We start from the raw sequence: 55,718 nt of genomic DNA, 5'->3' as shown, positions 1-55,718 counted from the left end.
TTGCAGGTTCAGAAGGGTGGGTTTGTTCACCACCACGCTGGCCCGCAGCTCCTGAATCTCCCAGCCCAGCCGATCCCCCGGCACGATGCCCCGCAGATCGGTGCGGGTTTGGGCCAGGGCTATGCCGCCGAAAGCCCAGAGCCAAAAGCTCAGGGCCACCAGCACCCCAGGGTACAGGCTGCTCTTGCTGTGCCCCGTCCCCTTCATGGATACCTCCAGCGGGCCTGGGGGTCGGTCAGGAAGCCATCGGGCAGGTCGTAGGTGAGGGTCTGGGTGCCCTGGAACTGCTCAAACCGGAACACCCGTTCCCCGCCGCCGGGCAGCGGGTCGGTAAGGGTCAGCTCGTTAAGGGTTTCGGCGGAGCTCAGCACCAGTACCACCCGGAGGCCGCTCGGGAGCGGCAGCAGTTTCTTCTCCACCTTCAGCGGCCCAAACTCCAGGGTGGTCTCGCGTATAGCCCGAACCAGGCCGGTGGGGCGCTCGAGCGGGAAGTCGCTCACAGTCAGGCCCTCCACCCGCACCCGGTGACGGTAGCCGTCGCCCTGGGCTTCGGGGTGGGGGAGGGGCCGGAAGGGTGCCGAGGCGGCCTCGAGCATCACCTCAAACAGCCCCCCGGCCAGGTTGCGGAAGCTGTAGCGGCCCTCGCTATCGGTCAGGGTTTGCAGCCCATTGCTCAGGAGCACTCGAGCCCCCGGTAGCGGCACATCCAGGCCCGCCGTGTATAGGCCATCGCGGTTGGCGTCCAGAAAGACCCGCCCCAGCAAGCTGTGGAGTGGGGTGAACACCCCCTGCTGGAGCTGTACCACTGCCGAAGCCACCGCGTTGGCGACCGCCGCGTTGCTACCTGTGCTGCCGATGGCCTGGACGGTGTTCCGCAGCGTTGGGCCGGCCCCGGCCAGCACGCGCATTTTGTAGCTCAGCACCATGCGGGCGCCGGGGGTGAGGGTCAGGTTGTTCCAGACGAGCCGGCCCCCTTGCAGGAGGGGTTCGCCGGGGGTAGCGCTGCCGGGTACGTAGGCCAGGCCGGCATCCGGGGTGTCCTCGAGGCGCACCGAGAGGTCTACCCGGCCCACATTCACCAGCGTGAGGGTATAGGTCAGCAGGTCGCCCACGCTGGCCTGCCTGGGCTGCACCTGCTTTTCCAGCAGGAGCGCCGAGGCCAGCACGTTCAGGGTCACGGTGTTGGAAAAGAGCGGGCTGCTGATGGCCTCGGAGCGCAGGCTGAAGCGGTTGAGAATGGAGCTGTTATCGGGGGCACTGGGGCTCACGCGGGCCTCCAGGCTCAGGGTGCGGGTGCTGTTCGCCGCCAGGCTCAGGCTCCAGCGCACGGTGCGGCTCCCGGATAAATAGGTTCCGCCCCCGGAGGCCGAGATAAACTCCAGGTTCGCATCCAGTACGTCCTCCACAGTGACGTTCTCGAGGGCAATGGGCAGGGGGTTCTCGATTTCCAGGGTATAGACCACCCGCTCGCCGGGGGATACGGTGGGCCCCACGCTGCTGCTCTTGCGTAGAACTAGCTGAGAAAAGCTCAGCACCTGTACTTGGTTGGTGGTGGGGTCGGTGCTGCCCGTGGCTGTTGAGCGGGCTTGCAGGATGAACTCAAAAGGCGCTGTGCCCGCCGGTAAACCGGGCAGGCAGACCCTAAAGCTCAGGCTGGCTCCGGCAGGGAGCGTAATCGGAGTGGACAGATTGCTACCAAGCAAGGTCTGGTAACTCAGACTAATTCCGCTCGGCAGGCCGACTGCTTCCAACGTGTAGCTGTCGGCGGTGTTGCCCCCGTTGAGCAGGGTATGGGTAAAACAATAGGGCTGTCCGGCCAGCACCTGGGCGCTTTGCCGGTCGGCAGCCCCCACCGCCTGTGGATTGTTCAGAGGCCCCAGGGCCAGGGCGTACTGGGCGGCAATTCGCAGCTCCACGGAGCTCTGAGCGCTGCTGCTGGCCGACTCGGCGCTGACGATGTTGCGCCTGGGGCCTGCCAGCGCACCGGCTCCCACCCGCATGCGGAAGCTAAAGAGCGCTTCCTCGCCGGCCTCGAGGCCCTCCAGCACCAATCGGATTCCCCGTACCCCAGTTTCGCTGGTGTTCCAGGAGGTTCCATCGTAGTACTCGAGGCGCCCCTTGGCGGCGCTGGCCGAACCCGTCACGTAGGTCAGGTCGCGCAGCTCCGGGGTGTCCAGCAGATCGCTTACGTAAATAGGCCCGGCCGCATTTGCACTGCCCAGGTTCCAGACCCGGATGCTAAAACGTACCTCCTGCCCTTCCTGGGCCTCCGGCGTATCCACCGATTTGACCACATTGAGCGCCGGCCCAGTGCCAATGCTGACCCGGCTGTAGTTGTCGTTGTCGCGGGTGCCATCCGGGCAGGTGGCCACCGGGCCGATGTGCAGCTCGCCGGAGGCCGATAAAGGGGTTTGTAGTTCCAGAATCAGCCGGATTTCCTGGGCCGGGCCCAGGGTGACACTGCTGATTTCCACTTCCCCGGCATCCAGCCGGGCGTTGGCGTTGGCGTCGTGGTACAACCGCACCAAACTGGGCGCCCAGGGTGCGCTGTCCTGTATCCAGCCCAGGTTGAAGGTAAAGCTCTGGTTGCCGCTATTGCGAAGCAAATAGGCAAAATACGCGAACCCCCCTGCCGGAACCACTGCACGTTGAGCCGGAGAGCCCAGGGTTCCGTTTGGGGTCAGGGAGGGTGCGCACACTGCCTGCACCACGGTCTCGATTTCGTTCGACAGATAGACCTGCCCTCCTACAAGGGCCGTTGCCTGATTGCGGATAACCGTACCGGCGGGCGTGGCCCAGGCCAGGTGGAGCAGCAAAACCCACGCCAGCCCCCACCCCACCCGCAGGACTTTTTGGAGTGCGGCGGTCAGGGAGGTGTGAGTGCAAGAGGGCGCAGAAAAGTTCATCTGATGTTGTGAAACCTATTGAAAAAGTGGTGCGAGAGCCTATAGACAGTCCGCTCAGGGTCAATCATAGGCTCTCGCACGGTGTTTTCCGGGTTATTTATCCCACCCCCCTGTTTGGGGGGTGGGCGGGGGCCTTACTGCACCTGAACGCGGAAGACGATAGTAATGGTGGCTGAAGGTGGCATCAGGTCGGCGCTGCTGATGGTGCTATCGCCGTTGGTGTCCACTGCCACATAAATCGAGCTACCCGCGCCGAGGCTGGTGGGGGCGGTGGCGCTCCAGGTGGTTCCGTTGGTGGAGTAAAGCACCGTGCCGCCGCTGAAGCCGCTGATGGTGGCGCTCACGCTGACAAAGTTGGTGTAGGAAGGCAGCGGGTCGGTGATCACCACCTGCGAGAGGTTGCCCGTCCCGATGTTGCTGGCCACCACGGTGTACTCAATTACGTCACCGGGGAGCGCAGTCGCCGCGTTCGCGTCGCGTACGGTGCTGCTGGTGCCCACAAAGCTCACGCCGGTCTTGGTCAGACGCAGGTCGCCGCCGACCACGGTGGTGGTTTCGGTCACACTGTCGCTTGCGGTGGCGCTGCCGATTGTGCAGGTGGCCGTCAGAGTGTTGACATCGGTGCGCCCGATGGGCTGCCCGGCAGGGGTCAGCACCCGCACGTAGATGGTCTGGCTACCGCCGTTGGCCGCTACCGAGACTCCGCTCAGGCTGGCTGTCCAGGTGCTGCCGTCCAGCGAGTACTGATACGTCCAGCCGTGGCTGCCGCCATCGCCTGCGAGGCTGCACACCCCGCTCTGGTTGGAGTTGTTGACCAGGGTGTGGGTATAGGTGAGGGTGCCGGGGGTGGTGATGGTGCCGGTGCGAGGGGGCTCGAGGCTAATCTGGGCCACCAGGTTCACATCCACCGCGCCCCGGATGGTATCGCTCACGCTGCCCAGGGTGGTGCTGGTGATGGTGAATTGCACGTTGTCGCCGGTGACGGGGGTGGCGTCTACGGGTGCGGCGCCGGCAGGCACCTGTACCACCGCGATGTAGCAGCTGGTACTGCCATTGTTCAGCAGACCCGTTCCGCTTACAGGAGCTGGAAGCGGGACATCCATGCTGCCGTCGCAGTTGGTGTCGGGGTAGAAGGTTACCGTCCAGCCGGTTGGCAGTGAAGCAGTAAAGGTGTAGGAGTCGGCATTCTGGCCGGTGTTGCTCACCTCGAAGGGGAACTGAGCGGTGCCACCCGGGTTCACAGCCGGGTTGTAGCCTGCACGGCTATCGTTGGCAGGGTCAGGGCCTTCCCCGCCCGCTGCGCCGTTGGTGTTGTGGGCAGCATCCACGCCATAGCCCGAGACCACCGTGGTAACCGCCAGGGTGGTGGCGTCCACACCGTCGAGCAGGGTGGCCACACTACCGCTGGGGTTGCTGACCGAGGTGGCGGTCAGGGTTACGCTGCCACCGGTGGTCTGGCTGGCCGGGATGGCACAGCGTACCACTACCGTGTAGGTAGCACCCGCCGCCAGGGGGCCCACCGGGCCGGAGAGGGGGGTCACGCCGTCGGACTGGAACAGGGTGCAGACCCCAATCGTGCTGGTGCCCAGGCTCAGGGTAAAGCTATCGGGGGCATTGCCGGTGTTTTGCAGGGTGGAGTTGAAGCTCACGGTGCTGCCCGAGAAGGCCGAAGCCAAGGTCTGGGTATCGGCCCCGTCCACCGCGCTCGCGCCGGTGCCGCCGATGGCCACACTGAAGCGGCTGGCGGTGGTGTTGGTGGTGGTGTTGGAGGTGATGGTCTGGTTGGCCGTGCCGTTGTTGAACTGCACGGTCGCGCTGTTGGTGTAGGTGGTTCCGGCTGCCGAGGCCGTGGGTACCGTGGCCTGGAAGCTAAAGGTATAGGAAGCCGTCTGGGGGAAGAAGGCCCCGCTGCCGCTGATGAACATGCCTACCCGGTTGGTTCCGCTGGCGTTGCCGGTGAGGGGTAGGGGCGAGGTCGCCGTCCAGGTGGCGCCTCCGTTGGTGGAGTAGACGATCTGCACCGTGCCTGCGCCTGCGCTGCCGGTGGGTGCAGTGGATACGGTAAGGCCGTTCGGGATGGCGTCAGAGATGAGAATGCCGGTTCCGAGGCCGCTGACGCTCACGCCACTGGCCGCACTACCGCCCACATTCGAACCGCTGATGGTGTAGGTGATGCTGCTGCCAGGGTTCACACTACCGGCGGGGCTGGCCGACTTGGTTGCGGTGAGGGCGGCACTGGTGGTGGCGGTGGCCCGGGCCCAGTTGTTGGTGTCGGTCACGCTGGTGTTGCCTGCGGAGGTACCGCTCAGGTTGAGGTTGCCAAACTGGCCGTTGGTGGCCGAGGCCGGGATGGTTCCGGCCACAATCACACAGGCGCTGGCCCCGGGGGTGCCCTGGCGGGTCAGGTTCACACTGGTGATGGCCGTGGTTTCGCCAGGGTCAATGGTGCCGTTGCAGTTGGCGTCGAGGTAGATGGCCGTGCCGCTCAGGTCGAAGTTATCGCCCGTGTCTTGCACGGTGGTCAGGTTGATGGTATCAGAGCCGTTACCGGTATTGCTGACCGTGTAGCTGAAGTAAACAGGGGCGCCGGGGAGGGCGTTGCGGATCTGACCGGGAGTGGCCTGGGTGCCGTCGGGGGTGATGCTGAAGCTGTACACCTGCTGCACCACGGTGATGACCTGGTTAGAGGTGGTGGTACGGGCCTGGCCGGCCGAGTCAATGTAGCTGGCCGAGGCCTGGTTGGAGATGTTGGTTCCGGCCGGGGTCTGCTGGGCCAGCACGGCCCCAAACAGCACCAGCGCTGCAACCAATAGGGCGAAGAGTTTGTTCATTCCTGGGTTCCTCCTTTATCGCACAACGGTACGAAGTTTGAGCAAAACGGATTGCTTTGCGCCCAGCTCAGGCAAAACCCAGCGGGCATGGGTGTATTCTTCGGGTTTCACTTCGACTTCCTTCTCGACCTCCTTGCCGTTTTCCACCACCCTGACCTTCCGCTTGAGCGGGGGGCTGCCGTAGCTTTTGCCCCCGTCGAAGCTGAACTCTGCGGCCACCAGGGTTTCACCCAGCCGCAAGGGTTGAGCGCTCAGAGCCAGATAGGCGGTGTTGGCGGGAATAGGGATGATCAGGACAACCTGACGGAGGGGGTTGTCGGTGGTGTTCTGGGCGTTGAGCTGGTACTCGATGAGCTGGCCCGGTTTGGCGTCCAGGGCGGCCTCGAGCCTCTCCACCGTGCGTCCTTGTTCCTGCACGCTCAGAACCCGAAAAGCCTTCAAATCCAGCCGAATATCGTTACGAGACTGCGCCAGCGCAAAAGCCAGTAACAGCCCCAGGCTCAAAACCCACCATCGCTTCACACGCATGTTTCCTCCGAGGGGCATCTTGGCCTGCTAACCAGCCTTAATGCCTTCCTAAGATTCCGAGTATATTGAAAACTCTGTGGAGAAGTAGTGCAAAAAACCATATACCCCCACGGGGTGTTTTCAAAACTATTTCACAAGTGCTAAAAAGCACTTACAGCACGGTAGAAATAGACGTAACGCTCTTTTGAAAACAATCTATATTTTAGAACTATCTACCAGCCGGTATCCCTGTCCGAAAACGGTCTCGATGTAGCGGGGAGCTCTTGGGTCGTCGCCTAGCTTGCGCCGCAACAGGGCCACGTAGCTATCCACCACCCGTTCGTCTACCGCACTGCCGCGCTCGGCCCCCCAGACCCGCTGCAACAAGCGTTCTCGATTCCAGACCTCGCCGGGACTCTGAGCCAGGGTGAGCAGTAAATCGAGTTCGGTAGGGGACAGATCCAGCAAGCGCTCCCGTTTGAAAACTTGACGTCGCTTAACCACGATGCGCAAATCGGCCACACAAATCTCCTGCTCTGGACGCATACGTCTCAGCAAGGCTCGTACCCGGGCGACCATCTCCCGTATGCTCATGGGCTTGGTGAGGTAGTCGTCTGCGCCCAGCTCCAGAGCCCGCACCCGCATATCTTCTGCACCTTGAGCACTCACCACCAGGATGGGCAGCCTCCAGTCGGCTTCACGCAATTCCCGGATCACCTCGAGGCCCCCCAACCCCGGTAAACCTAGGTCGAGTACCATCAAGTCGGCTTGCGGCGCCATCTGCACCGCATCCAGGCCGTTGATGGCCAGCATGGTCAGGTACCCTTCGCGCTCGAGTGCAGCAGTGATGAGGTGTGCGAGTTGAGGATCGTCCTCAACAATCAATAAACGTTCCATATCTGCCCGGAGTATACCGTTTTCTCATTCATCCTTAATGAATAAGCTGTAGCGTCCGATGCTATACGGCCTGCGGCCTCCCAACCAGTTTGTCGGTGGCCCTCAGTCAGAGTGCCCCGCTCGACTAGGGTATAAGCGCTACTTTGGCAATCATATTGCGAAACTGTAGGGTTCCTGATGCGATGCCACCGGTATCCAGCCGTACCCCAATCCAGAGATTTCCGCTGTTGATGCCATTTTTGAGGCGATTACCGGAGAGTCGTAGTGGCTGAGTGGTTCCACTGGCAAAGCTCGCTGTGCCAGCCTGCTCAATGTGAGAAGCCCCTGGATTGCAAATGTAAACCCCACTGATCTTGTTAGTGCAGGGCTCGGTGTCGCTGGCAAAAAAGGTGAAGCTGGCCGAGGTCTGAGGAAAGGAAAGGGTGCCCTCGAGGGTTAGCTGGGTAAGTGCCACCGGGGGCTTATCGAAGTTGGCTTTTACAAAAGCCGCCTGACCCGTTTGAACCCCGGCAAAATCCACATCAAAATCCCGGATCGGCACCGAAAGCGGTGCATTGGTGCAACTTGTCAAAGCCAATAGCGTTAGCCAAAAAATCCATCGCATCATGGCACGAGTTTACCAGGGGTTATCTGTTTTCCTGTTGCAGGTAAACTATACAGCCCTCTACCAGCGTTACGGAGGGCCAGCCCCGCAGCACCCAGCCTGCCCAGGGGCTGTATTTGGCCTTGGAGGCAAAGGTGTGAGGCTCCACAGGGCGCTCTTCGCCAGGGCTCCACAGTACCAGACTGGCCTCGCCCCCCTCGATCAGGTGAACAGGGGAGAAGCCCAGAAGTCGCCTGGGGCCATCGGTAAAGCGTTCAATCAAGGTAGGCAGGGGGAACCCCCGTTTCCCCACCAGCTCGGTATAGAGCAGGGGCCAGCAGACCTCAATGTTGGGAATGCCAAAGGGTGCCCGCAGCATGTCCAGCTCTTTTTCGTCCTGCGTATGGGGGGCGTGGTCGGTGCCGATGCAGTCAATACTACCGTCCAGGAGCCCTTCCATCAGCGCCTCCACATCGGCCTGGGTTCGTAGCGGCGGGGCCACCTTGTAAATGGGGTTGAGGCTTTCCAGGTGCTCATCGGTCAGCGTCAGGTGATGCGGCCCGACCTCGGTGCTGACCGGCAGCCCCGCCTGCTTGGCCTGCCGAAGCAGTTCCAGCCCCCGGCGGGTGCTCAGATGCTGGATGTGCAACAAGCTTCGCCCTGGCTGAAGCCCCCTGGCGCCCGGCCCCTCCATCACATAGCGCAGAATTTCCAGGTCCCGGGCAATCCGCGCAGCTTCGGCATAGCCGGTGTTACCGGGCAGCCCCAGCCGAAACGAGACCGCTCCTTCGTTCATCACCCCGCCCCGGCGCAGCCCGGCATCCTCGGCGTGCACCGAGACCAGAAGCCCCCACGAAGCCGCGTACTGAAGGCCCTGGGCCAGCACGCCAGCATCTTCGTTGGTGCGGCCGTCGTCGGTGAGCATGACCGCCCCCGCCTCGCGGAGAAGCCGGGCTTCGCTTAGCACTTTGCCCTCCTGCCCCTGGGTGAGGGCTGCGGCGGGGTGGAGCCGGGCGCGTCCAAGCCGGGCGGCTTTTTCCTTCAGGGCCCGCACGATTTCGGCGCTATCCACCACGGGGGTGGTGTTGGGCATCGAGACCACGTCGGTGTAGCCCCCCCGGACAGCCGCCGCCAGGCCGCTTTGCAGGTCTTCCTTAACTTCTTGTCCGGGCTCGCGCAGGTGGGCGTGGGGGTCGAAAAACCCCGGCGACAAGACCTTGCCTGTTGCGTCCAGTACCGTTGAAGCCTCGCCACCGGAAAGCGAAAGAATGCGCCCCTCTCCAATCAACACGTCGGCCTGGCCATGCTCGCCGCGCCCGTCTACCAGTTTTGCGTTTTTGATCAGGATTTCACCCTTCATAAAGCTCCTTGTAGTTGTGTGCGGATGGCGTATGGTGAGCAAAAATTCTATGGGCTATTAGCTATCAGCCTTTTTTCCCCACCAGCAGGTGATACAGCACCGCCATCCGCACGGCCTGTCCGTTGGCGACCTGGCGCTCCACCAGGCTACGGGGAGAGTCGGCCAGGGTGCCTTCCAGCTCCACATCCCGGTTCATGGGGCCGGGGTGGAGCAGGGGGGCCCGAGGCGCTGCCCACTGCAGGCGCTCCTCGGTAATCTGGTAGCCCGCCACGTACTCCGGCAGCGAGGGCAGCAGGCCCTTGTCCATGCGTTCTTTTTGCAGCCGCAGCACCATTACGGCGTCGGCCTCGGCCAGTGCTGCCCGCAGGTCGGTGGTCAGGCTGGCCCCAGGCAAGCTACCGGGGAGCAAGGTGGCCGGGCCGCAGGCCACCACGCTCGCCCCCAGCATGGGCAGTAGCTCGGCGTTGGAGCGGGCCACGCGGGAGTGCAGGATGTCGCCCACAATGGCCACTTTTTTACCCTCCAGGCTGCCCAGCTTTTCGCGCAGGGTGAAGGCGTCCAGCAGGGCCTGGGTGGGGTGGGCCCGCCAGCCATCCCCGGCATTGATGATGGGTTTTTGCAGCCAAGCATAAGCCTGGTGGCAGACCCCTGCGGCATCTACCCGCAGAATGTAGGCGTCAATCCCCATCTGGTCGAGCGTCCGCAGGGTGTCCTTGTAGGTCTCGCCCTTGGTGGTGGAGCTCGTCGCACTGGCAAAGCTGACCACATCGGCAGATATGCGCCGGGCGGCCAGCTCAAAGGACAGGCGGGTGCGGGTGGAGGGCTCAAAAAAAACCGTGGCCACGGTAAAGCCGGTCAGGGCCGGTACTTTCTTGACCGGACGCGAGAGCACCTCCTGCATCATCTGGGCGGTTTCGAGGAGGCTCTCCACCTGGGTTCGGTTCCAGTCCCGGAAGTCCAGCAGGTGCTTGGGGAAGGCGGGGGTGGCCGACTGGCTCATGCGCCCTCCATTTCCCAAAGCTCTACGGCATCCTCGCCGTCGTCTTCCTGGGTTTTGACCTTAACCACTTCGCTCCTGGCGGTGGGCAGGTTTTTGCCCACAAAATCGGCCCGGATGGGCAGTTCGCGGTGTCCCCGATCCACCAGTACCGCCAGGTAGATGCGGCTGGGCCGGCCCAGGTCAATCAGGGCATCGAGGGCTGCCCTGGCCGTGCGCCCGGTGTAGAGTACGTCGTCTACCAGCACCACTGCTTTGCCATTCAGGTCGAAGGGGATGCGGGTCTCGCGCACCTTGGGTTGCAGCCCGATTTCGGTCAGGTCGTCGCGGTAGAGGGTAATGTCCAGAATGCCCATCGGAACCCGCTTGCCCTCAAACTTCTCGACCAGGTCCACCAGCCGCCGGGCCAGACTAATGCCCCGGGTATGAATCCCCACAAAGCAAAGCCCCTCGGTGCCCTTGTTTTTCTCGATGACCTCGTGGGCGATGCGGGTCAGGGCCCGGCGGACTTCCTCGTTGCTCAGAAGTTTGGACTTGAAGGTCATGGTTCCTCCGTGGGCAAAAAAACGCGCCCAAAACGGGCGCATAGCTCTGGTTTTTTGGCTTCGATAAGGTTCATTTTGTCTCCTTTCCGACCTCGCGGGATCGGGATTAAAGGCGCGGGACTGCTCCCAACCGATATGCTACGCTGGCGGGCAAGCGCCGTCAACAACTGCTAAACTGAGGGCATGCCCAAGGTCAAGGAAGCCACCCTGAATGACCTGATGAAAGAACCCGGCAAGGCCGAGCTGGTGGGTGGGGAGATTGTGCGTATGCCGCCGACCGGATTTCTACCTGGATTCGCTGCGATGCGGATTCTTTTTAGCTTACATGAGTACGCATTGGCGCACCGTAACGGCTATGCGGTGGGTGACAATGTGGGTTTTGCGGTAGATTTGCCCAGACGCAAGAGCTTCAGCCCCGATGCGGCCTACTATGTGGGCCCTCACTCGGGGATGAAGTTCCTGGAGGGGGCTCCGGTATTTGCTGTGGAAGTTCGGAGTGATGGCGATTACGGTAAGAAAGCCGAGCAGGAGATGGCCGAAAAACGCGCCGACTATTTTGCCGCGGGTACCCTGGTGGTCTGGGATGTGGACATGCTGGGAGTAGACGTGGTACGGGTCTACCGGGCCAGCGACCCCAGCCACCCGACCATATACCGCCGGGGTGATGTGGCTGAAGCCGAGCCTGCCGTGCCGGGTTGGCGGATGCCGGTGGAGGATTTGTTTCCTTACTATGTCAGTGGCAGTGAAAGTGAATCCTGACCAGGGCTTCTTAAGTCGCAGATATTTACTTACACCTTCTACATCCATGTTTCTTGGAGGGATTGACGTGGAGCTCCCTCCCTACATTGTAGGGAGGGTGGGGGAGGGTTTTGGATTGGGCCCCAAAACCATTGGCTGTACGAAGTCGCTGCTCAGCAACCCCACCTATCGCGCTCTTCACAGACGTTGCTGCCCATCCCGGCGGCCACAGTTCTGTCCAGGGCAGAGCTTTTTTGAAGTCGGGTGGCTCAAAATATGCCAAGAGCGCTCTAGATCAGGCGATTACTGACTATTAGCGGGACAGGTTAAACAGTATTTTTCCCTCTGCATCGTAAAGGGTGAGCCGCCGGCCCACAATGCGGAAGGTCTCGGCTTTTTCCAGGGCTTGTAGGAAGGCCGCTTCCTGGCTGGCGGTGGCCTCTTGGCAAGCCCGCCGGGTGCTGGCGGCGGGGCCTATCTTGAGGGAGAAACCCTCCTGGGTATAGCGGGCCGTGAACTGGTTGCAGCCGGTGTTACCCCCCACGCGGCCTGAACCAAAGTTCATGGTGGGCTGGGCACCTTCTACCACCGAGACAATAGCATTGCCGCGCTGGATGGCAGTTACCTTCCACTCGCCCAGGATGGCCTGGGGCCGGGCTTTGGCCAGGATCAAGAGGGTCTGGCCGTCCTGATTTCTCAGGCGCAGGGCGTTTCCTTCCAGGCTGAACCCCTGCACCTGTCCCAGGGCCTGCAAGTAGGCGCGCTCCAGACGGTTAATGGCTTCGTCGGGGCAGGCCATCATGGTTTGCATCAGGGGGCCAAAGCGCAGGGTGTTGCCCTCCAGGGTGTAGCTGCCCCCAAAGCTGTTGCAGCCGGACTGGCCTCCGACGCGGTTTTGGGCGAACTCGAGCGTCGCCCCCACCTCCGGACTCACCGGTACCATGTGCCCGCCCTGGGCATAGGCGGCCAGTGTCCAGCGGGTGTCCAGAAGGGGATTGTTCTGAGCCAGGGCCGTGCCCATCAACAGTGCCCAAAGCAGGGATAAAAGACGCTTCATGCTTCTCCTGCTTAGAGTCTAAATAATGGAAGTGTGCCCTGTATCCTAAAAGCATCAGGTACACTTAATCTTCGGGAGCGAGCTCCTGGGGTTCTTTGTGGGTAAGCGTGTACTGGCGGCCATGAGCGGGGGGGTAGATTCCTCCGTGAGTGCGGCTTTGCTCAAGGAGCAGGGTTACGAGGTAATCGGGGCCATGATGCGCTTCTGGCCCGACAACAAGCAAGACGACTGCTTCGAGACCTGCTGTTCGCCCGATGCCGCCTACGAGGCCCGGCGGGTCGCGGATATTATTGGCATTCCCTTTTACCTGCTCGATTACCGGGAGGAGTTCCAGGCCAAAATCATTGACCCCTTTATTGCCGGCTACCAGGCGGGGGAGACCCCCAACCCCTGCGTGAACTGCAATACACGGGTCAAGTTCGACTCGCTGCTCAAAAAGGCCCGTATGCTGGGCTGCGACTACGTGGCTACCGGACACTACGTGATTAACCGCGACGGCGGGCTGTACCGGGGCGACCCCAAGAAAGACCAGACCTACTTCCTGTGGGGCACGCCCAAAGAGGCCATTCCCCACATGCTCTTTCCGGTGGGGCACCTGGAAAAGCCCCAGGTGCGTGCGCTGGCCGAGCAGTTTGGCCTGCCCACCGCCAAAAAGCCCGAGAGCCAGAACATCTGCTTTGTGCAGGGCGACCTGAAGGACTTTTTGGTGGGTCACCTGACCGCACGTCCGGGACCCCTGATAGACCTGGAAACCGGCGAGCAGATAGGAGAGCACAGCGGGGCGCAGTTCTACACGGTGGGCCAGAAAAAGGGCCTGGGCCTGTGGAAGAGCCACCTCGAGCGCTACGTGGTGCGGGTCAATACCACCACCAACGAGGTGATTGTGGGGCCTCGGGAGGCTTGCTTGTGGGGCGGCCTCGAGGCCCGAGAGGTCAATCTGCTGGTTGAAGCGCAGGATTTGCCCGAGCGGGTGGAAGTGCAGGTGCGCTACCGCACCCGGCCCGTACCGGCTCGGATCGAGCAACTTGGCCCCGGCCATATGGTGATCCGGCTCGAGGAGCCCCAGTTTGCCGTGACGGCGGGGCAGTCGGCGGTGCTGTACCGGGGCGACCGGCTTCTGGGTGGGGGTTTCATTGCCAAGCCTCTGTACAACCAGTGGAGAACGTCTGTTCTCCAGGCGGTATGAACCTGCTATCCACCCTCACCTGCCCCTCCTGCGGCCACCAGGAGCGTCTGACCATGCCCACGGAGGCTTGCCAGCGTTTTTACGTTTGTACTCAGTGCAACTTCTGGATGCGGCCCAAACCGGGGGATTGCTGCGTGTTTTGTAGCTATGGCGACGTGCCCTGCCCTCCCAGGCAACAGGAGTCCTGTAGCCAGTGTTAATTTCCCTGAAGCGTGGGATGATTGCACCTGCTGCGTGATATTGGGTATGGTGCGGGGAGGAGTACCCTATGCTGCTTCTCTTCCTGACCTTTGTGGCGAGCCTGGCTTTGCTGCTTATCTCGGCGCGTTTGTTCACCAGCGCTGCTGAGCGCATTGGGCTGGCCCTGGGCCTCTCTACCTTTATGGTGGGGGTCATCATTGTGGGGGTAGGCACCTCGCTGCCCGAGCTGGTTTCGGGGCTGATCTCGGTCAGCCAGGGGGTCTCGGAGATTGTCAGCGGCAACGTGCTGGGGGCTAACGTTTCCAACCTGCTCCTGATTCTGGCGGTGAGCACGGTTTTTTCGGTGTTGCGCCCGGTGTATCTGGGCGAGGCGTACATTGCCATAGACCTGCACTTTCTGGTTGGCTCGGCTTTTGTGCTGGGTGTGGTGATGTTTGACGGAGTGGTAGGGCGGGTGGAAGGGCTGTGCTTGTTGGCCGTCTATGGAGTCTATGTGGCATATTTGCTCAAGGAAGGCAGCAGCGGGCAAAGCAGCGAAACCAGGCCCCCCATGGCAGGGCGCGATTTGCTCGTTGTGGTGTTCAGTGCGGTGGGCATTTACTTTGGGGCCGACTGGACGGTGAACAGCCTCCAGGGACTGGCTACCGGCCTGGGCGTTCCCACGGCCATTGTGGCAGTCACGATCCTGGCCCTGGGCACGACCCTGCCCGAACTGGTGGTGAGCATTACCGCCGCTCGGCAGGGCAAAGCCTCGCTGGCGGTGGGCAATATCCTGGGCTCTTGTGTGTTCAATGCGCTGGTGGTGGTGGGGGCGGGGGCCGTCTACGGTACGGTCAAGGCGCCGCCCGAACTCACGGGGTTTGCGCTGCCCTTTGTGGTGGGCTCTTCGCTCTTGTTTTATTTGCTCGTACAGGATCGGCGCATCTCGAGCTGGGAGGGCATGCTCTTTTTGGTGATGTATGGGCTGTTTATCCTCGAGGTCAGCGGCTTGGCTTAAGCAACCTCCACCCGGTTGCCCCCCGCCTGCTTGGAAAGATACATGGCGGTGTCGGCTCTCGAGATCAGGTAGTCGGGGGTGTCGCCCGGCACAGCTGTAGCAATGCCAGAGCTGGCCGAGACAGGCCGCAGGTTGTCCATGGGATGCTCGGCCAGTTGCTGCTGGAGCTGTTCGCATAACTGCTGGGCTTCCTGAAGGGGGGTGTTGGGCAGCAGGAGCACAAACTCCTCGCCGCCCCAACGCCCTAACAGGTCGCCAGAGCGCAGACTTTGCTTCAGGGTCTGCACGATGTGAATGAGCACTTTATCGCCCATCTCGTGCCCGTACTGGTCGTTGATTTGCTTGAAGCGATCCAGATCCAGCAGCACCAGCGAAAGGGGTTCGCCGGTTTTTTGGTGGTGCTCGAGGAGCCGGTGCAGGGCCTCCATAATGGAGCGTCGGTTAGCGGTGTTGGTCAGCGGGTCGGTATGGGCCAGCGCGTAAAACCTGGCGGCCTCGAGGCGCACCTGCATGGAGTGCTCCTTGGATAGTACCAGCAGCCGGAACAGGATCAGATAGCACAACTGCGAGACGTAGAGCTGTACTATTGCGTTCTGGTCGAGGGGCAGCCCCTGCAAAGACTGCGGCAGCAGGGCCAGCAGCCCCACCAACACAAATGCCGCGAAAATTCCCAGCGAAACCAGCCAGGCCTGGCGCGGCGAGAACACAAAGTAGGCCATTACAAATACCACCGCAACCCAAAGGGAGGAATTCCACAGCCCCTCGCTGCTCAGGGCCAGCAGGTTGTAGTAGATATTGAGCACCATCAAGAGCGCAGCGCTCCAGAAAACCCCCCGTTCGACGGTGTGAAAATTGACCCACCTGTGAACCAGCAATCCAATCCAGCACACCCCCAGCCAGATGGCCATGATCAGCAGAGAATACTTCTCGTAAAAAGTTTCCTCGCTGGCGATGTCGAGCTGCGACCAGGCGAAAAGCGCCGCCCACGCCACCACCGGCAGAATGAAAAAGTAGGCCCTGGCCCGCAGGGGAGCGGTGGAGTCTGGATCCTCAAGAAAGGGCTGCGGCGGCATAATGCTTTCTAATCATTCTGCAACAAGTTTCATGGTTCGCAAATTGCTGAACCTCAACCAACAGCAGTAGTACGAGAATTTGTGGAACCGCTCTGATACGACGCCACTGCTGCTTGGACTCAGATACAAAAACCCCTCTCCGGCTGGCTCTTGGCGTCCAGGAGAGGGGTATAGACTACCGGATTATTCAGTCATCAGCCGCCTGACCACTGGGCTCGGCTGGTTTCTTGCTGCTGAACAGGCGCCGGAAGAAGCTCAAAACAGGGTCGTAGTATTCGTCCACCACCCGTTCCTTGAGGGGAATAATCGCATTGTCGGTAATGTGGATGTGCTCGGGGCAGACCTCGGTGCAGCACTTGGTGATGTTGCAGTAGCCGATGCCGCCCTCGTTTTTGAGCATCTCCAGGCGATTGGCGGTGTCGAGGGGGTGCATCTCGAGGCTGGCGGTTCGTACCAGCAGGCGCGGCCCGATGAAGCCGGTCTTCTCGTTGTGCTCGCGCAATACGTGACAAACATTCTGACACAGGAAGCACTCAATGCACTTCCGGAACTCCTGCACCCGATCCACGTCCTCCTGCATCATGATCCAGTCGGTATTGGGGGCTGGGGTGAAGGGCTTGATTTTCTTGTTGGCTTCGTAATTCCATTTCACGTCGGTGACCAGGTCGCGGATCACCGGGAAGGTTTTCATGGGGCGCACCGTAACGGGCTTGCTGGTGTCAATGGTATCCAGCCGGGTCATGCACATCAGGGTAGGCTTACCATTCACCTCAGCCCCGCAGGAACCGCACTTGCCAGCCTTGCAGTTCCACCGGCAGGCCAGGTCGGGGGCCTGCTCGGCCTGGATTTGGTGGATTACATCCAGCACCACCATGCCCTCTTGTACCTCTACGGTGTAATCCTTAAGCTCACCGCCGTTTCGGTCACCCCGGAAAACTTTAAAGGTAACGGTTGACATGTCAGGCTCCCACCTTTTCGCTGATTTCCTTAAGATCCTTGGCTTCCGCAATCTTGCGTAGCTCGTCGGGCATCTCGGGCAGGGGTTCGGCTACCACGCTTAAGCTTCCGTCACTGCTGCGGCGAATCACATGATTAAGCTTGGCAAAAGTGGGGTCGGGGTCGGGGTAGTCGAGCCGGGCATGGCCCCCCCGGCTTTCTTTGCGGGCCAGCGCCGCCAGCACCACCGCCTGGGAAATCTCCACCATGAGCCGGATATCCAGAGCGGTGTGCCAGCCAGGGTTGTAGGCCCGCCCCCCGGAGACCGAGGTGTTCCAGGCCCTTTTCTTGAGGTTTTCGAGAATCTCGAGCTGGGTTTTGAGTTCGCCCTCCTCGCGCATGATGCCCGCATTTTTCTGCATGGTTGTGCGCAGCTCTTTCATTAGGGCAAAGGGGTTCTCGCCCTGGGGGTTACTGAAGGGTTGCAGCGCTTCGGCAATATAGGCCCGCACCTGGGCTTCGTCCACCTGGAACGAGCCCGACTGCTGGGCAGCATACTCGGCAGCAGCCATCCCTGCCCTGCGCCCAAACACCACCAGATCGGATAGCGAGTTGCCACCCAGGCGGTTGGCGCCGTGCAGACCGCCCGCCACCTCGCCTGCGGCGTAAAGGCCGGGAATGTTGGTGGCCTGGGTGTCAGGGTCTACCCGTACCCCACCCATCACGTAGTGGCAGGTGGGCCCCACCTCCATGGGCTCCTTGGTGATGTCCAAATTGCCAAGCTTCATGAACTGGTGGTACATGCTGGGGAGTTTCTTTTTGATGTAATCGGCAGGACGCCGGCTGGCAATGTCCAGGAAAGCTCCACCGTGGGGACTGCCCCGGCCTTCGTTGACCTCCTTGCGGATGGCTCGAGCCACCACATCACGGGTAAGCAACTCCGGGGGCCTCCGGGCGTTGCGGTCGCCTTGCAGCCAGCGCTCGGCCTCCTCTTCGGTCTCGGCGAACTCGCCTTTGTAGCGCTCAGGCACATTGTCGAACATGAAGCGTTTGCCTTCGCTGTTCTTGAGCACTCCGCCCTCGCCGCGAACCCCCTCGGTGACCAGAATGCCCATTACACTGGGGGGCCAGACCATGCCGGTGGGGTGGAACTGGATGAACTCCATGTCAATCAGGTCGGCACCCACCATGCTGGCCAGCGAGAAGCCGTCGCCGGTGCACTCCCAGGAGTTGGAGGTAATCTGGTAAATACGCCCCAGACCCCCCGTTGCCAGCACCACTGCCTTGGCCCGGAAGACCAGGAATTCGCCGGTCTGGCGGCTAAAGCCCAGCGCACCAACCACCCGGCCCGCATCGGTGAGGAGGCGGTAGATGGTGGTTTCCATGTGGGCATGGATGCCCATCTTGACGGCGTGGTCTTGCAGGGTTCGGATGAGCTCGAGGCCCGTGCGGTCGCCGACGTGGGCCAGCCGGGGGTAGGAGTGCCCGCCGAAGTTGCGCTGGTTAATGCGCCCGTCCGGAGTGCGGTCAAAGACAGCGCCCCACTGCTCGAGTTCGCGTACGCGGTCGGGGGCCTCCCTGGTGTAGTTCTGCACCATTTTCCAGTTGTTGAGCATGCCCCCGCCCTTGAGGGTGTCGCGGAAGTGAACCTTCCAGTTGTCCTCCGGGCGCACATTGCCCATAGCGGCAGCCATGCCCCCTTCGGCCATTACGGTGTGGGCCTTGCCCAGAAGGCTTTTGGTAACCACGCCCACCCTGGCCCCTTTTTCAATAGCAGCGATGGCAGCCCGCAGACCAGCACCACCGGCCCCAATCACTAGTACGTCGTAGTCGTGAGTTGTGTAGGATTCCATATGGCTCCTTTAGAAAAAGCGGATATCGGTAATGGTGCCCATCGAGCAGAGACGAATGTATACATCGGTGAACCATACCGAGAGCATGCTGGTTACCCCCCAGAACCCGTGGCTCTCGTTGATGCGGGTAATGCGCTGCCACAGGTTGTAGCGGGTTTTATGCTTGGACATGCAGTTAAGGCACCCTCCAGCGATGTGCCGCCAGGCATGGCAGGAGAAGGTGTAATAGGAGAGCAAGATTACGTTGCCCAGCATGACCAGGCTGCCCACGCCAATGCCGAAGCCGTCTTCAAAGAAGAACGCCTTGATGGCGTCGTACCAGAGGAAGGCTACAACCGGTACGGAGAGGTACCAGAAGTACCTGTGCAGGTTATTGAGAACAAACGGGAATGCCCGCTCGCCGGAGTACGCTTTGCGGAGCTCGGGAACCGCACACGCCGGTGGATCCCAGAAGAAAGCCCGGTAGTAGGCTTTGCGGTAGTAGTAGCAGGTAGCACGGAAGCCTAAAGGAATCCACAGCACCAAGAAAGCCGGTGAGATGGCCAGCCACTCGAGGTCTTTGGCATGTACCCCAGGGATGGGAATCGAGTAGAACGGCGATAGGTAGGGGCCAAACTCGTAATGCTGGCGGTTCCACGCCACCCACAGGGCATACAACCCAAACAGGCCCAGACTTAGTACTGTGAAAAGGGGTTCGATCCACCAGTTGTCCTGCCGGTCTGTTTTTGTACTTATCACAGGTTTCGTACTCATTTCCTCCAGACTATACCTGCTTTTGGCCTGGTGTGAAAATAAATGAGGCCACAACGCCGGATGAAAGGAACTGGTGTAATTAATAACACTTATTCCAATCTTCCCGGCCTGCATGGCCCACCCATCAGCTTCAGAACGAGCTTTTTCGGCTTCGATTGACAGCCAACCGCCTTTTGCCCATAATGATGGGCTGTTGAGACGACCCCAAGGTGGCCGTCTTGCAAGGCTGCGGACAAGGTACAGGGTAGGCCCCGGTGCTTGAAAGCCGCAAGCTTTTGGAGGATACGAGGTTGGAACTGTTCGGTTTTGGCCCGCACCTGATGATAGACGGCTACCACGCAAATGCAGAAAAACTGGCCGACTTCGAGCTAATTCGGCAAGTGCTGGATCAGCTACCCGAAGAGATGGAGATGACCAAGGTGCTGCCGCCGGTGGTGCAGCGCTATCCGGCCATGCCAGGCCAGGCGGAAGGGATTACCGGGGTGGTGATTATTGCCGAAAGCCACATTGCCATTCATACCTTCCCCAGCCAGCGTTTTATCAGCGTGGATATTTTTTCCTGCAAGGCATTTGACCTGGGCAAGGCGCTCAAGCAAGTGGTGGAACACTTCGAAATTGGGCGCTACGAGACCTATCTGATTAACCGGGGCAAGGAGTACCCCAAAGACATCGAACTCGCCCGGCAGATTGTGGCAGGCGAACGGGAATACGTGGAGGCCCGTATCGGCTAGCCGCCAGCAACCACGCATGGGCGTCAGGGCCGGGAGAAATCCCGGTTTTTAGAACATGGGAACCGTCATTCTGGTAGGGGGGGCGCTTCAGGCCGACAACCAAGCGGTGTTTGCGAAAATCCTCGAGCACTGCGGCCCCCGCATCGGCATCTTTACCACTGCCAGCAGCGACCCGGCCCAGAGCTGGGAAGTGAACGCGGCATTGTTCAGGGCGCAGGGTTTTGACCCCCAACACATCGGCATCACGGTTGAAAACGCTCCTATCCTTGCCCAAGACCCTGCCGTGCTCTCGCAAATGGAAAGCTGCTCAGGGTTTTTCTTTTCTGGGGGGGATCAGCGCCAGATTACCCGGGCTTTGCTGGGAACCCCTGCCCTGGCACTCCTGGAGCGTAAGTTTGCGGAGGGAGCCGGGGTGGCCGGTAGCAGCGCCGGCACAGCGGCAATGGCCGACCCGATGATTGCCGGGGGCCAGAGCCTGGACACCTGGTTGGGCGAGGGCGAGACGCTCTCCATGCAGCCCGGACTGGGTTTGGTCAAAAATGTGCAGGTAGACCAGCATTTTCTGGCCTGGGGACGCTTTGGGCGGCTGATGCGGGCGGTGGAGCAAGCCGGGGTAGGGCTCGGCGTGGGCGTGGACGAAAACACCGCGCTGGTGATGCCGGAGCGGGGCCCCTGGGAGGTCGTGGGTGAGAGCTGCGTAGTCTTCCTCGAGCACACCCGGACTGGCTGGCAGGTGAGCCTGCTAGCCCAGGGGGATCGCTACGACCCGGCCCAAGGGGAATTCCAGATACACCCCAGCCGCAGCCCCATCCAAGCACCCGACCCGGAACTGAAAAACCCCGTGAGCACCGATATCTTTGCGCCGTATGCCTTACTCCGGACGCTGACCCGCCTGGTGCAGAGCGCCGAACAGACGACCATCGGGTTGTCGTTTCGAGCCAGCCCGGAGGATGGCTTCAGCGCCTCGGGGGTTCGGGTGCGTTTCTTCAAAACCTCCCAAACGAAGGGTTACAGGGGTTCTTCAACGCCTCGCGAGCGCTTCAGCGTGGTGCGGGTGGGGTTGGCGCTCGAGGCGATTCGGGTACAGGTAGAGCCGGAGGTCTAAAGCCCGGCCTGCTACCCCGACCAGCCCAGCCGCACCGAGACGGCGTCGGCGGCCTGGCGCACTCGAGCGCCCAGCTCGCTCAACCGTTCGTCGGGAACCCGGGTCGCGGGGGCCGAGAGCGACATCGAGGCCACCACCTTACCCCGGTTGTCGTGGATGGGCGCGGCGATGCAGCGCACCCCGTCCTCGCGCTCCTCGTCGTCAAGCACGTAGCGGCGCTGGCGGGCTTCCTGTAGGGTGCGTAAAAAGCGCTCCAGGGTGGTGATGGTTTTGGCGGTGTAGGGTTTGAAGGGCCCCGCACCCACAATACGCCGCACCTCGGCCTCGCTATGCTCCAGCAATAGCGCCTTGCCCACCCCGGTGCAGTAGATGGGGGCCCGGGCCCCGATGCGGGTAAACATGCGGATGAGCTGCCGCCCCTCCACCTGGGCGATGTAGATGACCTCGTGGCCATCCAGCACCGCCAGATTGACAGTTTCGTTGAGCTCGTCTACCAGTTTTTCCATCTCGGGGGTGGCCGCCTCGATCAGCCCGCCCCGCGTCAGGAAGGCCGAGCCTACCTGGTAGGCCCGCAGGCCCACCTTCCACAGGCCCCTGGCCTCGTCCCAGTCGGCAAAGCCCCGGCGGCGCAGGGTTTCCAGGAGCCGGTAAGCGGTGCTGGGGGAGAGGTCGGTCTTGCGGGCCAGTTCAGAAAGGGAGAGGGTCTCGGCCTCGGACAGCACTTCCAGCAGGTGCAGGCCGCGCTCGAGGGTGCGTACCTCGCCTACCTCCGTAGAGCGGCTGCGCCCAGGGCGACGCTTGGTTTCCATGTCTAAAGCTTAAGAGAGCGGGAGGTATTTTTCAACCAACGCAAAATAATCTCATTGGTTGACAAACTCATTTTCCAGGGGCTAGGCTTGGGCCTGGAAAGGGTCAGGGAGTTCTGTGCCCCGTTCACCCTACCAGGAGACCCCTATGAGCCAGATGCCCAAAGGTGTTCAGATTATCGGCCCCAAACTGCCCGCCTCCGATACCGTGCTGACGCCGGAGGCGATGGCTTTCCTGGCCGGACTTCAACGGGAGTTTAACGCTGTTCGCAAGGGTTTGCTAGAGCGCCGCGCCGAAGTTGCCCGGCGCATCGAGGCCGGCGAGAAACCGGATTTCCTGCCTCATACCCGCTTCATACGGGAAGGCGACTGGAAAGTCGCGCCCGCGCCGCCCGACCTCAACGACCGCCGCACCGAGATTACCGGCCCCACCGAGCGCAAGATGATGATCAACGCCCTCAACTCGGGGGCCAAGGTCTTCATGGCCGACTGCGAGGACTCCCTTTCGCCTACCTGGGAGAACGTGGTGCAGGGCCAGCAAAACCTGATGGACGCGGTGCGCCGCACCATCAGCCTGAGCACGCCGGAAAAGGAGTACAGGCTAAACGAGAAAATCGCTACCTTGCTGGTGCGTCCGAGGGGCTGGCACCTGGTGGAGCGGCACGTGCTGGTAGACGGCGAACCCATGTCGGGGAGCCTGTTCGACTTCGGACTGTACTTTTTCCACAACGCCCACGAGCTACTGCGGCGGGGTAGCGGGCCCTACTTCTACCTTCCCAAGCTCGAGAGCCACCTCGAGGCCCGCCTCTGGAACGATGTATTCAAGTTTGCTCAGAGCTACCTGGGCATTCCCCAGGGCACCATCCGGGCCACGGTGCTGATTGAGACCATTCTGGCCGCCTTCGAGATGGAGGAAATCCTCTACGAGCTGCGCGAGCACGCCGCCGGTCTCAACGCCGGGCGTTGGGACTACATCTTTAGCTGCATCAAGAAATTTGCCACCCACGAGGTGCTCTTCCCCGACCGGGCCCAGGTCACCATGACGGTGCCCTTCATGCGGGCCTACACCGAGCTGCTGGTGCGAACCTGCCACAAGCGCGGCGCCCACGCCATTGGGGGCATGTCGGCCTTCATCCCCAGCCGCAAAGACCCCGAGGTCAACGCCAAGGCCATCGAGCAGGTCACCAAGGACAAAGAACGTGAGTCGGGCGACGGCTTCGACGGCACCTGGGTGGCCCACCCCGACCTGGTGCCGGTGGCCCTGGCGGTCTTCGACAAGGTGCTGGGCGAAAAGCCCAACCAAAAAGACCGCCTGCGCGAGGATGTGGACGGCAAAATCAAGGCCGAGCACCTGATTGACTTCAACGTGCCGGGCGGCAAGATCACCGAGGCCGGGATTCGCAACAACATCAGTGTGGAGCTTCAGTACATGGCGGCCTGGCTGGGGGGCAGTGGGGCGGTGGCCATTTTCAATCTGATGGAAGACGCCGCCACCGCCGAAATCTCCCGGTCACAACTGTGGCAGTGGCTTCGCAAAGGCGCAAAACTCGAGGACGGGCGAACCTTCACCCCGGAGCTGTACGCTCAACTCAAACAGGAAGAGATGGCCAAGCTGGCAGGTATGAAGAACCTCGAGGAGGCCGCCCAACTGCTGGACGAACTGGTGCTGCAACCTGAGTTCAAGGAGTTCCTGACCCTGCCCGCTTACGAACGGCTGGACTGAAAATACGGGGATTTACCCCAGAACCGAAGTTGCTGTTTTTGTTGTGCCCAAACACCACTTGTTGAGCATCGAATCATCGTAAATAGATTTCACCGTGAAGACGTTCGCAAGAAAAAATAGAGGCGCACAACTTGTGCGCCTCTACGCTGTTGGCTCAACGATGCATCTGTAGCAACAATCTAGGCAGCTTTGGTCTGGGTTTTTGCCTTGGTGCTACCCCAAACTTGGGGCTCTTCCGGGTCGCGCTCTGCGCTGCGGATGCGGGCCAAGGGGGTCACGCGCTCTACTTCCAGGACGCGCTTGTAGCGCCTGGTTTTGGTTTCTTTGTCTTCCCAGACCTCGGTTTTGAGTGAGCCTTCCAGCAGTACCTGCGAACCTTTCTTGAGATCGGCAAACTGCACCGCCAGGTCGCGCCAGGCTTCCAGCTCGATGTAGTGGCTGCGGGCCTGCCCTGCCGAAGCATCCCAGCTCGAGAAGCCCAGGCTGGCCCTGGCCACTGGGGTTTTGAGCGAGGTCTGGCGGATTTCGGGGTCGGCGGTCAGGCCGCCCGACAAAATCACCCGGTTTTCGGCCCCGTAGAGCACCGGGCCTTTTTCTTCCTGGCGCACATCGGCGTTCTCGAGCTTGAAGAGCTCCTCGCCTACCAGGCGCAGGCGCGAGCCCTTTACGCCGTCTGCTTCCCAGGACTCGTAAACCAGGCGGCCCATGGCCTGGTAAGCCTGTCCGTCTACCAGTTGATTGGCCCAATGCTCGGCCAGCTTGCCATAGAAGGTGAAGTCGGCGCGGGAGAAGAGGTGGTTCTCGCCGACGGCCCGCTTGCCGATGAGGGAAATCTCGAGCAAAGGGGTGCCTTTAGGGGTGTAACGAAGCGTGTGCTTGCTGAGGACACCGCTGATGAGGACTAGATTGGTGGACATGTTTTACTCCTTGTGCGTTACGGTCATTTGAAAAAAGGGTTCTCAGGGTCGGTATGAAAGTCAGATCGGTGGCGCTTTTTTTGCAGCGTTACACCTGATTCGGGGGGTTTACGAGTGTAAGAGCTTCATTATCCACTTCCGTTACGGTCTGCGCCACGGGGGCACTTCTGCGAGGGGCTTGGTGTTTCGGGCGGCTCGTTTGTGCGTTGCGGTCAGTCCTTTAGTTCCTGTGTGTTTCGTTCCTTCCCCCGTTTGGTTTTGTACCAAATCGGATGCGATTAGGATATTACATAATAACCCTTTTGTCCAGCTGGTTCAAACATTTTGCAAGAAGACTGTTCTAGTCTGATATTTTGCCCAAAAAGCACTCTCTTTACTACTCAAGTATAGTCTCTTGAATCATCCGAAATAAGTCGTTTTCTGTGTTTATCAGAATCACCGGCCTTGTTCAAAGGTCGCAAACGGAACTTCCATACCCTGTCGAGCCAGGTCACACGCTGATCGCCAGGATGCTCGAGGCTATACTCATTGGGCTTAGGACAAACCCCAGGTCTCGAGTCGAAACGGTGAGCGTTAAGGGCGAGTAACGACTTCGTGGGGCCCAAGAACCTATCCCACATCATCAGGCTGGAGTGCCTGCTTTGGGCGTAACTAAACTCCATAATTGAGCTAATACTTTTTTGCGATAGGAACGGGGGTTATCCGTAGTACAATCCAGTACTAGATGAGAGAACTGCCCGGTTTGATCAAGGTAGACCTTGCCGAGTTTTTCAAGCGGCTGTGGCGCTATAGTTGGATCTTAATTTTACTGGCCATTGTAGCGATGGTTGCGGGCTATTTTATTTCACGCCTGCAAACTCCTGTATACCAGGCCACAGCCCGACTGCTGGCAGCCCAACCCACGGCCTTTCCTGGCACGGGTATCAATACCGTACCCACTGCCAGCCCCCTGGATAGCCAGGCCTACCGCGAGGCAGCCCTGAGCAGTCAGGTACTCAAGGACACCCTCAACGGCCCGCAGAACCAGCGCAGCCTTGAGGAATTTCGCCGCAAACTGCGGGTGCGCACGGTGGATGGTCGGCAATCAAGCATCATTGTGCTTAATGTGCGTGATACCAATCCTGCGCGGGCGGCCCAACTCGCTAACGAATGGGCCGATGCCCTTAGGCGCTGGGACGACCAGCGCGTGCGGGGTAGCTTTAGCCGCTACCGCCTGTCGCTCGAAACCCAGCTGCGCTCGGTACAGACCGATCTGGCCAGGGGCAACAATACCCCCGAACGCATCGAAGGATTGCGTAGCTTGCAGGGTAGCCTACTACGCGACCTGGATTTGGTGCGGGCCCTGGAGCAGGGAGCTACGGGTCAACTGAGCCTGCTGGATCTTGCTGAAACCCCTATTCGCCCGGTGGCACCCCGCTCTTTGCTCAATGCCCTGCTGGCGGGAGTACTCACCCTGGTTTTCGGTGTTCTGTTCTTGCTGTTGCGCGAAGCCTCGGTGCGTACGGTTCGTAGTAGCGAAGATGCAGCAGAGCTGACCGGGTTGCAGGTGCTGGGGGAGTTTCCCAAGCTGGCCAACGCCAGCCGCGACCTATCGCGCGAGGCGGCCAGCTATCTGCGCACCTACGTAAACCGCGGACTGATGGATGAGAACGACCCCAAAATTATCGCTATCACCAGCCCTGAAGCCAAGGAGGGCAAAAGCAGCGTGGCTATTGCCCTGGCTCGAGCCTACGCCCGCACTGGCAAACGCACCTTGTTGATTGACTTCGATTTGCATCGCCCCATCCTGCACAGCGAATTCGACATCAAAAGCGGCCCTGATGTGATTACGGTGCTACGCGACCCGCTTTTTGGCATGGCTACCCACCAGCTCGAGCGGGGGCTTTCTCTGCTGCCTTGCTTGCAAACTGTTGAAGACCCGTCGGGTCTACTTTCTCAACAGTTCCGGCCTTTCTTACGACGCCTGCGCGAATCGGGTGAGTGGGATACCATTATCATTGACACCCCCCCGGTGCTTGCCGTGACCGATACGCTGGTGATCGCGCCGCAGGTCTCGGGTGTGGTAGTGGTGGTGAATACCAGCACGACTAATCGCCGTAGCCTGGTAGCTGCAGTAGACAACCTCACCCGCATCGGGGCCAAGGTGCTGGGACTGGCGGTCAATCAACTGCGCGCAGGGGAAGGGATGCTGATCTCTTCCAGAGGCTATGGTAGCTATGGCAACCGTCCCCGACCGGTTCCCTCTGCCTCTCCCACCGAGACCCAAGAGCAAGACCCGCTGCGTACCCAGTGGTGAGTTCACGAAAGGCTAGGGCAACGCTTTGTAGCATCTCAACGTCAAGCCAACTCCTAAAGCCGTTGGGTGTGCCAGTTCCAACCAAAGCCAAAAATAACACCCAACTTGTTGTGCAGCCTCACTTGATTGTGACAAATACTTTTCGCAGCACACAACGAGCGGACAAAGTGGGGCATTGTGTAGAACCTTTTGGATTGGGTTGAGATGAAGCTGCCCTCTGACTCAAAGGGTTTTCGTGCTGGAGATCGGTAAATGACAACCCTCAAGGGAGAATTGGTGGAATTGCCGTTTGGGTGTATTGGTTGATTTCGGCCACCCCAAAACCGGCTTTTCTAGTGACCGAAGGTTGTGGTACACTTTGAAGGCTTGTGTTTTGACCTCCACAGAAATGTGGTGGGGTAACTAAACCAAAATCCTGGCCTGGCCGATAGCCAAAAAAGAAAAAGTTTCGGAGGAAAGCAATGGAATACCGTATCAAAGCCCAAAGCCGTGGGAACGAAAAGCCTGCGGCCCTGCGCGACGCTGGCAAACTGCCCGGCGTGGTCTACAATCGGCAAGAAAACTACAAGGTCGTGGTAGATCTCAAGGAGTTCAACAAAGTTTTCATGGCGGCAGGTATTCACCATGTGATTACCCTCGAGATGGAAGACGGCAAATCGGTAGATACCCTGGTGCGTCAGATTAACCTGGACAAGCGCCGCCGTCGTCCCGAACACGTAGACTTCTATGCCCTCTCAGACGAACCCGTTCTGATGTGGATTCCGGTCAAGGTAGTGGGCACCGCACAGGGCGTGCGTGAGGGGGGTGTGCTCCAGCTCGTCAACAACGACATCCAGGTCAAGGTTTCACCCAAGGCCATCCCGCCCTTCATCGAGGTCAACGTCAGCCAACTGCGTATTGGCGATAGCATTCACGCCGACGAGATCATCCTTCCTGAAGGAGTAAAGCTCGCCATGAACGCCCGCGATACGATTGTTGCCATCGTACCCCCTGAAGATGCCGAGAAGCTCGCAGCCCAGGCTGCTGCAGCACCCGCCGAAGTGGAAGTAATCAAAAAGGGCAAGACCGAAGAGGAGAAGTAGGCCTATAACCCTGGGCCAGAGGCCGAAGGCTGCGGTTTTCCCGGCTTTCGGCCCTCGACTTTTTAGCCATGTTCCTGATCGTTGGACAAGGGAATCCGGGGTTGCAATACGCCCGAACCAAACACAATGTGGGGTTTTGGGTTCTGGATCGGCTTGCTTCGGATTTCCGACACAAAGGCAATGCCCTGATTGCCGAAGTCAAGTTTCCGAGGGCTTCTGGAGAGTGGGTGTCGGGGTTACTGGTCAAGCCTACCACCTTTTATAACGCTACCGGCGAAGCCGTAGCCCCTCTGGCACGGTTTTATAAGGTTCCGCCCGAGCGCATCCTGGTGATTCACGACGAGATGGACTTACCACCGGGAAGGCTACGCTTCAAGGCAGGCGGGGGCAATGCTGGGAACTATGGTTTGGAGTCTATTTCAGCCCATTTGGGCACGCGGGACTTTCATCGTTTGCGTATAGGAATTGGCAAGCCCCCCACGCCCGAAGAGGGTGCGGGCTGGGTGCTCACCGGCTTTCGTCCTGATCTGGCCTTGCTGATGGAAAAAGTGATTCAGACTGCCGTGGAGGCGGCCCAGACCTGGGCTACCGAGGGCATTGATGTCTGCCAGAAAAAATACAATGGTCTAAATCTGGCCGAAATTCCCAGACAAACTGAGCCTGAGCAGGCAAGTTGATCGCTGCGAGGAGGTTTCACCGAAGCCTCGGGTTTCAAGCTCTATCCAAAGCGACCAGTAATGTAGGCTTCAGTACGCTTGTCTTTGGGAGTAGTAAACAACAGATTGGTAGGGCCAAACTCCACCAGGTCGCCGTTCAAGAAGTAGCCGGTGAAGTCTGAAACCCGGCCCGCTTGCTGCATGTTGTGGGTCACGATGGCAATGGTAACGTGGTTCTTGAGATCGGTCAGCAGATCCTCGATGGATTGGGTAGAGATGGGATCGAGGGCGCTGGTAGGTTCGTCCATCAGCAAGACTTCGGGCTCAACAGCGAGCGCTCTGGCGATACACAAACGCTGTTGCTGCCCCCCCGAAAGGCTCATGCTGGGTGCATGGAGCCGATCTTTGACCTCGTCCCACAAAGCGGCCTGACTCAAAGAACGCTCCACGGCCTCGTCCAGAAGGGATTTTTTTCGAATACCCACCAGTCTCAGCCCTGCTACCACATTGCCGTAGATGGACAGGGTGGGAAAGGGGTTGGGCTTCTGGAAAACCATCCCGATCTTGCGCCGTACTTCTACCGGATCCACACCGGCGGCATAAACATTGACCCCGTCGAGCAACACTTCGCCGGTCACTCGAGCATTGGGGGTCAAGTCATGCATGCGGTTCAGGGCACGCAGAAAAGTAGTTTTACCGCAACCTGAAGGGCCAATCAGGGCCGTGACCTTGTTGGCGTAAATGGGCATGTCTACATCCTTGACCCCCGCCTTCTGGCCGTAGAAAACCGACACCTGTCGGGCTTCGATACGGGCCTTCAGGCTGGGGTCGAGGGTCATAACTTCGGTATGCCCGCTTTCAGGGTTGGCCATTGGTCTAAAATCGCTCATCATCTACTCCCTTAGCGCCCACGGGTCACCCAGCGGGCCAGCAAACTGGTCAGGACAATTAGGCCCAACAACACTACTGCTGCCGCCCAGGCCTGACGGTGCCAGTCCTCGTAGGGGCTGATGGCATAGGCATACAAACGCAGCGGCAGGGCGTCCATGGGCTGTGAGAGGTCGAAGGTTAGCAAGCTGTTTCCGAAAGCGGTGAAGATGAGGGGGGCTGCTTCCCCAGCCGCTCTGGCCGTTGCCAGCAACAATCCTGTCACCACGCCGCCCCTCGCGGCAGGCAACACCAGCGAAAGGATGACCCGCCAACGGGGTAAACCCAGGGCCAGTCCTGCCTCGCGGATGTTCCAAGGCACCAGCTTGAGAACGCTCTCGGTGGTCTTGGCAATGATAGGAATCATGATGAAGGCCATGGCCAGCGACCCGGAGAAACCCGAGAAAGAGCCCTGGGCCTTGACCACCAGCACATAAGCCAGCAGCCCTTTGAGAATGGCTGGCATTCCGTTAAGTGTGTCGGACAGGAGGCGCAGGGTCGGATTGAGTTTGTTATCAGGGTACTCGGCTAACAAAATGCCTGCTCCGATTCCGAAGGGGGTCGCCATCAGCAAACCCACCCCGGTGATCACGAGTGTGCCAACAATGGCCGGGGCCATACCCCCACCCAGCTCACCCGGAGGCTTGGGGCCTTTGGTAAAAAAGTCCCAGTTGAGCGAGGAAAAGCCATTCACCAGCGCATAGCCCAGCACCAGGGTAAGCGGCAAGGCGGCCAGGATGGTTCCAGCGATGACCACGATGAGAATCAGGCGGTCGCGGGTGTAGCGTGCTTGAAGATTGCGCATGGTATCTCCTCTAAGCCCGTTGGCCCCCCACTTTTAGCTTGTTGAGCAGGTAGCTGGCTGCGGCATTGACGATAAACGCAATCAGGAACAGGTAAAAACCAACTCCAATAATGGCTGAGTAATGCAAATCTTCCACAGCTTCTTTGAGCTCGAGGGCAATCACGGCGGGCATGGTGGAGGCGGGGCCGAAGAGGGTATAGGGCAGGATGTTACCGTTGCCGATTACCATGGCTACCGCCATCGTTTCACCCAAGGCGCGGCCCAGGGCCAGCATAGCTCCAGCGAATATGCCACCTCGAGCGTAGGGCAGAATTACCATTTGCATCACTTCCCAGCGGGTAGCCCCGAGGGCATACGCCCCTTCCCGCTGGGCCGCGGGTACAAGGTTGATGGCATCACGGGAAAGTGCCGCGGTAAAGGGGATTACCATGCTGGACAGAATCACTATGCCGGTAAACATTCCATAACCCGCCGGGTTGCCCAGATAGCGAGACAACCAGGGAGCATTTTCGGCAGCCCACATAAAAACCGGCAGATAAAAGACTTCCCGCAAAAATGGCGCCAGTACAAAAATTCCCCAGATGCCATATACCACGCTGGGTACTGCCGCCATCAGGTCTACTAGATAGTTGATGAAACCGGCCAGCCAGCGCGGTGCGTACTCTGCGGTAAAAATCGCCGCGGCCAGGGCCACAGGAACCGAAAGAACCAGCGCAGAGATACTGGTAATCAGGGTTCCTACCACGTAAGGCCAGATGCCAAACTCGAGCTTCAGCGCCGGATCCCAGGTGGTTCCGGTCAGGAAGCCAAAAAAACCTTCTTTGTTGATGGTCTGCGACCCGCCCAGATAGAGGTAATAGCCCAGCCCCAGGGTCAGGGCCACGATGCTCAAGGCCAAAGCCAAAACGACAGCCAGAAAAATGCGGTCACCCAGCACTCGGTAGATTGCCGAGGGCTGGCGTTTGATAACAGAAGATTGTACCGGGGCCTGTTGCATGCGCACGCCTTTAGTTTACAAAAGAGGTGGGAGCCCACCAGACTCCCACCTCCCGATCATGCTTATTGGCCTACAATCTCCTTGCCGATGGGCTTGCCCTGGTAGGTGATGCGTGAGATCATGGCCAGCGCACGGGCCTGGGCAGCATCGGTGATGCGGGCATAGGTAAGTGGCTCGTTGAACTTTTGCGCGTCTGTGACAATCCACTTCAGCAGTTGCACAAAGGCACGGGCCTCGGCCTCGCTCTTGAAGGCTTTGTTCTTGTCGAGCTGTTCGTATACCAGCAAGTAGGCAAAGCTGGATACCGGGTATCCGTCGGGTGCCTGGGTGTTGGTCAGCGAGATGCGGGCATCGCCTGGCAGCACCACATTGGCGGCGGCGGTGATGGCGGGCAGCTCGGCTACCATGAACTTGCCTGCGCGGTTTTGAACTGCACCAAACTGAATGCGGTTCTGTATCGCGTAAGTAACTTCGTTGTAACCGATAGCGCCTGGGGTATTGCGCACCACGCCAGCGACACCCTCGTTACCACGCCCCCCGACCTTGTTGGGGGCGAGCCAGTTTACACTATTACCCCGCCCCACTTTCTGCGCCCACTCAGGCGATACCTTGGTAAGGTAGTCGGTCCATACGAAGGTGGTACCCGAACCGTCGGAGCGATGCACTACGGTGATGGGCAGGGCAGGAAGGCGCACGCCCTCGTTTAGCTTGGCAATGGCCGGGTCGTTCCAGGTTTTGATGTTCCCCAGGAAAATATCGGCCAGCACCTCGCCGGTGAAGTTGAGGCGCTGGGTTACGCCGGGCAGGTTGTAAGTTGGCACCACCGCCCCCAGCACGAACGGAATGTTGAGCGCGGGAGAACCGGTATTCTTACGGATGTCCGCCATCTGTTGATCGTTGAAGGGGTTATCGGACACGCCAAAGTGCACGGTTTGCTCGATGAACTGACGCTGTCCCCCACCCGACCCGATGGACTGGTAGTTGACACGTACCTGGTTGTTGGTCACCTTCAGGTACTCATCGAAATACTTGGACAGTACCGGAAAAGGGAAGGTTGCCCCAGCCCCGGTCAGGTTCACCTGCGCCAGACCAGCGCTGGCAAGGCCCAGCAGGGCCGTAGTTGCGATGAGTAGTTTTTTCATCAAAAGCCTCCTGTAGCGATTAGTGGTACGCACCTGCACCACCTACGGCTCATAGCTTGTCAGCCTCATGTCAGAAGATTGTCAGGAAGACGGTAAAAAACTCATGATGAACGAAAGATTTGGCTCGTGGACTATCCGCACTACGTCCTTCTAAAGTTTAGCCAGCAAGGCCCTCTCCCAACCTTTACAGTGCTGAGCGAAGTGTCCAACCATCCATCGAGTTTGATTGGTAAACCCCTTATTTGGACGTGCTCAACCCGCTGGTATGCTACTAACGATGCGGTGGAGTGGGGCCATTTTAGCCGGGGGACTGTCCCGTCGGTTTGGGCAAGACAAAGCCTTGTATGTATACAGAGGGAAGCCCCTGATAGCCTGGGTTATGGACTCACTGGCCGAGGCTTCGGAGTGCTTTGTGGTTTCCAACCGCGCCTACCCTGGGCTGGGAAGGGTCTATCCCGACCTGAGGCGGGGTGGGGATACCCTGTCGGGGTTGCACTCTGCCCTGGCGCATGCCCAACAGGACTGGGTGGCCGTGGCCGCCTGTGACCAACCTTTTCTGAGCCGGGACTTCTGGCGGTTTATGCTGGGCTGCATTCGCCCCGGTACCCTGGCTGTGGTGGCTGCCTCGGAGGGTTTTTTTGAACCCCTGGGGGGGCTTTACCACAGATCCCTCGAGCCCAAGGTCTTGCACAGGCTCGAGGCCGGGGAGCTCAAGATGCAGGCGCTTTTACATAGCATTCCCCATGTAGCGCTGGACAAGACCGAACTTGAAGATCGCTTTGGGCCCTATCTGTTTATCAATGCCAACCATCCAGAAGACCTGCCTTGATGGGCTCGAGGCGGTGTAGGTAAACCCTCCGGGTGGCCGATCGGTCTTTGCTGGGAGCCAACCCCGTGCTTTGTGCTTCTCATGCAAACCTGTACAATAAAGCGCTATGGCTGGCATGTTCTCGTTTCGTGGCGAAGATGTGGGTATTGACCTGGGCACCGCCTCGGTGCTGATTTATGTGCGCGGTAAAGGTATTGTGCTGCGCGAGCCTTCGGTTATTGCAATGGTCAGCGATACCAAAGAAGTCAAGGCAGTCGGGGCTGAAGCCTACCGGATGCTGGGGCGCACGCCGGGCAACATCGTGGCCGCCCGCCCGCTCAAGGATGGTGTAATTGCCGACTATACCCTGACCGAGCGGATGCTCACCCTTTTTATCAAGAAAGTCTTGCCCCCCTTGCGCTTTTTCAGGCCGCAGGTGATGGTGGGGGTGCCCTCCGGCGTAACCGAGGTGGAGCGCCGAGCGGTGGTGCAGGCTATTGTGGAAGCGGGCGCCAAGCGGGCCTACCTGATTGACGAACCCCTGGCGGCGGCCATCGGAGCCGGCATCAAGATTGCCGAACCCACAGGCAGCATGGTGGTGGATATTGGAGGAGGTTCCAGCGATATTGCGGTGATTTCGCTGGGCGGTATTGTGCGTTCAACCAGCCTGCGGATTGCCGGAAACGAGTTCGACGAATCCATCATTCGCTACATCCGCAACAAGTACAATCTCCTGATCGGGGAGCGTACCGCGGAAGAGCTCAAGATCAAAATCGGCGCCGCCAAGCGCACGCCGGGCGAGCAGGACGCAGTGGCCGAGGTGCGGGGCCGCGACCTGATTTCGGGCCTGCCCAAGAGCATTGAAGTAACCACCGATGATGTGGTGGAAGCCCTGAAGGAACCCCTGGAGAAAATCGTTCAGGGCGTGAAGAGCGTGCTCGAGACCACCCCCCCCGAACTGGTGGCCGACATCATAGACCGGGGCATTTTGCTCACCGGCGGGGGGGCCTTGCTGCGAAACCTGGATCTGCTGCTACAGGAAGCCACCGGCGTACCGGTGGTGGTGGCCGAAAATGCGGTGGAGGCGGTTGCGCTGGGCACGGGCAGGGCACTGGACATGTTGCATGTGCTGCGAGATGCCCTGGTTACCTCCGACAACGTGTTGAAGCGATAATGATGGGTCGAAAGCCAGAGGGTTTAGCGCCTGGCGTTGAAAGTCAAAAAGGTTAGGGGCTTTTCATCACCTGCTATGGGCTACCGACCATCGGCCATTGATGTTCTCCAGGGCTATCGGCTTATAGTCTATGTTGCTTTCTGAAATTGCCCGGCATCTTGGAGGCCGCCTCGAGGGCCCCGACCTGGAAATCGCCCGTCTGGCCGCGCCGGATCAGGCCGGGCCGGGCGAGCTGGTGGTGGTGCGCGAGGCGAGGTACCTCGAGGTAGCTCTGGCCAGCGGTGCGGCTCTGATTCTGGACGAAGCCACCTTTTGCCCGGATGCCATCAGTCGAGTTCGTGTTCCCGATGTACAGAAAGCCTGGCCTGAGGTGCTGGCCCTCTTTGACAGGCGCGAAACCTGGGCCAGCGTTGGCATTCACCCCACCGCTACCATCGAAGCCGGGGCCCTGGTAGACCCCTCTGCTTCGGTGGGAGCCTATGCGATGGTCTGCCGGGATGCCCGGATTGCGCCGGGGGTGGTGATTGCACCCTATTGTTACGTGGGGGAGGGGGTAGAAATCGGGCCCCGAACGGTGCTGGAACCTCGAGTAACACTCTACCCCCGTACCCGTCTGGGTGCGGAGTGCCAGATTGGGGCCGGAAGCGTACTGGGGGTGGTGGGGTTTGGCTTTCAGGATCACCAGCGCCTGCCCCACACCGGCAGGGTGGTGTTGGAGGATGGGGTTGAACTGGGGGCCAATTGCGTGGTGCAGCGCAGTGTGGTGGGGGAGACCCGCATCGGGGCCCACAGTAAAATTGGCGATCTGACCGATATCGGCCACAACGTCCAGATTGGGAAAGGGGTGGTGATGGTGGGCAGTAGCGCGATTGGCGGAAGCTCGGTGGTGGAAGACAATGTGTTGATGGGCGGGTGGGTGGTGCTCTCCGACCATGTGCGCATCGGCAAGGGAGCCCGCATCACCGGCGGCAGTGGAATTTCAAAGGACGTGCCTCCGGGCCAAACCTGGGCCGGTGGCATTCCCGCCCAGCCCCTCCGGAAGCACTGGCGGCGCCTGGCAGTGCTGGACTGGCTGGTAACGGTGGAGCGCACCCTGCGGCAGCTCCTGAAACGGCCAGAGTAGCAAAAGTTTCGGAGGGCTTTTGATTGGAAACCCATGACGATTCGGGGAATAGGCCTCCACAGCGGTGAACCCAGCACGGTGCGGTTTCACCCCGCCGAAGGGCCTGTGCGTTTTCGGATGGGGGGGCTCGAGTTTCGCCCCCTGGCATCATCGGTGGTAGATACCACGCGCTGCACGGTGCTGGGTCATCAGCACCTCCGTCTGATGACGGTGGAACATCTGCTGGCAGCCCTATACATTCGGGGCACCTGGGAAGGTTTGGTCATAGAGGTGAGTGGCCCGGAAATTCCCATCCTGGATGGTAGCGCCCAGGAATGGCTAGCAGTTTTGCAGGGTTTCCCCCCCCGCGGCCCCCAACCCCAGCCGGTAAGCGGCACCATCCGGGTGGAGGGGGGGCGCAGTAGCGTACTGGCCCAGCCAGCCGAGGAATTTTCCCTCACCACCACCATTCTGTTCCCACATCCCAAGATCGGCTACCAGCAAGTGCAGTGCCCTCCAACGCAGTTAGAGGAGCTGGCCCCAGCACGAACCTTTGGTTTTTTGCACGAAGCGGAGGCCATGCGAGCTAAGGGACTCATCAAGGGAGCCTCGCTGGAGAATGCGCTGGTGTTCAGCGATCACAGCTTCGTCAATACCCCTCGAATGCTGCATGAGCCTGTGTGGCATAAGGCCCTGGATTTTCTGGGCGATTTGTATCTGGCAGGTCGGCCTTACCTGGGCCGTTTTATAGCCCACCGCAGTTCCCACCGACTGCATGTGGAGCTGGCAAAGCTGTTGCAAAACTGAAATGGAGCGGTCTTCGGCGATGTTTGCTGTCCAACACAAAGCCTTTGGCTAAAGGCGAACTGTTGCTGCGATAACACGCATAGAACATGCGTTCTAATTGAAACGAGCACGGCAAGTAGGGGCAGGTATAGCGAAAGCGCGACAGATCTACATACCGCTTTGTGGCTTTCCTGAGTTATTCCTAAAGGTTGCGCTGGCGAAAAAGTGGTTGTAATTGGGTATTAAGTGTATCATCCTGCTTGGGACGCAGGGTTTGTGCATCACGTTACGAGGATTCTATGGAGCTAAATGTGGGCGTTGTGGGCGTGGGGGTGATGGGAACGTACCACGCTCAGGTTTACGCAGGGTTGCCGGGGGTTCGGCTGGTAGGGGTGGCCGACCCCGATCCTTTTCGCCAGGCCGCCATCGAGCAGGACTTGGAGGTTCCTGCTTTTGCCAGTCCGGAAGAGCTACTGGGCAAGGTGCAGGCCGTTTCGATTGCCTCCCCTACCTCCTTCCACTACGAACAGGCCCGTATGTTTTTAGAGGCAGGGGTTCATGTGCTCCTGGAAAAGCCCATGACCCGCACCATGCAGGAGGCGCGCGAGCTGGTGCGGCTGGCCGAAAAACGTGGGGTCGTTTTGCAGGTGGGTCATATCGTGCGTTTTTATCGTGCCGTGAGCGACCTCATGAACATGGTCAATACCCCCTGGGTGTTGGAAGCCCGTCGGATGGGCAACAACCGCCGGATACGGGATATCGGGGTGGTGCTTGACCTGATGATCCACGACCTGGATCTGGTCTTGCTGCTATTACGGGAAAAGCCGTTGCGCTACAGCGTGGTGGGCCGGCAGGTGGAGGGGTTAGACGAGTATGCCCAGGCGGTGGTGGATTTTCCCTCGGGGGCCAGGGCGCTTTTTACCGCCAGCCGAATCTCACCGCAGGCCGAACGCTCGCTGACCATTACCCAGCCCGGCGAGGTGCTGCGACTGGACTTCAACAGCGAGTACACCGAGCTTTCGCTACACCGCTCACCGCCCGTACAACCCGACCCCGACCGGGTGGAGCCCAACGGGCGTACCCAGGTGCAAACGGAGCGAATCGCTATCCACAACGATAATCCCCTACGCCGCCAGCTCAAGCATTTTGTGGATCGGATTCTGAAAGGGGAGCCCTCACCCGTGACCCTCGAGGACGACCTTCAAGCCCTCGAGCTAGCCCTCGAGCTCTCCAACGCCTTGCAGCCGGTAATGGTTCGGTGAAACACAGCGCAGAAGACCAAAAGCCTGAAAACGTCATCTGCGTGGGTGGGCTGGTTTTTCCCCCTCACCCCCAGCCCCCAACCCTTAGTATTAAGCCGTGGACATTTACGAAATCCTCAAGTTTCTGCCCCATCGCTATCCCTTTTTGCTGATCGACCGGGTTCTGGAGGCCGACCAAAAGCGCTTTCGGGCGCTCAAAAACGTCACCTTCAACGAGCCCCATTTTCAGGGGCACTTCCCCGGCTACCCCATCATGCCGGGGGTGTTGCTGATCGAGGCCATGGCCCAGGGCTCGGTGGCGGTGGTCACCCAGCAGCCCGAGTTCAAGCCGGGGGGGCTGGTTTTTTTGGTAGGCGTGGAGGAGGCCCGGTTCAAGAAGCCGGTGGTGCCGGGCGATACCCTCATTCTGGAAGGGGAGCTACTGGCCTACCGCCGGGGGCTGGGCAAGGTCAAGGTCGAGGCCAGGGTCGAGGGTGAACTGCGGGCCGAGGCCACCCTGACCTTTGTGTTGCGCTCCGACACAGGAGGCGCGGTCTTGTGAGCCGGGTGGCTATTCATCCCACCGCCGTGGTCTCGTCCAGGGCGCACCTGGCCTCCGACGTGAAGATTGGGCCGTATGCCGTGATCGAGGGCCCCTGTGAGATTGGCCCTGGGGTAGAGATTGGAGCTCACGCAGTAATCCACCCTTTTGTGCGGCTGGCGGCGGGTGTCAGGGTGGGGCCGCACTCGGTGCTGGGGGGAGAGCCCCAGGATCTGAGCTTTCGGGGCCAGGAAACCTGGCTCGAGGTCGGGGCCGGTACGGTCTTGCGCGAAGGGGTCATCCTGCACCGCTCCACCAAAGAGGAGAGGCCCACCCGCATCGGGGCCGCCTGTTATCTGATGGGCCATGTGCATGTGGGCCACGATGCCCAAATAGGGGATGGGGTGATCCTGACCCAGAGCGTGGCCGTGGCCGGGCATGTGGAGATTGGCGATTATGCCGTGGTGGGAGGGCTGGCCGGCATCCACCAGTTTGTACGCATTGGAACCCGGGCCATGGTGGGGGCCCTTTCCAAACCCACCCGGGACGTCCTGCCGTTCTCGCTGGCGGAGGGCAGCCCGGCCCTGCATTACCGCCTGAATACGGTGGGGCTGCGCCGGGCCGGGGTGAGCGGCGAGCGCTACCGGGCCCTCGAGCAAGCCTTCCGGGCGGTACGCGAAGGCAGACCCCTCGACAACCTGCCCGACACCGAAGAAGTAGAGACCCTCAAGGCCTTTTTGGCAGCCCCCTCCAAACGCAACCTTTCGGGTTTTGTGCGAGGGGAGCCGAGTTTTGAGGGGTAATGCAGTGGGGTGCGTGCCATGCTTGTGCCAAACTTCAGGCGTCTGGCCCCGTTCAGCGATACACAAGATGGGGGTGGGTGATGGGAGGCAGGCGGTGCGTATGGAATGTCTAAACCCTACCTCCTACCTCCTTGTAAGTTGTTCCAGTAAAGATGGTACTGGAAGTTCAAAGGAATGACGCCGAACCGAGCTCAACATGCTGGATGAAATCCTGCTCCTGACCAACGGCCCTGGCGAGCTTTCGACCTGGGTTCCGCCGGTGCTTTCGCGCTTGCGACGGGAAGCCCCCAGGGCTCGGATTGAGCTCTTTCTGATCCGAGATCAGTTTGCCGCCGGAACCGAGCAGGCCAAGGCCAGGGAGCTGGCACTGGAGGCCATCTCGGGCCGATCGGCGCTGGTTCGGCGGCTTCTGCGGGGCAAAGCCAGAGGCCGGGGGCTGGTGTTGATGCTGGGGGGTGCGCCGCGCGATGCAGTTTTGCTGGGCCGGGCCACGGGGTATCCGGCTTTTTCCTACACCTTCGATGCCAAGGCCCATCACCCCGGTCTGCGGGCAGTGCTGGTGGACTCCGAGCGCACCAAAAGCGCCATGCAGGCTAGAGGCGCCGACCCCAGCCGCGTGGTAGTGGTGGGTAACCTGGTGGTGGATGCCCTGAACGAAGCCCCCCCGCAACCCACCCAGCCCGCCGATGTGCTGCTGTTTGCGGGCAGCCGCCCTTTTGCGGCCCGCTACCTGCTGGGGTTTTTGCTGGCGGCAGCCGAGCAGATGGCGGCCCAGAGGCCGGGGCTTCGCTTTGCCTGGGTCAGGAGTCGCCTTTTGCCAGAAGCTGTGGTGGCGGAGGCGCTGCAAGCGCATCTGGTGCAAGACATCGGGGGGGTGGGGGCTAGTTGGGCAGGGCGGGGCTTGCGTACCCAGCATGGCCTCGAGGTGGCCGTGCTGGATGAGCCTGAGCGCTATGCAGCCATGCGCCTGGCTTCACTGGCGATTACCATTCCGGGCACCAACACCCTCGAGCTGGCCCTGGCCGGTCTGCCCTCGCTGGTGCTGTTGCCCCTGCACAAGCCGGAGATGCTGCCGCTGGAGGGCATCTGGCACTGGCTCCTGAGCCTGCCGGGGGCCCGGCCCTTCAAGCAACAGTTTGTGCGGGGCCTGGTCTCGCGCATTCCCCACCTGGCCCTGCCCAACCAGTGGCTGGGCGAGCGGGTTTTCCCGGAGCTACGCGGAGTTTTTAGACCTACCGAGGTCGCGGTGGCCGGGTTGGAACTGCTGGCCCCCCAGCGGGCCCAGGAAGTCCGGGCCAAACTCGAGCGCCTCGAGGCACGGCCCGGAGCCGATAAGCTGGTGGCGTATGTACTGGCTAACTGCTGATGTGGATTTTTTGCATGGGTGATTTTCCTGCCATAAGTGGTCTGGTAACAAACTAACCGGGATGCCTCCAATGAACCTGACTTCTGCCCTTGACTTCCTACGGTCATTCCGAGACGTGCGCAGTGGAACGGGGAATCTGTTGCGGCAGGGGTACAGTGAATACAGTGGACTGTACCGCAGCAGTTTTCTCACTTCGCCTCGCTATGTTCGGAATAAACGGGAAATAAAGTCTCCAGAGCGCCAAGCTGTGAACCCCCCATCGCCCTGTTCCCTGTTTCCTGTCCCCTCTACATGAACCTCCTCCGCCTATTGCGCCCCTTTCTGCCCCACATCCTGCTGGCGGCAGGGCTGGCGGTCTTGCCCGCTGTGGCCCAGGCCTGGCTGCCGGGCCGGGTGGTCAAGCCGCTTTTTGACCAGATACTCGCAGGGCAGTTTGACCGTTTGGGCGAGGTACTTGGGGCGGGGGCGGCCCTGCTCTTGTGGCTGGTGGTGAGCGGGTATGTGCTGGAAGCCTTTTTGGGCTACCTTTCGGTCAAAATGCCGGCGGTCTGGCGGGAGCGGGTCTTCGAGCACCTGCTCAAGACCCACCTGATGGCCCTGCCGACCTCGTCCGGTGGGCTGACCGGGCGGCTCATTGCCGACCTGAAGGAGCTGGAAGGTTTTCTGTTCTATAGCCTGGGGGGGCTGCTGGTACAGGGGATTTTGCTGCTGGCTCTGCTGACCCAGCTCCTGCTGCACTATGCCCAGCTCACCCTGTATTTACTGCTGGTGCTGCCCCTCATGGCCCTGCTGCTGGGCTGGCTGGGGGCCTGGGTGACCCATTACAGCCGCCGTACCCAGGCGGCACTGGAGCGCCTCGCAGGGCGCATGGCCGAGGGCTTTGGCCGCCTGGAACTGATTCGGGCCTTGCACCTGGAGGACTTTGCCCTGGCCCGGTTTCGCCAGAGCAACCGGCAGCAATACCGCCTGGGGCGCACCCGCAGCCTGATTGGGGCCTTGAACCTGCCCCTGGGGCAGCTTGCCACCACCTTGCTGCTGGGCCTGCTGCTTTTTCTGGGGGTGGGGGCTGTGCAAAGGGGCGAGATGACCCCTGGCGACCTGACCGCCTTCCTGACCTTGCTGGCCCTGGCCATTGCCCCCTTACAAATTTTGAGCCGGGTGGGCACCGGGTTCGCCCAGGCTGAAGGGGCGGCGGCCCGCGTGGTGGAGCTGCTGAACCTACCCCAGGCACCCCCTATGGGTAAGCTGCGCCCCGAAACCCTGGAGGGGAGGCTCGAGCTTCGCCATCTGAGCTTTAGCTACCCTGGCAGTACGGCCACCCTGCAAAACCTGAACCTGCGCCTGGAGCCCGGCTCTTTCACCGCTATAGTGGGCCCCTCGGGGGCGGGCAAAAGCACCCTTTTGCGGGTGTTGCTGGGCCTTTACCCCCCGAGTGAAGGGCAGGTTTTGCTGGACGGACGCGAGCTGCAAAGCTACGATTCGGCCTGGCTGCGATCCCGCATGGCCTGGGTGCCCCAGGAACCTCTGCTCTTTGCCGGAACCGTACAGGAAAACCTGGCAGTGCTGGCCCCAGGCGCAAGCCCGGAGACCATGCAAAAAGCCCTGCAAACCGTGGGCCTCTACCCCGAGGTGGATCTGCCCACTCTGCTGGATGATGAAGGGGGCGGGCTTTCGGTGGGGCAACGGCAGCGCCTGGCGATTGCGGCGGCGCTCCTGCGCGAGGCCAAAATTCTTTTGCTGGACGAAATTACCAGCGCCCTGGACAAACAGAGCGAGGGACAGGTGGTGGCAGCCCTGGAAGCCGTTCGTCCGGGCCGTACCGTGATTGTCGTGGCCCACCGCCTTTCTACCGTCCAGCACGCCGACCAGATTGTGGTAATGGAGAATGGCTGCATTGCGGAACTGGGTACCCATGCGGAGCTGATGGCCCTTGGAGGGGTGTACGCGGGGCTGTGGAGGGGTTGAAATAAAAGATGTTTATGGTTGATGGTCTATAGTCTATAGCCAGGGGTAAAAGTCCAGCAGCAGGGCACTCACCCCCATGGAGGGTGGGTCGAAACTACCATAAACCGCTACCACTCGAGTTGAACCCCAGCCGTTGATCTACTTTCGAGCGCGACCTGCGACTTGAGACCTGTGACCTGCGACGAGCTATGGAGGAGACCATGCAGGAATACCTGAAAAAAGCCCGAGGGGGCCGGGTGGTACAGACCCCGTTCCTGGAGGCCGATGCGCTGGACGAGCTACGCCGACTGGCAAAGCAGGAGGGGATTTGCCTCGAGAGCTTTGGGGGCCTCCCACTGGCCTCCCGTCAGGTGGCGGTGCTGTTCCCCGAGCACATCCCGGCGGTGGCCGACCCTACCCTGGTGGTGTTTTTGCGCTTTGAGGGCGACCTCGAGGCCCTCGAGGACAGGCTACGCGGGCTGTTGGAGCCGGGCCTCCTGGGCGATCTGGAAGAAACCGCAGAGGGCTTTTTGCTGGCGACGCTGCCCAGAGGACTCAAAACCCTGGAGGCGGCTGGCGTGGAGGCCCAGCCCGCCTCCCCCGAACAGTTGCCCAAAACCCGCGAGCGCACCCGCAGCGTGGTGGTGCCCAGCCTGCGGGTGGACGTGGTGGGGGCCAAAGGCTTTGGGGTCTCGCGCACCTACTTTGCCCAGGGGGTCAAGGCGGGTAAGGTCAAGCTGCGGGGCAAAACGGCCTCGGCCAAGGACGAGCTGGCCGAAGGCGATGCCCTGCTGGCCGAAGGGCTGGGCAGCCTGGTGGTCAAGAGGGTGTTGGGCCAGACCAAGCGGGGGAACGTGAAACTGGAGCTCGAGGTTCGCCGATAGCGGCGAGTAGCTGATAGCCGATGGTCAATAGCCGATAGCCAAGCCAGGGGCATAGTCTATGGGGATTTACCAAGTCTCTGGTTTGATGAAGCGTCGAGATGGCTTCGTTGCTAGCCAGTGCTGCAACAACGAAAAAAATCCCAGCGTCCGAGCGAGGAGGCTGCAGGCCGATAAAGCAATCCAGATAGAGAACCTATCAACAAATGGGCTCGAGCGGGTTTTTACCCATGCCCTGTGATGCCTGTATGTTTTTGCAATGGTGCACTATTTTTGCACTGGGAGTTTTTCCCGTAGCCAGGCCGCAATGTCGTTGGAGATTTGCTGGGCCAGCGGATCCAGAAGCATATCGTGCTGGCTGTTGTAGGAGCGATACTCCTTGTGGGGGCCGCCGATAAGGTCAAAATAGCGACGCACTGCCTCTTGGGGCACGGTGTCGTCCTGGGTGGCCTCGAGCACCAAAGCAGGCGCCCAGACCCGCGGCAGCAGTTCCGGCACGCGCTGCTGGAGGGCAATCAACTGGGCCAGCGCCCTGGTGGGAAAGTTGGGGTAGTTGGGGCTTTGGGCGCGTCTTTTGGCCTCTTCGGCAGGGTCGGTGCTGAAGGCCCAGGGTTTGATGAAGTGGAGCCAGGGGGCCAGGTAGGCTGTGCGGTTCTTCAGCCCCAGGGCAGGGGCCAGGGCTACCAGCGCGGCGGTTTTGTGCTCGGCGGCCAGCCAACCCGCCAGCAGCCCTCCCATGGAAAGCCCCACCACCGCCCTGGGTTCGGGTAGCGCCAGGTAGGCTTCACGGGCTGTTTGCAGCCAGTCCTGCCAGCGCACGCCCCGCAGGTCTTCGGGTCGGGTTCCGTGGCCGGGGAGGGTGGGCTGGGCTACGTTGAAACCGGCCTTTCGTAGCGTCTCGGATAGCGGCCCCATGGTCAGGATGGGATGGGAGGTAAAGCCGTGCAGCACCAGTACGTTTGACATCTACTCCAGCTTATCGCAAAGAAAGGTTGGCAGGCAGGCCAGAAGTATAGAACTCAGGCTCTTATCATTTGCCTGAGCATCGTCGTTTCAACCCCTCACCCGGCGACAGCGGTTACCGCCAGAATTGTTTTATTTGGCAGAAGGGGCGCCAAACTAGCCAGCGCTGTCGCCACCCTCTCCCGCAAGGGGAGAGGGAAAGGGGAAAACGATAAAAGCCTGTATAGAACTGTCGGTGAACCTTACAAACCGCTGGGGTGTGGTTAGAATGGGTTTGCGATGCGAAATAGCGTCGGTCAAAACGGACAGTAACACCCACGGAGGGGTATTGTGCTCAGCGGCAACCTGGCGGAGTTTCCCCTTTTGCGGCTCCTGGAGACCCTGATGGGCACGGCCAGGGGCGGGGCTTTGTTCATTGAGCACCCCAACTTCTTGGGTCGTATCTATCTGTCTGGGGGGCATCCGGTTCATGCGGAAGCGGGTTCGCTGCGGGGTTTGGAGGCCCTCGAGCTCCTGGCGGGCGTTCGCTCCGCGCCGTTTCGTTACGAGTCCGAAACCCAAGCCCAGGAACAGAGTATTGAGCCCAGCCTCGAGACCCACCAGCTCATTCTGCACCAGTTTGAAGCCTGGGAGGAGATCAGCCTACCCGATAACTGGGGCCTGAACCTCAGGGGAAAGGGGGCTCCGGAGAAGACCAGGCTAAGCCCATTGGAGCTGGCAGTGCTAACCTACGCACAGGGGCAGAGCATTGCAAAAACCCTTATGAACCCGCGTCTTTCCCCCCTCGAGACTGCCCAGGTACTCAGCAAGCTGTTGCGGCTGGGTCTGCTCGAGGCCCGGCTGTATCTGGAAATCAGACCCGAACCCCTGGTGGTACTCTCTTTATACGGCGGAGGGCAGGGGGTGGCTGTGATAGACGAAGATTTATATGCCCAGTGGCAGGGTTTGCTAGGCGGCCCGTTTCGGGTGCGGCTGCGTACCAAGCACCAGGAGACCACCCTGCGCCCCGAGCCTCGCATTAACATGCAAGGCCGCCTGGGGCTCTTCGAGCACGATTTGCGCCAACTGCGCCTCAGCCGGGGGATGCCGGTAGAAGCCTGGCCTGAAGCCGGGTAAACAAGGGCAAGCTATGGATATTCTTGCGCTAAACGATTTTGTCAACCGAGCAGTCTACGGCGAATGGATGATGCTGGTCTTCATCCTGGTGGGTCTGTATCTGTCGTTTCGCGCTGGCTTTCCCCAGTTCAGTCGGCTGGGCATTGCCCTGCGCGAGACGTTCGGGGCCATCCGGGAGCGCTTCCAGAGCTTCGGAGGTCAGATCACGCCCTTTCAGGCTGCCATGGTGGCCATGTCGGCCACCATCGGAACCGGCCACATCATCGGGATGGTGGGCGCCGTGCTAATCGGTGGGCCTGGGGCAGTGCTGTGGATGTGGGTTGCCTATCTGGTGGGCATGGCCACCAAGTTTGCCGAGGCTGTCCTGGCGGTTCATTTCCGCCGTCAGTACACCGATGGTTCGGTTATGGGCGGGCCCATGGTCTATATTCGCTATGGCCTGGGCAGGCGGTTGGCCTGGTTGGCCGGGCTATTTGCGCTATTTACAGCCATTGCCGCTTTTGGTATTGGTAACCTTTCGCAGGCGGGTGCGGTGGGTGCTGCCTTCGCACAGGAATTCAACGTGCCTCCGGCCATCACCGGCTTGCTGGTAGCCCTGCTGGTGGGGGTGCTGCTGGCTGGCGGCATTCGCCGAGTTGCCCGCTTTGCCCAGGTAGTGGTACCGCTCAAGCTACTCCTGTTTCTGGTGGGGATGCTGCCCCTGCTCTTGCTTCACCTGGGGGATATTCCCGGTGCGCTGGCCCTGATTGTCTCCTCAGCATTGAGCTTTCAGGCTGCGGCGGGGGGGGCTGCTGGGGCTGCTGTGTCGCTTGGCCTGGCCGAAATCCTCAAAGCGGGCGTTGGACGGGGCATTTTTGCCAACGAAGCAGGGCTGGGCTCGGCAGCCATAGCCCACGCCCAGGCCCAGGTAGACCACCCGGTGCGGCAGGGCTTCTGGGGCCTGACCGAGATGCTCGTGAGCCTGGGCGTAACCACCCTGATGGCCCTGACCTTTATTGCCAGTGGCCTCTGGCAGCGCTTTTTGGGGGGCGACCGGGTAGAGGCCGCCCGCTTCTTGTTTGCCGAACATCCGCTGGGGGTGGCCGTACTTGGGCTGATGCTGGCTATTTTCGCCCTGGGAACCATGGTTTCCTGGGGCTTTTATGGCGAGGAAGGGGCGGCCTATCTGTTTGGCGAGGGCATCCGCTGGCCCTACCGCCTGACCTTTGTGGCCTTTGCTTTTGTGGGGCCGCTGGGGGGTCTGGCGGCCCTGACCAGTGTGGCCGATACCCTGAACGGCCTGATGGCCATCCCCAACCTGATTGCCCTCCTGGCCCTGGGGGGGCTGGTGGGGCGGCTGGTGCGGGAGTTCTTCGGCGGTATGCCCTGGCAGCCCCCCGAAGAAGATTGAGAAGGGTTGAAGCCTGAGGTTATAGGCTGAATGCTAAGTACACGACAAAAGCCTGAAACAGTTGTCCAGGTCGCGTCTTTTAGCTGGCAGGAAGAACAGGATCTGGCGTAAGAAGTCCAGGCCTCTGCGGAATGGGCTTCCTCCATCTGGCTTGTGCGCTTATCTGCCTCAGGGCAACAGGGCTTTTCGGATAGGCTCTTAGTACACGACAAAACTTCCTTCGTGTGCTACCTCATAACTCCACCCCGGCCATCTTCAAGAGGATGCGGCTGCGAATGAGGTTGTGCACCAGAAGGATGAGGTTGACCCGAGCCACCAGCCCCCAGTAGGAGCGGGCTTCTACCCTGTGCAACCCCAATGACCGCACCATTACACTGAACCGGGTCTCGATCCAGTTGCGCAGCCCCCCCATCCAATCCTTCCACCCCGTCTCCACCACCTTCCCTCCCCTAAGCCGGAAGGGAGGCGTCTGAACCCCCTGAACCCACCGGAAGCCCCGATCCCCCAAGACCGCGGGCAGGTCGGCTACCAGCTCCCTCCCCCAGGTCTCCCGGGCGTTCCCGGGAAGGAGGGCATAGCGGAAGAAGAGACCCCGCTCGTTCATCACCACGTACCCGCCGGAAGGCGCGGGTGAAGGTGCGAGTCTGAGCTAAGGGCTCGTTGGCGAAGAACTCCACCATGCACTCGCCCACGCCGATCAGGTCCAGCGCCTTCATACCACCCCCGCTTCCTCCAGCGCCCGGCGGGTAGCGACTTCGATGGCAGCCCAGTCGCCGCCCTCGAGCGCGCCCCTGGGGAAGAGGTTGGAACCCAGTCCTACCGCCAGGGCCCCGGCCTGCAGGTAGGCCGGAACCTCGGCGGGCCTGATGCCGCCCGTGGCCAGGATCTGGAGGTTGGGGAAAGGCCCCAGCAGATCCTTGAGGTAGCCCACGCCCCCGCACGAGCCGACGGGGAAGAGTTTGATCACGTCGGCCCCCAGGCCCTTCGCCCGCGCGACCTCGCTGGGGGTGAGCACGCCCGGTACGTAGGGCACGCCCACTTCGCGCGCGAGTTCCAGCAAATCCTCGCCCAGGTGGGGGCTGACCAGGAACCCCGCGCCCGCCTCGAGCGCTGAGCGCCCCTGCTGCGCGTTCATCACCGTGCCCGCACCCAGCAGCACGCCCTCGGGCAGTTGCTCGCGCAACTCGCGCATGGCCTCGAGCACCCCTGGGGTAGTGAAGGTGAGTTCGATGGCCCGCAGGCCGCCTCGAGCCGCCGCCAGCGCGGCCTCCACCGCACCGGGGACTGATGGGGCCCGCAGCACCCCCACCACCCGAACCTGGGCCAGCACGCGACTGAAGTCCTGAACGCTCATCTCCCTCCTAGCGGGCCATCTAGCCCCCGTCCACCACCAGGATGGGTGAGAATTTGATATTAGACCAACCTCAGTAAGCCAGAAAGCCTCCGTCCACTACCACCGCCTGACCTGTGAGGTAATCGGCCTCCTCCCCGCATAGAAAAGCGCCCACTCGGGCAATATCCCGAGGCTCCGCCCAGCGACCTAGGGGTATGCGGTTGGTAATGGGCTCATAAAAAGCAGGATTCTGCCAGACCGCAGCGGTAAACTCGGTTTTGACGTAGCCCGGACAGAGAAGATTGACCCGAATCCCCAAAGCAGCCCATTCCTTAGCCAAGGCCCGGGTCAGCCCCAAAAGACCGGTTTTGGCCGTGGCGTAAGCCGGTATGTGAACCGGCCCTCCCCCGCTAAAGGTGGTCACCGAACCGATGAAGAGGACGCGCCCCCAACCCGTTTGGGCCATATAGGGTGCTGCAGCCTGCGCTAGAAGAAAGGCCACATCCAAGTGAAGGTACATGACCCGTCGCCAATCTTCATAAGAAAGCTCCAGAGCTGGCTTGCGTATGTTGAGGCCTGCCGCGTGCACCAACACATGTAAGGCTCCAGCTTGGGCCAGAACCTGACGCACCGCCTCCTGAGGCGGCCGCTCGGTTAGGTCAAGCGGGACGGCAAAAGCCGGTAGATCGCGGGCTTGGAAAGCTTCCACCGCTTCGCTAGGATTGCGGCTTACGATCCCCACCCTGAAACCTCTGAGCAAAAGTTCCTCGGCCAAGGCCCATCCGATGCCCCGGCTCCCTCCGGTAATCAAAGCTACCCGCTGCATAAGCCTTACCCCCAAAAGCCAGCTCAGCGCTCCACAACAAACCTACGCTTCAAGAAGTCCGCCAGTTCAGAATAGGAGGGAGCCCCCTCATAATCCCCCGGCACCGATACCACCAAAGCACCCAGGGCGTTGCCCAGCTCGAGCCGCTCTGCAGGCGGCCTACCCCACAAGAGCCCGGCCAGATAGCCCGCGGAAAAAGCATCGCCAGCCCCTACCGGATCGACCTCCTCGACCAAAAAGGCCTCCGCCTCCACCCAACAATCCTCCACCAAGGCCACCGCTCCAGAACGCCCCCGCTTGAGCACCACCTGCCTAGGGCCCAGAGCCTGAAGCTTCGAGAGAAGACCCTCCCCTTCTAAACCCCAAAGCCGGGCGTCTTCCTCGCTTAGGAAAAGACAATCCACTAAAGGCAGAGCCTCTTCCAGCCAGGCTCTTGCCGCCGCCTCTTCCCAAAGCTTGGCCCTGTAATTGACGTCTAGGCTGACTAAGGCACCTTGGGCGCGTGCCTCCTCTATCGCCCAGCGGGCAAAATCCGCCGCGCTGGGTGAGAGGGCTGGCGTAACACCGCTCAGATGAAAAATTCGGCAACCCTCTAGGTAAGCTGAATTGAAAGCTCCGGGGCCCATCCGAGAAGCCGCTGAGCCCTGACGATGGTAATGCACCCGTCCCCGCCCGCCGGGCAAGCGCTCGCGCAGGTACAGGCCTGTGGGCGCCTCAATCCGCCGCACCTGACCCACATCCACCCCTTCAGCTCGCAAGCGCTGGAGTACCAACTCCCCCAGCTCGTCCTGACCCAACCAACCTACAAACCCCACCCTAAAGCCCAAGCGGGCCAAGGCCACGGCCAGGTTGGCCTCTGCCCCACCAACGCGCAGTTCTAAGCAGGTCTGGTGGCGCAAGTACCCCGGCTGAGGAGCCAGAAGGAGCGCCATGGCCTCGCCTGCAGTCACCACCTCAGGCATGCCCGACCTCCAACGGCTGGCCGTAGCGCCGGCCCAGCTCGTTCAGCGCCTCAAGGGTAGCGGCTTCCAAAGGTATTCCATCCCGCAGACGTTCGGCCTTCAGAACCGCCTCCCGCTCCCCAGGCAAAAACACCTGCTGAAAACCTGGAGCCGGGGGAACAGCCTTCAGCTCAAACCAGAGCCGACGCATCCTCTCTACAAAAGCTTCACTTGATAGGAAACGGTTCGGATCCAGCGCCAAAAAGAGATGGCCCACGTTCTGGGGACGCGACCACTCGTCATACATCCGGCCCACCTCATGGGTGACCCCCGCCCCGGTGAGCACACCGGCTAAAATCTCTACCATCAAGGCCAAAGCGTAGCCCTTAGCCCCCCCTAGAGGCAGAAGGGCCTGCACTTGGTGGGGATCCTGAGTGGGGCGACCCTCCTCGTCCACGCCCCACTCGGGCGGAACGGTCTCGCCTCGAGCTCGAGCCAGAAAGACCTTACCCATAGCGGTCTGGGAGGTGGCCAAATCAACCACCAGCGGCCCTTGAGGAGTGGGAGCGGCAAAGGCTAGCGGATTGGTACCCAAAGCAGCCCGGCGCCCTCCATAAGGCACCACATCAGGCTCAACGTTGCTAAAAACCAGGCCCACGTATCCCGCTTCAGCCAACCGCTCTGCGTAAAAACCGGCCATGCCAAAATGGGTGCTGCGCTGCACCCCCACCGCCCCTATCCCATAGGCTTGGACCCGGCGCACAACCTCCCCTGTGGAGAAAAGAGCAACCCGAGGACCCAGTCCCAAGTCGCCATCGAGCAACCCCAAAGGTCCTTCATCACGAAGCCAGCGGGGCGCAGGACGAGGGTTGACCAAACCAGCCTCGAGCCGGCGAACGTAAATCGGCAACCGCACCAACCCATGGCTGGCGATACCTTTGAGATCGGCCTCCAGCAAGACTTGAGCAGTGGCCTGCGCCGAAGGTAGGTCGGCTCCAGCCGCCTGCAAAAGCCCTTCCGCCCAAAGCCTCAAAGCGTCAGCAGAAAACCTCATAGGCTCATTCCTCCATCAACAACAAAAGCCCCACCGGTAGCGAACGCTCCCTCGTCCGAAGCCAGGTATACCGCCAGGGCGGCTATCTCCTCTGGCCGACCCAGGCGGCCCAGAGGTTGGCGGCTGGCGAAAACCCGCAAACCCTCCTCTCCCCCTGCCCGCTCGCGCAAGGAAGGCGTATCCACTGTGCCCGGACAAAGAGCGTTGACCCGAATCCCATAGGGGGCTAGCTCGAGAGCCGCCGCTCGACTTAAAGCCACCAGCGCGGCTTTAGTGGAGGCGTACACCAAACGTCCCGGAACCGCCTTGAAGGCAGCTACCGAGGCCACGTTCAGAATGCAACCGCTTCGACGCACCTTCATCCCAGGTGCCGCCGCCTGCATAGCCCAAAAAACGCTCTTGGCGTTGAGCAGAAAAGCTTCTTCCCAGTCTTGATCAGTAGCTTCCAAAAGCCCCCCTGTGGGCACCATGCCCTGGGCGTTCACCAAACAGTCCAGTTCCTGCAAGCCCCTGACCAGATCGAAGAGTGCTTCTCGATCCCGGGCGTCTAGCTGCACAGCCCGGCAAACTCCCTCGAGCTTCTCAGGATGCAAGGTAGCGGCTGTAACCTCGGCCCCCTCATCCACAAAAGCCTTGACGATGGCCCGGCCTATACCTTGCCCTGCCGCAATCACCAGGGCTCTCTTCCCCGAAAGCTTCCCCATAAGCACCTCCAAAACCGCAAACCACAACCAGCCTCTAGAAGCAAAACGTCAAGGCGCTAAAAGAGCAAGCGCGGCAAGAAGGTCACAATCCCTGGAAACAGATAAACCAACAGCAAAACCAAGCAGACGGCCAAGAACAGCGGCCAGCCTTCACGTACATACGACTCTATGGAACAGCGCATTACTGAGCAGACCGAGTACATCGAAAGCCCAACCGGCGGGGTGAGCAAACCTAAGGCGCTGGTCATCACCATCAGAACGCCGAAGTGGACTAGATCCAAACCCAAAGCCTTGGCCGTAGGCACCAGAATGGGGGTAAGCAAGATGATCATCACCGTGGAGTCCAAAATGGTGCCGAGCAACAAAAGTCCCAGCAAAATCACCGCCAAGGCCACCCGGGGATCTTCAGCCAGGCCAACTAAGAACTGCGACAGCGCTTGTGGAACCATCTCCCACTTCATGCCGTAGCCGATCAAGGCCGAAGCCGAGATTAGGAAGGCCACCATGCCGATGTCGACCACCGAGTTCCGGAAAGCCCTCGCCACCCGCTCCCAGCGCAGCTCCCGGTAGATGGCTCCTACCAGCAGGGCGTAAACCACTGCCGCCGCCCCCACCTCGGACGGTACGAAAACTCCCGTGCGCAAGGACAGGAGGAGTAGGATTGGAAAGAGTACCGCCCAAAGGCCGCCCCAAAGGGCCTCCAAGGTCTCTCGTGCTGAGGGACGCTGGGGTAGTTCGGGCTGATAGCCTCGCGCTCGAGCCAGCACCGCCACCACTACCATGTAGGTCAGGGCTAATAGCGCGCCAACCCCGATTCCTCCGGCAAAAAGCTGGCCGATAGACACCTGCCCGATGCTTCCATAAAGGATAAGGCCAATGCTAGGCGGTATGGCCACCACGATAAGCCCGCTAAAACCCTGAAGGGCCGCCACAAAGGCGGCGCTGTAACCCCGGCGTACCATCTCTGGCCCTAAAATGCGGGCCTGCATGGTGGCATCGGCGATGGCCGAACCGGAGACCCCACCCATCAGTAGGCTCAAGACCACACTAACCTGGGCTAGGCCACCGCGCATATGACCGGTCAGCACGCGGGCCACCTGGAGCAGGCGACGGGTCACCCCCAGCTCATTCATTAAGTTGCCCGCCAGGATAAAGGTAGGTATGGCCAGCAGCGAAAAGTTCTGTGTCTCCGAAAGCAGGAGCTGTACCGGCATGGTCAAGGGCAGGCTGGGCTGCTGGAGAAAAAAAACAAGCCCGCCTACGGCAATGGCAAAGACCACCGGCATACCGAGCACTAGAAGGAGCAGAAAAACCCCCAGGCTTAGGAGCATCCGAACCCCCGCCAGGCGCGATAAGCCCGCTTTAGACGCCCTAAAGTGGTGGCAAGCAGAAGCAAACTGCCGGCGCTTACACTAAGAGTCACCCAGGTGTAGCTGAAACCGGGAATGCCCTGGAAGCTGCGAAAACGGGTCAGGTAAGCCATCTGCAAGCTGAAATAGAAGAGAAGAACCAAAAAGAAGGCTATGAGGACAAGGTTAAGCATCAGCAGAACCTGCTGCTTTTGGGGAGAGAGGCGACGAACTAAGAGTTCAACCGCCAGATGACGGTCTTTTCGTAAAGCCATATCCGCACTGAGAAACACGCACCAAGCAAAAGCAAAGGTGGCCAAATCCATGGCCCAGTCCAACGGCCTTCCTAGAAAACGGGCTACCCCACCCAGGAAGACCACTGCCACCGTAAGGGCTAGGAAGGTCTGGGCTAGGCCTTCCTCGAGCCTCACCCAGCTCTCGCCTAGCGTTCTGGAGCTCTTTTCCATGAGTTCCTCCGCAAACGGGGCCCTCGAGGAGCGAGGGCCCCTACAGACTCACCCGCTTGCTAACGCGCCAGACCAAGCTGGCTGTAAATGAGCCTGCGCACTTCAAAGATGCCCAGTCTCTGGTAGGCCGAAAGCCCAGCCTGCTGGAAAGGCGCCAGGTTGATATCGCTTACGATAATCATACCGCGGCGCTGGATTTCCTGTTTGATGCGGGCCTCATTTTCTTCGATCTGCCGAGAAACAGCCTGACCGGCGCGGCGACACTCTTCGGTGAGGATGTTACGGTAGCCCAACGGCAAACGACGGAACCAAGCTTCACCCACCACTTGGAAGTTGATAAGCAGGAAGTGCTTAGTCTCGTTCACATAACGAACCACTTCCCACAGGCTCATGTCGGGGATGTTGGCGTAAACCAGCTCCGCTCCGTCAATGGCTCGCTGCTGCAAGGCGCTGTAGATCTCACCAAAGGGCAGGGCTACGGGCGTAGCACCTAAGGCTCGCACCGACTCCTGCCAAACCGGTGCTGGTGGCGTGCGGATGCGCAGTCCTTGTAGGTCTTGAGGAGAGCGAACAGGGCGGTTGGTCATAAAATGGCGATAGCCTTGCACCCAGTTGAAGCAAAGCACCCGGATACCATACTGATTGGCCAACCGGTCAACCCAGGTCTGAACAACCGGGAGGCGCAGCAACCGTTCAACCGTCTGATAGTTGTCCACAAAGTAAGGCCCGTTGAAAACCCCAAACTCTCGCACATAGTTGCCCAGCCTGGCCCCATCGGTGTTCTGCCCTACTGGAACCCCCTGGCGCAACTGCTCAATGATGTCCTCTTCTACCCCAAGCTGAGCGCTGTGGAAAACCAGGATCTGCAAGTCGCCGTTGGTTCGTTCAGAAACCCGCTGGGCCCATTGTTGTAAGGCCGCGTGATAGGGATGGCCTGGCCCCAGTACGTGGTTGTAACGCAACGTGTAGGTGGGCGCACCCCAGACCAAAGCCAGCGATAAGAACGCCAAACTCACCAAAAACCTAAGCATTTTGAACCTCCTTTCGTTTGTCCCAACATATAACACCTAGTTTCAAATAATGTCAACACGCGTTAGGATGGAAGCGGAAAGGGGCCTCCTTAATCCCATATAATGGGACTGATTGCGGAGGAGGTAGAGATGCGCGAAGCGCCACTCGAGTCTAGCCCGGCCACAAGCGTAGAGGGTGCCCAGACCCTGTTACGGGGACTCTCGCTATTGGAAAAGGTGGCCGAGGGCGTTCACGACCTGGAAAGCCTTGCCCGCACCCTAGCGTTACACAAAAGTACCGCTCACCGTATTCTGAGCGCCTTAGTAGCGGCAGGATATCTACGCCACGAACCCCGCCGGGGCTATCATCTGGGCCCCAAGCTGATCCGCTTGGGCTTCCGCGCCTACAACCAACTCCATCTGCCCGCCTTGGCTAGGGCCCACCTCGAGCGCTTGCGCAACGCAACACGCGAGACCGTTCACCTGGCCATCCTGGACAACCGGGAGGTGGTCTACATCGAAAAGATACCAGGCAAACGAGAGTTGCAGCTTGCCTCTCAGATAGGCGCCCGCTTTCCCGCCCAGTCTACCGCCCTAGGCAAAGCCTTGCTGGCCTGGCTGCCTAAAGAGCACCAACAAGCGATCTTTGTGCCCGGCCTGAAGCGCACCGAGCAAAGCATAGTCACGTGGCCGCTATTCGAGGCCGAACTGGAACACACGCGAACCCGGGGCTACGCCCTTGACCTAGAGGAAAACGAAGTAGGGGTGCGCTGTGTGGCCGCCCCCATCTTTAACGGCAACGGCGAACCAGTGGCCGCTGTCAGCATCTCCACCGCCGCGCTCTACCTGCCCGAAGAGCGCATTCCTGAAGTGGCCCAGCAGGTAATCGAAACCGCAAAACGCATCAGCCGCGAGCTTGGAGGATAAGCGCGTTGCCCTAAGTACACGACAAAACAGTTGTCCAGGTCGTGTCTTTTAGCTGGCAGGAAGAACAGGATCTGGCGTAAGAAGTCCAGGCCCCTGCGGAAAAGGCTGATCGGCTTACGACCGTGCTTCTTGATTTTGAGTTCTTTTTGCTCGGCCAGCCATTCACCAATCAGCACACATCAGACCAGCGCCAGACTGATCAGCGCTATCAGCTTCTCGATACGCTCAGGGTGGGTCAGGTGGGTATCCTCAAGGTTTAAGCCCCGGCTCTTCATGGCCGCAAAAAGGCATTCGATACCCCAGCGCTGTTTGTAGGCCGCCAGAGCCTGGGAAGGGTCGGCGTTGGTGGCTAGAATCAGCCACTCCTCCTTGAGCCGCATCCCCA

General features: G+C 60.5%; 52 protein-coding genes and 2 pseudogenes (1 of these 54 running past the window's edge). 23 read left to right on the top strand and 31 right to left on the bottom strand.

The features are described 5' to 3' along the window. The 9 genes from J3L12_RS10840 to pyrR all read right to left on the bottom strand — a co-directional run. A protein-coding gene (locus J3L12_RS10840) for a DUF11 domain-containing protein (RefSeq protein ID WP_208015074.1) crosses the window boundary here: on the bottom strand, nt 1-207 show its 5' end (the start). It extends 5,349 nt beyond the left edge of the window; the window shows 207 of its 5,556 coding nt (coding positions 1-207); it begins with the start codon at nt 205-207; the stop codon falls past the left edge of the window. Further along, nucleotides 204-2,906: a DUF11 domain-containing protein gene (locus J3L12_RS10835; protein ID WP_208015073.1), complete on the bottom strand. Its 2,703-nt coding sequence runs from the start codon at nt 2,904-2,906 to the stop codon at nt 204-206. The genes J3L12_RS10840 and J3L12_RS10835 overlap by 4 nt, the downstream gene beginning before the upstream one ends. A 134-nt stretch (nt 2,907-3,040) precedes the next feature. Then, complete coding sequence (locus tag J3L12_RS10830; RefSeq protein ID WP_208015072.1) at nt 3,041-5,737, bottom strand: DUF11 domain-containing protein; 2,697 nt, start codon at nt 5,735-5,737, stop codon at nt 3,041-3,043. A gap of 15 nt (nt 5,738-5,752) precedes the next feature. Next, entirely contained in the window at nt 5,753-6,265 is a 513-nt protein-coding gene (locus tag J3L12_RS10825) for a hypothetical protein (RefSeq protein ID WP_243455160.1), read from the bottom strand. Nucleotides 6,266-6,460: 195 nt separating this feature from the next. Beyond that, on the bottom strand, nt 6,461-7,141 hold the full coding sequence (locus J3L12_RS10820) for a response regulator transcription factor (RefSeq protein WP_208015070.1): 681 nt from the start codon (nt 7,139-7,141) through the stop codon (nt 6,461-6,463). A gap of 124 nt (nt 7,142-7,265) precedes the next feature. After that, complete coding sequence (locus J3L12_RS10815) at nt 7,266-7,748, bottom strand: hypothetical protein (protein ID WP_243455159.1); 483 nt, start codon at nt 7,746-7,748, stop codon at nt 7,266-7,268. A gap of 19 nt (nt 7,749-7,767) precedes the next feature. After that, on the bottom strand, nt 7,768-9,084 hold the full coding sequence (locus tag J3L12_RS10810) for a dihydroorotase (protein ID WP_208015069.1): 1,317 nt from the start codon (nt 9,082-9,084) through the stop codon (nt 7,768-7,770). A gap of 64 nt (nt 9,085-9,148) precedes the next feature. Further along, nucleotides 9,149-10,084, bottom strand: coding sequence for an aspartate carbamoyltransferase catalytic subunit (locus tag J3L12_RS10805; protein ID WP_208015068.1), 936 nt, complete (start codon nt 10,082-10,084; stop codon nt 9,149-9,151). Beyond that, a complete protein-coding gene (gene pyrR / locus J3L12_RS10800) occupies nt 10,081-10,626 on the bottom strand; it encodes a bifunctional pyr operon transcriptional regulator/uracil phosphoribosyltransferase PyrR (protein ID WP_208015067.1) in 546 nt (181 codons plus the stop codon). Before pyrR ends, J3L12_RS10805 begins: the two co-directional genes overlap by 4 nt. Before the next feature lie 183 nt (nt 10,627-10,809). Between pyrR and J3L12_RS10795 the strand changes: the two genes are divergently transcribed. Next, a complete protein-coding gene (locus tag J3L12_RS10795; protein WP_208015066.1) occupies nt 10,810-11,385 on the top strand; it encodes a Uma2 family endonuclease in 576 nt (191 codons plus the stop codon). A 292-nt stretch (nt 11,386-11,677) separates the two neighbouring features. Here J3L12_RS10795 and J3L12_RS10790 read toward each other — a convergent pair whose 3' ends face one another. Further along, the gene (locus J3L12_RS10790; RefSeq protein WP_208015065.1) at nt 11,678-12,421 is read right to left on the bottom strand and encodes an META domain-containing protein; all 744 of its coding nucleotides are present in this window, start codon (nt 12,419-12,421) and stop codon (nt 11,678-11,680) included. A 97-nt stretch (nt 12,422-12,518) separates the two neighbouring features. Between J3L12_RS10790 and mnmA the strand changes: the two genes are divergently transcribed. The 3 genes from mnmA to J3L12_RS10780 all read left to right on the top strand — a co-directional run bounded on the left by mnmA (nt 12,519) and on the right by J3L12_RS10780 (nt 14,805). Beyond that, nucleotides 12,519-13,607 (top strand): tRNA 2-thiouridine(34) synthase MnmA, encoded by a 1,089-nt coding sequence (mnmA, locus tag J3L12_RS10785; protein ID WP_208015064.1) that lies wholly within the window; start codon nt 12,519-12,521, stop codon nt 13,605-13,607. Continuing rightward, entirely contained in the window at nt 13,604-13,807 is a 204-nt protein-coding gene (locus J3L12_RS16970; protein ID WP_279381122.1) for a GDCCVxC domain-containing (seleno)protein, read from the top strand. Before mnmA ends, J3L12_RS16970 begins: the two co-directional genes overlap by 4 nt. 68 nt (nt 13,808-13,875) lie before the next feature. Beyond that, nucleotides 13,876-14,805, top strand: a complete 930-nt coding sequence (locus J3L12_RS10780) for a sodium:calcium antiporter (RefSeq protein WP_208015063.1) — start codon at nt 13,876-13,878, stop codon at nt 14,803-14,805. Here J3L12_RS10780 and J3L12_RS10775 read toward each other — a convergent pair. The 4 genes from J3L12_RS10775 to J3L12_RS10760 form a co-directional block, all read right to left on the bottom strand. Continuing rightward, nucleotides 14,802-15,878 (bottom strand): sensor domain-containing diguanylate cyclase, encoded by a 1,077-nt coding sequence (locus tag J3L12_RS10775; RefSeq protein WP_208015062.1) that lies wholly within the window; start codon nt 15,876-15,878, stop codon nt 14,802-14,804. The genes J3L12_RS10780 and J3L12_RS10775 overlap by 4 nt on opposite strands. Before the next feature lie 187 nt (nt 15,879-16,065). Continuing rightward, nucleotides 16,066-16,836: a succinate dehydrogenase/fumarate reductase iron-sulfur subunit gene (locus J3L12_RS10770; RefSeq protein WP_208015061.1), complete on the bottom strand. Its 771-nt coding sequence runs from the start codon at nt 16,834-16,836 to the stop codon at nt 16,066-16,068. A 1-nt stretch (nt 16,837) separates the two neighbouring features. Continuing rightward, the gene (locus J3L12_RS10765; RefSeq protein WP_208015060.1) at nt 16,838-18,667 is read right to left on the bottom strand and encodes a fumarate reductase/succinate dehydrogenase flavoprotein subunit; all 1,830 of its coding nucleotides are present in this window, start codon (nt 18,665-18,667) and stop codon (nt 16,838-16,840) included. Between the two features lie 9 nt (nt 18,668-18,676). Next, nucleotides 18,677-19,420, bottom strand: coding sequence for a succinate dehydrogenase (locus tag J3L12_RS10760; protein ID WP_208015059.1), 744 nt, complete (start codon nt 19,418-19,420; stop codon nt 18,677-18,679). Nucleotides 19,421-19,710: 290 nt separating this feature from the next. Between J3L12_RS10760 and speD the strand changes: the two genes are divergently transcribed. Continuing rightward, entirely contained in the window at nt 19,711-20,151 is a 441-nt protein-coding gene (gene speD / locus J3L12_RS10755; protein WP_208015058.1) for an adenosylmethionine decarboxylase, read from the top strand. A 55-nt stretch (nt 20,152-20,206) separates the two neighbouring features. Then, nucleotides 20,207-21,256, top strand: coding sequence for a cyanophycinase (locus J3L12_RS10750; protein WP_208015057.1), 1,050 nt, complete (start codon nt 20,207-20,209; stop codon nt 21,254-21,256). An 11-nt stretch (nt 21,257-21,267) separates the two neighbouring features. On the opposite strand, the gene J3L12_RS10745 is transcribed toward J3L12_RS10750, so the two are convergent. Beyond that, nucleotides 21,268-22,065, bottom strand: coding sequence for an IclR family transcriptional regulator (locus tag J3L12_RS10745; protein WP_208015056.1), 798 nt, complete (start codon nt 22,063-22,065; stop codon nt 21,268-21,270). Nucleotides 22,066-22,210: 145 nt separating this feature from the next. On the opposite strand from J3L12_RS10745, the gene aceB reads away from it, so the two are divergent. After that, complete coding sequence (gene aceB / locus J3L12_RS10740; RefSeq protein WP_208015055.1) at nt 22,211-23,785, top strand: malate synthase A; 1,575 nt, start codon at nt 22,211-22,213, stop codon at nt 23,783-23,785. 179 nt (nt 23,786-23,964) lie between these two features. Here aceB and ssb read toward each other — a convergent pair whose 3' ends face one another. Then, the gene (gene ssb, locus J3L12_RS10735) at nt 23,965-24,702 is read right to left on the bottom strand and encodes a single-stranded DNA-binding protein (protein WP_208015054.1); all 738 of its coding nucleotides are present in this window, start codon (nt 24,700-24,702) and stop codon (nt 23,965-23,967) included. 724 nt (nt 24,703-25,426) lie between these two features. On the opposite strand from ssb, the gene J3L12_RS10730 reads away from it, so the two are divergent. The 3 genes from J3L12_RS10730 (at nt 25,427) to pth (ending at nt 28,757) form a co-directional block, all read left to right on the top strand. Beyond that, nucleotides 25,427-26,998 (top strand): polysaccharide biosynthesis tyrosine autokinase, encoded by a 1,572-nt coding sequence (locus tag J3L12_RS10730; protein ID WP_208015053.1) that lies wholly within the window; start codon nt 25,427-25,429, stop codon nt 26,996-26,998. A 461-nt stretch (nt 26,999-27,459) separates the two neighbouring features. Next, entirely contained in the window at nt 27,460-28,080 is a 621-nt protein-coding gene (locus tag J3L12_RS10725; RefSeq protein ID WP_208015052.1) for a 50S ribosomal protein L25, read from the top strand. A 68-nt stretch (nt 28,081-28,148) separates the two neighbouring features. Further along, nucleotides 28,149-28,757, top strand: a complete 609-nt coding sequence (pth, locus tag J3L12_RS10720) for an aminoacyl-tRNA hydrolase (RefSeq protein WP_208015051.1) — start codon at nt 28,149-28,151, stop codon at nt 28,755-28,757. 41 nt (nt 28,758-28,798) lie between these two features. Here pth and pstB read toward each other — a convergent pair whose 3' ends face one another. From pstB to pstS, 4 genes are all read right to left on the bottom strand, one after another. Then, the gene (gene pstB, locus J3L12_RS10715) at nt 28,799-29,608 is read right to left on the bottom strand and encodes a phosphate ABC transporter ATP-binding protein PstB (protein WP_243455164.1); all 810 of its coding nucleotides are present in this window, start codon (nt 29,606-29,608) and stop codon (nt 28,799-28,801) included. A 29-nt stretch (nt 29,609-29,637) separates the two neighbouring features. After that, the gene (gene pstA, locus J3L12_RS10710; RefSeq protein WP_208015050.1) at nt 29,638-30,468 is read right to left on the bottom strand and encodes a phosphate ABC transporter permease PstA; all 831 of its coding nucleotides are present in this window, start codon (nt 30,466-30,468) and stop codon (nt 29,638-29,640) included. Nucleotides 30,469-30,478: 10 nt separating this feature from the next. Continuing rightward, nucleotides 30,479-31,465 carry a phosphate ABC transporter permease subunit PstC gene (pstC, locus tag J3L12_RS10705; RefSeq protein WP_208015049.1) on the bottom strand — a complete coding sequence of 329 codons (987 nt, stop codon included), beginning with the start codon at nt 31,463-31,465 and terminating at the stop codon, nt 30,479-30,481. A gap of 62 nt (nt 31,466-31,527) precedes the next feature. After that, a complete protein-coding gene (pstS, locus tag J3L12_RS10700) occupies nt 31,528-32,607 on the bottom strand; it encodes a phosphate ABC transporter substrate-binding protein PstS (RefSeq protein ID WP_208015048.1) in 1,080 nt (359 codons plus the stop codon). Nucleotides 32,608-32,872: 265 nt separating this feature from the next. Between pstS and J3L12_RS10695 the strand changes: the two genes are divergently transcribed. The 10 genes from J3L12_RS10695 to J3L12_RS10650 all read left to right on the top strand — a co-directional run bounded on the left by J3L12_RS10695 (nt 32,873) and on the right by J3L12_RS10650 (nt 43,256). Next, nucleotides 32,873-33,436 (top strand): molybdenum cofactor guanylyltransferase, encoded by a 564-nt coding sequence (locus J3L12_RS10695; protein ID WP_208015047.1) that lies wholly within the window; start codon nt 32,873-32,875, stop codon nt 33,434-33,436. 106 nt (nt 33,437-33,542) lie between these two features. Continuing rightward, a complete protein-coding gene (locus J3L12_RS10690; protein WP_208015046.1) occupies nt 33,543-34,589 on the top strand; it encodes a rod shape-determining protein in 1,047 nt (348 codons plus the stop codon). A 130-nt stretch (nt 34,590-34,719) separates the two neighbouring features. Next, on the top strand, nt 34,720-35,712 hold the full coding sequence (locus tag J3L12_RS10685) for a UDP-3-O-(3-hydroxymyristoyl)glucosamine N-acyltransferase (RefSeq protein WP_208015045.1): 993 nt from the start codon (nt 34,720-34,722) through the stop codon (nt 35,710-35,712). Between the two features lie 33 nt (nt 35,713-35,745). Next, nucleotides 35,746-36,498, top strand: coding sequence for a UDP-3-O-acyl-N-acetylglucosamine deacetylase (gene lpxC / locus J3L12_RS10680; protein WP_208015044.1), 753 nt, complete (start codon nt 35,746-35,748; stop codon nt 36,496-36,498). A gap of 278 nt (nt 36,499-36,776) precedes the next feature. Next, nucleotides 36,777-37,739 carry a Gfo/Idh/MocA family oxidoreductase gene (locus J3L12_RS10675; RefSeq protein WP_208015043.1) on the top strand — a complete coding sequence of 321 codons (963 nt, stop codon included), beginning with the start codon at nt 36,777-36,779 and terminating at the stop codon, nt 37,737-37,739. A 97-nt stretch (nt 37,740-37,836) separates the two neighbouring features. Next, the gene (gene fabZ / locus J3L12_RS10670; RefSeq protein ID WP_208015042.1) at nt 37,837-38,280 is read left to right on the top strand and encodes a 3-hydroxyacyl-ACP dehydratase FabZ; all 444 of its coding nucleotides are present in this window, start codon (nt 37,837-37,839) and stop codon (nt 38,278-38,280) included. Next, nucleotides 38,277-39,062, top strand: a complete 786-nt coding sequence (gene lpxA / locus J3L12_RS10665) for an acyl-ACP--UDP-N-acetylglucosamine O-acyltransferase (protein ID WP_208015041.1) — start codon at nt 38,277-38,279, stop codon at nt 39,060-39,062. The genes fabZ and lpxA overlap by 4 nt, the downstream gene beginning before the upstream one ends. Nucleotides 39,063-39,258: 196 nt before the next feature. Continuing rightward, on the top strand, nt 39,259-40,428 hold the full coding sequence (locus tag J3L12_RS10660) for a sugar synthetase (RefSeq protein ID WP_208015040.1): 1,170 nt from the start codon (nt 39,259-39,261) through the stop codon (nt 40,426-40,428). Nucleotides 40,429-40,719: 291 nt separating this feature from the next. After that, the gene (locus J3L12_RS10655) at nt 40,720-42,393 is read left to right on the top strand and encodes an ABC transporter ATP-binding protein (RefSeq protein WP_208015039.1); all 1,674 of its coding nucleotides are present in this window, start codon (nt 40,720-40,722) and stop codon (nt 42,391-42,393) included. A 200-nt stretch (nt 42,394-42,593) separates the two neighbouring features. Further along, the gene (locus J3L12_RS10650; RefSeq protein ID WP_208015038.1) at nt 42,594-43,256 is read left to right on the top strand and encodes an RNA-binding protein; all 663 of its coding nucleotides are present in this window, start codon (nt 42,594-42,596) and stop codon (nt 43,254-43,256) included. Nucleotides 43,257-43,520: 264 nt separating this feature from the next. On the opposite strand, the gene J3L12_RS10645 is transcribed toward J3L12_RS10650, so the two are convergent. Next, the gene (locus J3L12_RS10645; protein WP_208015037.1) at nt 43,521-44,219 is read right to left on the bottom strand and encodes an alpha/beta fold hydrolase; all 699 of its coding nucleotides are present in this window, start codon (nt 44,217-44,219) and stop codon (nt 43,521-43,523) included. A 327-nt stretch (nt 44,220-44,546) separates the two neighbouring features. Between J3L12_RS10645 and J3L12_RS10640 the strand changes: the two genes are divergently transcribed. Further along, nucleotides 44,547-45,332 carry a DUF4388 domain-containing protein gene (locus J3L12_RS10640; RefSeq protein WP_208015036.1) on the top strand — a complete coding sequence of 262 codons (786 nt, stop codon included), beginning with the start codon at nt 44,547-44,549 and terminating at the stop codon, nt 45,330-45,332. Between the two features lie 13 nt (nt 45,333-45,345). After that, complete coding sequence (locus tag J3L12_RS10635; RefSeq protein ID WP_208015035.1) at nt 45,346-46,722, top strand: amino acid carrier protein; 1,377 nt, start codon at nt 45,346-45,348, stop codon at nt 46,720-46,722. 232 nt (nt 46,723-46,954) lie between these two features. On the opposite strand, the pseudogene J3L12_RS16750 reads toward J3L12_RS10635, so the two are convergent. From J3L12_RS16750 to J3L12_RS10590, 9 genes and pseudogenes are all read right to left on the bottom strand, one after another. Beyond that, a pseudogene (locus tag J3L12_RS16750) lies at nt 46,955-47,341 on the bottom strand (transposase); the annotation flags it as partial. A 93-nt stretch (nt 47,342-47,434) separates the two neighbouring features. Further along, nucleotides 47,435-48,076, bottom strand: coding sequence for a bifunctional 4-hydroxy-2-oxoglutarate aldolase/2-dehydro-3-deoxy-phosphogluconate aldolase (locus tag J3L12_RS10625; protein ID WP_208015034.1), 642 nt, complete (start codon nt 48,074-48,076; stop codon nt 47,435-47,437). A 70-nt stretch (nt 48,077-48,146) separates the two neighbouring features. Continuing rightward, entirely contained in the window at nt 48,147-48,881 is a 735-nt protein-coding gene (locus tag J3L12_RS10620; RefSeq protein ID WP_208015033.1) for an SDR family oxidoreductase, read from the bottom strand. A 23-nt stretch (nt 48,882-48,904) separates the two neighbouring features. Then, nucleotides 48,905-49,843: a sugar kinase gene (locus J3L12_RS10615; RefSeq protein WP_208015032.1), complete on the bottom strand. Its 939-nt coding sequence runs from the start codon at nt 49,841-49,843 to the stop codon at nt 48,905-48,907. Next, on the bottom strand, nt 49,836-50,876 hold the full coding sequence (locus J3L12_RS10610; RefSeq protein WP_208015031.1) for an Ldh family oxidoreductase: 1,041 nt from the start codon (nt 50,874-50,876) through the stop codon (nt 49,836-49,838). Before J3L12_RS10610 ends, J3L12_RS10615 begins: the two co-directional genes overlap by 8 nt. After that, on the bottom strand, nt 50,873-51,580 hold the full coding sequence (locus J3L12_RS10605; protein ID WP_208015030.1) for an SDR family oxidoreductase: 708 nt from the start codon (nt 51,578-51,580) through the stop codon (nt 50,873-50,875). The genes J3L12_RS10610 and J3L12_RS10605 overlap by 4 nt, the downstream gene beginning before the upstream one ends. Nucleotides 51,581-51,636: 56 nt before the next feature. Next, nucleotides 51,637-52,911: a TRAP transporter large permease gene (locus J3L12_RS10600; RefSeq protein ID WP_208015029.1), complete on the bottom strand. Its 1,275-nt coding sequence runs from the start codon at nt 52,909-52,911 to the stop codon at nt 51,637-51,639. Further along, nucleotides 52,902-53,396 carry a TRAP transporter small permease gene (locus J3L12_RS10595; protein ID WP_208015028.1) on the bottom strand — a complete coding sequence of 165 codons (495 nt, stop codon included), beginning with the start codon at nt 53,394-53,396 and terminating at the stop codon, nt 52,902-52,904. Before J3L12_RS10595 ends, J3L12_RS10600 begins: the two co-directional genes overlap by 10 nt. Nucleotides 53,397-53,455: 59 nt before the next feature. Further along, nucleotides 53,456-54,427 (bottom strand): C4-dicarboxylate TRAP transporter substrate-binding protein, encoded by a 972-nt coding sequence (locus J3L12_RS10590; protein WP_208015027.1) that lies wholly within the window; start codon nt 54,425-54,427, stop codon nt 53,456-53,458. Nucleotides 54,428-54,556: 129 nt separating this feature from the next. Between J3L12_RS10590 and J3L12_RS10585 the strand changes: the two genes are divergently transcribed. Then, nucleotides 54,557-55,333: an IclR family transcriptional regulator gene (locus J3L12_RS10585; RefSeq protein ID WP_208015026.1), complete on the top strand. Its 777-nt coding sequence runs from the start codon at nt 54,557-54,559 to the stop codon at nt 55,331-55,333. A 116-nt stretch (nt 55,334-55,449) separates the two neighbouring features. Here the strand turns inward: J3L12_RS10585 and J3L12_RS10580 are convergent. Next, nucleotides 55,450-55,647 (bottom strand): annotated as a pseudogene (locus J3L12_RS10580) (transposase); the annotation flags it as partial. Nucleotides 55,648-55,718: the final 71 nt, after the last annotated feature.

Source organism: Meiothermus sp. CFH 77666, from assembly GCF_017497985.1.
GTDB lineage: Bacteria > Deinococcota > Deinococci > Deinococcales > Thermaceae > Meiothermus.
Note: the sequence above shows the minus strand (reverse complement) of the source record. Positions and strands in the feature narration are given on the sequence as shown.

Excerpts from the sequence above, each read along its gene's own strand:
- J3L12_RS10835 (WP_208015073.1), bottom strand. The coding sequence starts at position 2,906 with ATGAACTTTTCTGCGCCCTCTTGCACTCACACCTCCCTGACCGCCGCA.
- J3L12_RS10830 (WP_208015072.1), bottom strand. The coding sequence starts at position 5,737 with ATGAACAAACTCTTCGCCCTATTGGTTGCAGCGCTGGTGCTGTTTGGG.
- J3L12_RS10825 (WP_243455160.1), bottom strand. The coding sequence starts at position 6,265 with ATGCGTGTGAAGCGATGGTGGGTTTTGAGCCTGGGGCTGTTACTGGCT.
- J3L12_RS10820 (WP_208015070.1), bottom strand. The coding sequence starts at position 7,141 with ATGGAACGTTTATTGATTGTTGAGGACGATCCTCAACTCGCACACCTC.
- J3L12_RS10815 (WP_243455159.1), bottom strand. The coding sequence starts at position 7,748 with ATGATGCGATGGATTTTTTGGCTAACGCTATTGGCTTTGACAAGTTGC.
- J3L12_RS10810 (WP_208015069.1), bottom strand. The coding sequence starts at position 9,084 with ATGAAGGGTGAAATCCTGATCAAAAACGCAAAACTGGTAGACGGGCGC.
- J3L12_RS10805 (WP_208015068.1), bottom strand. The coding sequence starts at position 10,084 with ATGAGCCAGTCGGCCACCCCCGCCTTCCCCAAGCACCTGCTGGACTTC.
- pyrR (WP_208015067.1), bottom strand. The coding sequence starts at position 10,626 with ATGACCTTCAAGTCCAAACTTCTGAGCAACGAGGAAGTCCGCCGGGCC.
- J3L12_RS10795 (WP_208015066.1), top strand. The coding sequence starts at position 10,810 with ATGCCCAAGGTCAAGGAAGCCACCCTGAATGACCTGATGAAAGAACCC.
- J3L12_RS10790 (WP_208015065.1), bottom strand. The coding sequence starts at position 12,421 with ATGAAGCGTCTTTTATCCCTGCTTTGGGCACTGTTGATGGGCACGGCC.
- J3L12_RS16970 (WP_279381122.1), top strand. The coding sequence starts at position 13,604 with ATGAACCTGCTATCCACCCTCACCTGCCCCTCCTGCGGCCACCAGGAG.
- J3L12_RS10780 (WP_208015063.1), top strand. The coding sequence starts at position 13,876 with ATGCTGCTTCTCTTCCTGACCTTTGTGGCGAGCCTGGCTTTGCTGCTT.
- J3L12_RS10775 (WP_208015062.1), bottom strand. The coding sequence starts at position 15,878 with ATGCCGCCGCAGCCCTTTCTTGAGGATCCAGACTCCACCGCTCCCCTG.
- J3L12_RS10770 (WP_208015061.1), bottom strand. The coding sequence starts at position 16,836 with ATGTCAACCGTTACCTTTAAAGTTTTCCGGGGTGACCGAAACGGCGGT.
- J3L12_RS10765 (WP_208015060.1), bottom strand. The coding sequence starts at position 18,667 with ATGGAATCCTACACAACTCACGACTACGACGTACTAGTGATTGGGGCC.
- J3L12_RS10760 (WP_208015059.1), bottom strand. The coding sequence starts at position 19,420 with ATGAGTACGAAACCTGTGATAAGTACAAAAACAGACCGGCAGGACAAC.
- J3L12_RS10750 (WP_208015057.1), top strand. The coding sequence starts at position 20,207 with ATGGGAACCGTCATTCTGGTAGGGGGGGCGCTTCAGGCCGACAACCAA.
- J3L12_RS10745 (WP_208015056.1), bottom strand. The coding sequence starts at position 22,065 with ATGGAAACCAAGCGTCGCCCTGGGCGCAGCCGCTCTACGGAGGTAGGC.
- aceB (WP_208015055.1), top strand. The coding sequence starts at position 22,211 with ATGAGCCAGATGCCCAAAGGTGTTCAGATTATCGGCCCCAAACTGCCC.
- ssb (WP_208015054.1), bottom strand. The coding sequence starts at position 24,702 with ATGTCCACCAATCTAGTCCTCATCAGCGGTGTCCTCAGCAAGCACACG.
- J3L12_RS10730 (WP_208015053.1), top strand. The coding sequence starts at position 25,427 with ATGAGAGAACTGCCCGGTTTGATCAAGGTAGACCTTGCCGAGTTTTTC.
- J3L12_RS10725 (WP_208015052.1), top strand. The coding sequence starts at position 27,460 with ATGGAATACCGTATCAAAGCCCAAAGCCGTGGGAACGAAAAGCCTGCG.
- pth (WP_208015051.1), top strand. The coding sequence starts at position 28,149 with ATGTTCCTGATCGTTGGACAAGGGAATCCGGGGTTGCAATACGCCCGA.
- pstB (WP_243455164.1), bottom strand. The coding sequence starts at position 29,608 with ATGGCCAACCCTGAAAGCGGGCATACCGAAGTTATGACCCTCGACCCC.
- pstA (WP_208015050.1), bottom strand. The coding sequence starts at position 30,468 with ATGCGCAATCTTCAAGCACGCTACACCCGCGACCGCCTGATTCTCATC.
- pstC (WP_208015049.1), bottom strand. The coding sequence starts at position 31,465 with ATGCAACAGGCCCCGGTACAATCTTCTGTTATCAAACGCCAGCCCTCG.
- pstS (WP_208015048.1), bottom strand. The coding sequence starts at position 32,607 with ATGAAAAAACTACTCATCGCAACTACGGCCCTGCTGGGCCTTGCCAGC.
- J3L12_RS10695 (WP_208015047.1), top strand. The coding sequence starts at position 32,873 with ATGCTACTAACGATGCGGTGGAGTGGGGCCATTTTAGCCGGGGGACTG.
- J3L12_RS10690 (WP_208015046.1), top strand. The coding sequence starts at position 33,543 with ATGGCTGGCATGTTCTCGTTTCGTGGCGAAGATGTGGGTATTGACCTG.
- J3L12_RS10685 (WP_208015045.1), top strand. The coding sequence starts at position 34,720 with ATGTTGCTTTCTGAAATTGCCCGGCATCTTGGAGGCCGCCTCGAGGGC.
- lpxC (WP_208015044.1), top strand. The coding sequence starts at position 35,746 with ATGACGATTCGGGGAATAGGCCTCCACAGCGGTGAACCCAGCACGGTG.
- J3L12_RS10675 (WP_208015043.1), top strand. The coding sequence starts at position 36,777 with ATGGAGCTAAATGTGGGCGTTGTGGGCGTGGGGGTGATGGGAACGTAC.
- J3L12_RS10660 (WP_208015040.1), top strand. The coding sequence starts at position 39,259 with ATGCTGGATGAAATCCTGCTCCTGACCAACGGCCCTGGCGAGCTTTCG.
- J3L12_RS10655 (WP_208015039.1), top strand. The coding sequence starts at position 40,720 with ATGAACCTCCTCCGCCTATTGCGCCCCTTTCTGCCCCACATCCTGCTG.
- J3L12_RS10650 (WP_208015038.1), top strand. The coding sequence starts at position 42,594 with ATGCAGGAATACCTGAAAAAAGCCCGAGGGGGCCGGGTGGTACAGACC.
- J3L12_RS10645 (WP_208015037.1), bottom strand. The coding sequence starts at position 44,219 with ATGTCAAACGTACTGGTGCTGCACGGCTTTACCTCCCATCCCATCCTG.
- J3L12_RS10635 (WP_208015035.1), top strand. The coding sequence starts at position 45,346 with ATGGATATTCTTGCGCTAAACGATTTTGTCAACCGAGCAGTCTACGGC.
- J3L12_RS10625 (WP_208015034.1), bottom strand. The coding sequence starts at position 48,076 with ATGAGCGTTCAGGACTTCAGTCGCGTGCTGGCCCAGGTTCGGGTGGTG.
- J3L12_RS10620 (WP_208015033.1), bottom strand. The coding sequence starts at position 48,881 with ATGCAGCGGGTAGCTTTGATTACCGGAGGGAGCCGGGGCATCGGATGG.
- J3L12_RS10615 (WP_208015032.1), bottom strand. The coding sequence starts at position 49,843 with ATGCCTGAGGTGGTGACTGCAGGCGAGGCCATGGCGCTCCTTCTGGCT.
- J3L12_RS10610 (WP_208015031.1), bottom strand. The coding sequence starts at position 50,876 with ATGAGGTTTTCTGCTGACGCTTTGAGGCTTTGGGCGGAAGGGCTTTTG.
- J3L12_RS10605 (WP_208015030.1), bottom strand. The coding sequence starts at position 51,580 with ATGGGGAAGCTTTCGGGGAAGAGAGCCCTGGTGATTGCGGCAGGGCAA.
- J3L12_RS10600 (WP_208015029.1), bottom strand. The coding sequence starts at position 52,911 with ATGCTCCTAAGCCTGGGGGTTTTTCTGCTCCTTCTAGTGCTCGGTATG.
- J3L12_RS10595 (WP_208015028.1), bottom strand. The coding sequence starts at position 53,396 with ATGGAAAAGAGCTCCAGAACGCTAGGCGAGAGCTGGGTGAGGCTCGAG.
- J3L12_RS10590 (WP_208015027.1), bottom strand. The coding sequence starts at position 54,427 with ATGCTTAGGTTTTTGGTGAGTTTGGCGTTCTTATCGCTGGCTTTGGTC.
- J3L12_RS10585 (WP_208015026.1), top strand. The coding sequence starts at position 54,557 with ATGCGCGAAGCGCCACTCGAGTCTAGCCCGGCCACAAGCGTAGAGGGT.